Source organism: Bdellovibrio bacteriovorus, assembly GCF_002208115.1.
GTDB classification, from domain to species: domain Bacteria; phylum Bdellovibrionota; class Bdellovibrionia; order Bdellovibrionales; family Bdellovibrionaceae; genus Bdellovibrio; species Bdellovibrio bacteriovorus_C.
Map to the genome: position 1 here is coordinate 3670545 of NZ_CP020946.1, position 57671 is coordinate 3728215.

At 49.9% G+C, this 57671-nt stretch carries 59 protein-coding genes and 4 tRNA genes (2 of these 63 cut by a window edge); 28 read left to right on the forward strand and 35 right to left on the reverse strand.

All coding sequences use genetic code 11. From position 1 onward, the window contains the following. Window positions 1–144: the 3' end of a beta-N-acetylhexosaminidase gene (gene nagZ / locus B9G79_RS17560; protein ID WP_088566640.1), read on the forward strand. Its footprint begins 969 nt before the window's first position; the window shows 144 of its 1113 coding nt (coding positions 970–1113); its start codon lies off the left edge, out of view; its stop codon occupies window positions 142–144. Here nagZ and B9G79_RS17565 read toward each other — a convergent pair whose 3' ends face one another. Both B9G79_RS17565 and B9G79_RS17570 read right to left on the reverse strand, forming a co-directional pair. Next, complete coding sequence (locus B9G79_RS17565) at window positions 145–894, reverse strand: OmpA family protein (protein WP_088566641.1); 750 nt, start codon at window positions 892–894, stop codon at window positions 145–147. 15 nt (window positions 895–909) lie between these two features. Then, the gene (locus B9G79_RS17570) at window positions 910–1662 is read right to left on the reverse strand and encodes a flagellar motor protein (RefSeq protein ID WP_232468885.1); all 753 of its coding nucleotides are present in this window, start codon (window positions 1660–1662) and stop codon (window positions 910–912) included. Between the two features lie 140 nt (window positions 1663–1802). On the opposite strand from B9G79_RS17570, the gene B9G79_RS17575 reads away from it, so the two are divergent. From B9G79_RS17575 to B9G79_RS17590, 4 genes are read left to right on the forward strand one after another with little or no spacing between them, the layout of a single operon-like run. After that, window positions 1803–2342: a phosphatase PAP2 family protein gene (locus B9G79_RS17575; RefSeq protein ID WP_232468887.1), complete on the forward strand. Its 540-nt coding sequence runs from the start codon at window positions 1803–1805 to the stop codon at window positions 2340–2342. Then, complete coding sequence (locus B9G79_RS17580) at window positions 2339–3331, forward strand: SDR family oxidoreductase (protein ID WP_088566644.1); 993 nt, start codon at window positions 2339–2341, stop codon at window positions 3329–3331. Before B9G79_RS17575 ends, B9G79_RS17580 begins: the two co-directional genes overlap by 4 nt. Before the next feature lie 7 nt (window positions 3332–3338). Further along, window positions 3339–4172: a monofunctional biosynthetic peptidoglycan transglycosylase gene (mtgA, locus tag B9G79_RS17585; RefSeq protein WP_088566645.1), complete on the forward strand. Its 834-nt coding sequence runs from the start codon at window positions 3339–3341 to the stop codon at window positions 4170–4172. Next, the gene (locus B9G79_RS17590; protein WP_088566646.1) at window positions 4169–4576 is read left to right on the forward strand and encodes a DUF523 domain-containing protein; all 408 of its coding nucleotides are present in this window, start codon (window positions 4169–4171) and stop codon (window positions 4574–4576) included. Before mtgA ends, B9G79_RS17590 begins: the two co-directional genes overlap by 4 nt. On the opposite strand, the gene B9G79_RS17595 is transcribed toward B9G79_RS17590, so the two are convergent. The 6 genes from B9G79_RS17595 to lysC form a co-directional block, all read right to left on the reverse strand. Next, complete coding sequence (locus B9G79_RS17595; protein ID WP_011162751.1) at window positions 4577–5365, reverse strand: ABC transporter permease; 789 nt, start codon at window positions 5363–5365, stop codon at window positions 4577–4579. Then, window positions 5365–6291, reverse strand: a complete 927-nt coding sequence (locus tag B9G79_RS17600; protein ID WP_088566647.1) for an ABC transporter ATP-binding protein — start codon at window positions 6289–6291, stop codon at window positions 5365–5367. Before B9G79_RS17600 ends, B9G79_RS17595 begins: the two co-directional genes overlap by 1 nt. After that, the gene (gene typA / locus B9G79_RS17605; protein WP_088566648.1) at window positions 6291–8105 is read right to left on the reverse strand and encodes a translational GTPase TypA; all 1815 of its coding nucleotides are present in this window, start codon (window positions 8103–8105) and stop codon (window positions 6291–6293) included. Before typA ends, B9G79_RS17600 begins: the two co-directional genes overlap by 1 nt. Window positions 8106–8237: 132 nt before the next feature. Next, complete coding sequence (dusB, locus tag B9G79_RS17610) at window positions 8238–9251, reverse strand: tRNA dihydrouridine synthase DusB (protein ID WP_088566649.1); 1014 nt, start codon at window positions 9249–9251, stop codon at window positions 8238–8240. Between the two features lie 232 nt (window positions 9252–9483). Next, window positions 9484–10083, reverse strand: a complete 600-nt coding sequence (locus B9G79_RS17615; protein WP_088566650.1) for a nitroreductase family protein — start codon at window positions 10081–10083, stop codon at window positions 9484–9486. Window positions 10084–10131: 48 nt separating this feature from the next. Further along, window positions 10132–11514 (reverse strand): lysine-sensitive aspartokinase 3, encoded by a 1383-nt coding sequence (lysC, locus tag B9G79_RS17620; protein ID WP_088566651.1) that lies wholly within the window; start codon window positions 11512–11514, stop codon window positions 10132–10134. 84 nt (window positions 11515–11598) lie between these two features. On the opposite strand from lysC, the gene B9G79_RS17625 reads away from it, so the two are divergent. Continuing rightward, on the forward strand, window positions 11599–12093 hold the full coding sequence (locus B9G79_RS17625) for a hypothetical protein (protein ID WP_088566652.1): 495 nt from the start codon (window positions 11599–11601) through the stop codon (window positions 12091–12093). Here the strand turns inward: B9G79_RS17625 and mltG are convergent. The 5 genes from mltG to B9G79_RS17650 are packed head-to-tail and all read right to left on the reverse strand — an operon-like array spanning window position 12090 to window position 18441. Next, window positions 12090–13172 (reverse strand): endolytic transglycosylase MltG, encoded by a 1083-nt coding sequence (mltG, locus tag B9G79_RS17630; protein WP_088566653.1) that lies wholly within the window; start codon window positions 13170–13172, stop codon window positions 12090–12092. The genes B9G79_RS17625 and mltG overlap by 4 nt on opposite strands. After that, window positions 13172–14689 (reverse strand): succinylglutamate-semialdehyde dehydrogenase, encoded by a 1518-nt coding sequence (locus tag B9G79_RS17635; protein ID WP_088566654.1) that lies wholly within the window; start codon window positions 14687–14689, stop codon window positions 13172–13174. Before B9G79_RS17635 ends, mltG begins: the two co-directional genes overlap by 1 nt. Window positions 14690–14692: 3 nt before the next feature. Then, entirely contained in the window at window positions 14693–15721 is a 1029-nt protein-coding gene (locus tag B9G79_RS17640; RefSeq protein WP_088566655.1) for an arginine N-succinyltransferase, read from the reverse strand. Further along, window positions 15718–17064: a M20/M25/M40 family metallo-hydrolase gene (locus B9G79_RS17645; protein WP_088566656.1), complete on the reverse strand. Its 1347-nt coding sequence runs from the start codon at window positions 17062–17064 to the stop codon at window positions 15718–15720. The genes B9G79_RS17640 and B9G79_RS17645 overlap by 4 nt, the downstream gene beginning before the upstream one ends. Continuing rightward, window positions 17065–18441: an aminotransferase class III-fold pyridoxal phosphate-dependent enzyme gene (locus tag B9G79_RS17650; protein ID WP_088566657.1), complete on the reverse strand. Its 1377-nt coding sequence runs from the start codon at window positions 18439–18441 to the stop codon at window positions 17065–17067. A gap of 135 nt (window positions 18442–18576) precedes the next feature. Between B9G79_RS17650 and B9G79_RS17655 the strand changes: the two genes are divergently transcribed. From B9G79_RS17655 to B9G79_RS17740, 18 genes are all read left to right on the forward strand, one after another. Next, a complete protein-coding gene (locus B9G79_RS17655; protein ID WP_232468889.1) occupies window positions 18577–19362 on the forward strand; it encodes an SH3-like domain-containing protein in 786 nt (261 codons plus the stop codon). 34 nt (window positions 19363–19396) lie between these two features. Continuing rightward, window positions 19397–20134 carry an outer membrane protein assembly factor BamD gene (locus B9G79_RS17660; RefSeq protein ID WP_088566659.1) on the forward strand — a complete coding sequence of 246 codons (738 nt, stop codon included), beginning with the start codon at window positions 19397–19399 and terminating at the stop codon, window positions 20132–20134. Further along, entirely contained in the window at window positions 20134–20856 is a 723-nt protein-coding gene (locus B9G79_RS17665) for a tetratricopeptide repeat protein (protein WP_088566660.1), read from the forward strand. The genes B9G79_RS17660 and B9G79_RS17665 overlap by 1 nt, the downstream gene beginning before the upstream one ends. 12 nt (window positions 20857–20868) lie before the next feature. Next, entirely contained in the window at window positions 20869–21387 is a 519-nt protein-coding gene (gene hpt, locus B9G79_RS17670; protein ID WP_088566661.1) for a hypoxanthine phosphoribosyltransferase, read from the forward strand. Between the two features lie 297 nt (window positions 21388–21684). Then, entirely contained in the window at window positions 21685–23172 is a 1488-nt protein-coding gene (locus tag B9G79_RS17675) for a HAMP domain-containing methyl-accepting chemotaxis protein (RefSeq protein ID WP_088566662.1), read from the forward strand. Window positions 23173–23182: 10 nt separating this feature from the next. After that, window positions 23183–23491, forward strand: a complete 309-nt coding sequence (locus B9G79_RS17680; RefSeq protein ID WP_088566663.1) for a hypothetical protein — start codon at window positions 23183–23185, stop codon at window positions 23489–23491. A 153-nt stretch (window positions 23492–23644) separates the two neighbouring features. Continuing rightward, complete coding sequence (locus tag B9G79_RS17685) at window positions 23645–23833, forward strand: Flp1 family type IVb pilin (RefSeq protein WP_088566664.1); 189 nt, start codon at window positions 23645–23647, stop codon at window positions 23831–23833. Window positions 23834–23882: 49 nt separating this feature from the next. Continuing rightward, complete coding sequence (locus tag B9G79_RS17690) at window positions 23883–24077, forward strand: hypothetical protein (RefSeq protein WP_011162732.1); 195 nt, start codon at window positions 23883–23885, stop codon at window positions 24075–24077. Then, the gene (locus tag B9G79_RS17695; RefSeq protein WP_011162731.1) at window positions 24074–24322 is read left to right on the forward strand and encodes a hypothetical protein; all 249 of its coding nucleotides are present in this window, start codon (window positions 24074–24076) and stop codon (window positions 24320–24322) included. The genes B9G79_RS17690 and B9G79_RS17695 overlap by 4 nt, the downstream gene beginning before the upstream one ends. A 9-nt stretch (window positions 24323–24331) precedes the next feature. After that, window positions 24332–24973: a hypothetical protein gene (locus tag B9G79_RS17700; protein WP_088566665.1), complete on the forward strand. Its 642-nt coding sequence runs from the start codon at window positions 24332–24334 to the stop codon at window positions 24971–24973. Continuing rightward, window positions 24967–25473 (forward strand): hypothetical protein, encoded by a 507-nt coding sequence (locus B9G79_RS17705; protein WP_088566666.1) that lies wholly within the window; start codon window positions 24967–24969, stop codon window positions 25471–25473. Before B9G79_RS17700 ends, B9G79_RS17705 begins: the two co-directional genes overlap by 7 nt. A 14-nt stretch (window positions 25474–25487) precedes the next feature. Next, window positions 25488–26399, forward strand: coding sequence for a Flp pilus assembly protein CpaB (gene cpaB, locus B9G79_RS17710; protein ID WP_015089307.1), 912 nt, complete (start codon window positions 25488–25490; stop codon window positions 26397–26399). 34 nt (window positions 26400–26433) lie between these two features. Next, window positions 26434–27963 (forward strand): BON domain-containing protein, encoded by a 1530-nt coding sequence (locus B9G79_RS17715; protein WP_088566667.1) that lies wholly within the window; start codon window positions 26434–26436, stop codon window positions 27961–27963. A 52-nt stretch (window positions 27964–28015) separates the two neighbouring features. Further along, on the forward strand, window positions 28016–30232 hold the full coding sequence (locus tag B9G79_RS17720) for an ATPase, T2SS/T4P/T4SS family (RefSeq protein ID WP_088566668.1): 2217 nt from the start codon (window positions 28016–28018) through the stop codon (window positions 30230–30232). Between the two features lie 3 nt (window positions 30233–30235). Further along, on the forward strand, window positions 30236–31111 hold the full coding sequence (locus B9G79_RS17725) for a type II secretion system F family protein (protein WP_011162725.1): 876 nt from the start codon (window positions 30236–30238) through the stop codon (window positions 31109–31111). A gap of 30 nt (window positions 31112–31141) precedes the next feature. Continuing rightward, entirely contained in the window at window positions 31142–32794 is a 1653-nt protein-coding gene (locus tag B9G79_RS17730) for a DUF6531 domain-containing protein (protein WP_088566669.1), read from the forward strand. A gap of 15 nt (window positions 32795–32809) precedes the next feature. Then, a complete protein-coding gene (locus B9G79_RS17735; protein WP_088566670.1) occupies window positions 32810–33115 on the forward strand; it encodes a hit locus in 306 nt (101 codons plus the stop codon). A gap of 189 nt (window positions 33116–33304) precedes the next feature. Then, window positions 33305–33505, forward strand: a complete 201-nt coding sequence (locus B9G79_RS17740) for a hypothetical protein (RefSeq protein ID WP_088566671.1) — start codon at window positions 33305–33307, stop codon at window positions 33503–33505. 102 nt (window positions 33506–33607) lie between these two features. On the opposite strand, the gene B9G79_RS17745 is transcribed toward B9G79_RS17740, so the two are convergent. The 3 genes from B9G79_RS17745 to B9G79_RS17755 are packed head-to-tail and all read right to left on the reverse strand — an operon-like array spanning window position 33608 to window position 35471. After that, complete coding sequence (locus B9G79_RS17745; protein WP_088566672.1) at window positions 33608–33868, reverse strand: hypothetical protein; 261 nt, start codon at window positions 33866–33868, stop codon at window positions 33608–33610. Beyond that, window positions 33855–34247 carry a response regulator gene (locus B9G79_RS17750; protein WP_011162721.1) on the reverse strand — a complete coding sequence of 131 codons (393 nt, stop codon included), beginning with the start codon at window positions 34245–34247 and terminating at the stop codon, window positions 33855–33857. Before B9G79_RS17750 ends, B9G79_RS17745 begins: the two co-directional genes overlap by 14 nt. Window positions 34248–34289: 42 nt before the next feature. Next, window positions 34290–35471 (reverse strand): hypothetical protein, encoded by a 1182-nt coding sequence (locus B9G79_RS17755; RefSeq protein ID WP_088566673.1) that lies wholly within the window; start codon window positions 35469–35471, stop codon window positions 34290–34292. 77 nt (window positions 35472–35548) lie between these two features. Between B9G79_RS17755 and B9G79_RS17760 the strand changes: the two genes are divergently transcribed. Further along, entirely contained in the window at window positions 35549–37135 is a 1587-nt protein-coding gene (locus tag B9G79_RS17760) for a hypothetical protein (protein ID WP_088566674.1), read from the forward strand. Between the two features lie 103 nt (window positions 37136–37238). Here the strand turns inward: B9G79_RS17760 and groL are convergent, their stop codons facing one another. From groL to B9G79_RS17795, 7 genes are all read right to left on the reverse strand, one after another. After that, a complete protein-coding gene (gene groL / locus B9G79_RS17765) occupies window positions 37239–38879 on the reverse strand; it encodes a chaperonin GroEL (protein WP_088566675.1) in 1641 nt (546 codons plus the stop codon). 32 nt (window positions 38880–38911) lie between these two features. Further along, the gene (groES, locus tag B9G79_RS17770) at window positions 38912–39208 is read right to left on the reverse strand and encodes a co-chaperone GroES (protein WP_198298082.1); all 297 of its coding nucleotides are present in this window, start codon (window positions 39206–39208) and stop codon (window positions 38912–38914) included. Between the two features lie 173 nt (window positions 39209–39381). After that, complete coding sequence (locus B9G79_RS17775) at window positions 39382–39888, reverse strand: hypothetical protein (protein WP_038450485.1); 507 nt, start codon at window positions 39886–39888, stop codon at window positions 39382–39384. 194 nt (window positions 39889–40082) lie between these two features. After that, entirely contained in the window at window positions 40083–41195 is a 1113-nt protein-coding gene (locus B9G79_RS17780; protein ID WP_088566677.1) for a hypothetical protein, read from the reverse strand. A 106-nt stretch (window positions 41196–41301) separates the two neighbouring features. Continuing rightward, a tRNA-Asn gene (locus B9G79_RS17785) sits at window positions 41302–41377 on the reverse strand. A gap of 57 nt (window positions 41378–41434) precedes the next feature. Beyond that, the gene (locus tag B9G79_RS17790) at window positions 41435–41890 is read right to left on the reverse strand and encodes a hypothetical protein (protein ID WP_088566678.1); all 456 of its coding nucleotides are present in this window, start codon (window positions 41888–41890) and stop codon (window positions 41435–41437) included. A gap of 68 nt (window positions 41891–41958) precedes the next feature. Then, window positions 41959–42035, reverse strand: a tRNA-Arg gene (locus B9G79_RS17795). A gap of 142 nt (window positions 42036–42177) precedes the next feature. Between B9G79_RS17795 and B9G79_RS17800 the strand changes: the two genes are divergently transcribed. Further along, window positions 42178–42268, forward strand: a tRNA-Ser gene (locus tag B9G79_RS17800). 48 nt (window positions 42269–42316) lie between these two features. Here B9G79_RS17800 and B9G79_RS17805 read toward each other — a convergent pair. The 6 genes from B9G79_RS17805 to B9G79_RS17830 form a co-directional block, all read right to left on the reverse strand. Then, the gene (locus B9G79_RS17805; RefSeq protein WP_088566679.1) at window positions 42317–42736 is read right to left on the reverse strand and encodes a hypothetical protein; all 420 of its coding nucleotides are present in this window, start codon (window positions 42734–42736) and stop codon (window positions 42317–42319) included. Window positions 42737–42881: 145 nt separating this feature from the next. Continuing rightward, window positions 42882–43394, reverse strand: coding sequence for a preQ(1) synthase (gene queF, locus B9G79_RS17810; RefSeq protein WP_011162707.1), 513 nt, complete (start codon window positions 43392–43394; stop codon window positions 42882–42884). Between the two features lie 55 nt (window positions 43395–43449). Beyond that, window positions 43450–45486 carry a hypothetical protein gene (locus tag B9G79_RS17815; RefSeq protein ID WP_088566680.1) on the reverse strand — a complete coding sequence of 679 codons (2037 nt, stop codon included), beginning with the start codon at window positions 45484–45486 and terminating at the stop codon, window positions 43450–43452. A 58-nt stretch (window positions 45487–45544) separates the two neighbouring features. Next, window positions 45545–46012 (reverse strand): nucleoside deaminase, encoded by a 468-nt coding sequence (locus B9G79_RS17820; RefSeq protein ID WP_011162705.1) that lies wholly within the window; start codon window positions 46010–46012, stop codon window positions 45545–45547. Between the two features lie 63 nt (window positions 46013–46075). After that, on the reverse strand, window positions 46076–47197 hold the full coding sequence (locus B9G79_RS17825; protein ID WP_011162704.1) for a hypothetical protein: 1122 nt from the start codon (window positions 47195–47197) through the stop codon (window positions 46076–46078). 9 nt (window positions 47198–47206) lie between these two features. Beyond that, complete coding sequence (locus B9G79_RS17830; protein WP_011162703.1) at window positions 47207–47611, reverse strand: DUF333 domain-containing protein; 405 nt, start codon at window positions 47609–47611, stop codon at window positions 47207–47209. Between the two features lie 187 nt (window positions 47612–47798). Between B9G79_RS17830 and B9G79_RS17835 the strand changes: the two genes are divergently transcribed. After that, entirely contained in the window at window positions 47799–49787 is a 1989-nt protein-coding gene (locus B9G79_RS17835) for a hypothetical protein (RefSeq protein WP_198298026.1), read from the forward strand. Next, window positions 49771–51720, forward strand: a complete 1950-nt coding sequence (locus B9G79_RS17840; RefSeq protein WP_088566682.1) for an adenylate cyclase — start codon at window positions 49771–49773, stop codon at window positions 51718–51720. Before B9G79_RS17835 ends, B9G79_RS17840 begins: the two co-directional genes overlap by 17 nt. On the opposite strand, the gene B9G79_RS17845 is transcribed toward B9G79_RS17840, so the two are convergent. From B9G79_RS17845 to B9G79_RS17870, 6 genes are all read right to left on the reverse strand, one after another. Then, the gene (locus B9G79_RS17845) at window positions 51721–52356 is read right to left on the reverse strand and encodes a DedA family protein (protein WP_088566952.1); all 636 of its coding nucleotides are present in this window, start codon (window positions 52354–52356) and stop codon (window positions 51721–51723) included. Between the two features lie 45 nt (window positions 52357–52401). After that, entirely contained in the window at window positions 52402–53214 is an 813-nt protein-coding gene (locus B9G79_RS17850; RefSeq protein WP_088566683.1) for a DUF4476 domain-containing protein, read from the reverse strand. Between the two features lie 124 nt (window positions 53215–53338). Next, window positions 53339–53428, reverse strand: a tRNA-Ser gene (locus B9G79_RS17855). 96 nt (window positions 53429–53524) lie between these two features. Beyond that, the gene (gene serS, locus B9G79_RS17860) at window positions 53525–54820 is read right to left on the reverse strand and encodes a serine--tRNA ligase (protein WP_088566684.1); all 1296 of its coding nucleotides are present in this window, start codon (window positions 54818–54820) and stop codon (window positions 53525–53527) included. 31 nt (window positions 54821–54851) lie between these two features. Further along, entirely contained in the window at window positions 54852–55160 is a 309-nt protein-coding gene (locus tag B9G79_RS17865; protein WP_088566685.1) for a hypothetical protein, read from the reverse strand. 27 nt (window positions 55161–55187) lie between these two features. Then, window positions 55188–57671 carry the 3' portion of a tetratricopeptide repeat protein gene (locus B9G79_RS17870; RefSeq protein ID WP_232468893.1) on the reverse strand. Its footprint extends 414 nt past the window's final position, so the window shows 2484 of its 2898 coding nt (coding positions 415–2898); its start codon lies off the right edge, out of view; it ends in the stop codon at window positions 55188–55190.

Consider the following 57671-nt stretch of genomic DNA (forward strand, 5'->3'; position numbering starts at 1 on the left):
ATGGACTTTAAGAAGGTAAAAATCCAGAATCCTGATCCACTTCCATTGGAAGAGGCCATTAAGATTATCGGCAGCCCTGAACATCTGAAAATCGCCTCTGCGATCGCCAGTGGTCAGATTCCCGACGGACTTTTGCCGGAATAATCAGATTTCAACTTTGGAACTGTCGGTGACGATGAAGATCTCGATCCGTCGGTTCATCGCCCGGTGCTCATCGGTATCGTTGGGCACCACGGGTTTCTGATCCCCATAAGACAATGAAACAAAACGCTTCGGATCCATCTGGTGGACTTTCACCAGATAGCGTACCACCGCGGAAGCCCGGCCCCCGGCCAGCTCCCAGTTGCTTGGGAACAGGGTGCCTGACATCGGCAAATCATCCGTATGACCTTCGATAATGATTCTTTTTTTGTGAGTCTTGAGAACATCGGCCACCTTATCCAGGCTTTTTAAAGCTTCCGGTTTCAGCTTGGCTGAACCCTCCTGAAAAAAGGTGGAGGCGGCCAAAGCAATTCTCACCCCAACAGCATCATGATAAACATCCTGAATGGCCTGCTTTTTTTGGGCGCTGTCCATGGACTTATCCAGAGACCTTTCCACATAGTCTTCCACCTCGGCAGGTCCGCCTTTTTTCGGGAAGTTCCCCACGGGCATTTCAAGCTCACCGATGATACTGCCGATAGAATTAGGATCCGCATCAGACCCGCCCCGGCCCACCAGGTGCAGACTGAGCTTCACAGAGTCTTCGAACTCTTTTTGTTTTTCTTCATTAGAAGTCGACGTGGCGTACATGACAACAAAGAAGGCAAACAGCAGTGTGATGAAATCCGCATAAGAGACCAGCCATCTCTCATGGTTTTCATGTTCTTCATGTTTGCGGTGTTTTTTTGCCATGAATTATTTCCGGATCTATTTCTGATCGCTATCAAGATAGGCGTAAAGCTTCTGTTCAAGCACGACAGGGTTCATCCCGCTGGCAATCAGCAGACCCCCCTCAAGGACCATCATCTTTTCACGGGTCATTGCCTGAACACGGCGTTTAAGTTTGTTTCCAAGAGGCAGGAACAACAAGTTGGCAGAGCTGACTCCATACACCGTCGCCACAAAAGCCACCGCAATACCCGCCCCGAGTTTGCTTGTGTCCGTCAGGTTTCCCATGACGTGAATCAGACCTAAAACCGCACCGATGATACCGATGGTTGGAGCAAAGCCTCCAGCGTCTGTCCAGATCTTGGCTCCGCCCAGAAGCTCTTCTTCCTCAGTGTGGATTTGGGTTTCAAAAATATCCCGGATCGTGGACACATCCACCCCGTCCACCACGTTTCTAAGAACCCCTTTTAACAGGGGATCTTCAATGCGGTTCAAACGTGGCTCCAAAGCCAGGATGTTTTCTTTTTTGGCCAGACGAGCACAGTCGACGATTTCGTTTAGGCGCACTTTGCTGCGGCTTTCTTCATGACGAAAGGCCTTTTTTGCCAACTGCAAACCGGTCTTTAAGTCTTTCTCAGAACTGGAAACCATGACGGCTCCGATGGTTCCGGTTAAAACGATAATAAAGGCCGTCAATTGCATCAGCGAACTTGTGTGTCCACCTTCCAGCAGGTTGCCAAGCAGAATCCCACCGACCCCTACCAGAATCCCTATCCATGTTGCTTTGTCCATAAACAGAATGATGCCATAGGCCCCTTCCGGTGACACTTGGACCAGTGCAGAACCTAGACTTTCTGCGAGCGAAAAATTAGGGTAAAGTCACCGTGATGCTCGATTTTATTTTGTCTCTCGATAAGAGTCTTTTTGTATTGGTGAATTCACATTGGACCGCGGCTTGGGCCGATCAATTCTTTCCGTTTATCACCGATCTGCACAAAACACCGTTTTTCAAGTATGTTCTGGTGCCGGTGATTCTGGCGCTTTTCATCTGGCGTCGGGGTCTTAAAAAAGGTCTGATCATCTTTGTTTTTGCTCTTCTGTCCGTATCGATCTCTGACGGCGTGGGGAACTGGGCCTTGAAAAAAACTGTTCAGCGCCCGAGGCCGGCCAACACTCAAGGGTTGGATGTTCAGGTGCGCGCTCCCTTTGGCGGCTATAGCTTTGTTTCCAATCACTCTACCAACATGTTCAGTTTCGCCAGCTTTACCTCTGCCATTTTTCCGCCGGCGACTGTGCCACTGTATACTTTGGCGACCGTGGTGGCCTATAGCCGTGTCTATAACGGCGTGCACTTTCCTACAGACGTGATCTGCGGGGCCCTGCTGGGAATGATTTTTGGCATTTTGTTCGCACGCCTGTGCAAGTTGATTCTTGATCGCATCAAAGAAGAAGAAGGGACCGTCACAACATGAAGAAGGTTTTAGTCACCGGAGCAAACGGTTTTTTGGGTAGCTGGCTGACCAAAGCCCTTCTGGAAGATGGCCACGATGTTTATGCTCTGGTCCGCCCGAAAAGTGATCTTTCCGAGCTTGAAGGGGTGAAATGCAAATACGTTCACGGTGATGTCACCGACGTGCATTCACTTTTGGAAGCCACCAAAGGTATGGACACCGTCTTTCATCTGGCTGGCGTCATCGCCTATAAAAAATCCCAGCGCGCCCAGATGGACAAGGTCAATGTACAGGGAACCGCCAATGTGATCGCGGTTTGCCGTGAGCACAAAGTGCGACGCTTGGTTTATTTGTCTTCCGTGGTGGCCATCGGTGCCGGCTACACACCCGATCAGATTCTGAATGAAGAATCCCCTTACAACATCGCGGACCTGAATCTAGGATACTTTGAAACCAAACACCAGGCCGAGATCCTGGTGAAGAATGCCTGCGAAAAAAATGAAATCGATGCGGTGATGCTAAACCCCTCCACGATCTATGGTCGCGGTGATGCCAAAAAAGGCAGTCGCAAAATGCAGGTCAAAGTTGCTCAAGGAAAATTGAACTTCTACACCTCTGGTGGTGTGAACGTGGTGGCGGCAGAAGACGTTGTGGCTGGCATCCTGAGCGCCTGGAAGATCGGCCGCAAAGGTGAGCGTTATATTCTTTGTGGGGAAAACATTCTGATCAAAGACCTCTTTGCCATGATTGCGGCTGAAGCCGGCGTCAAACCACCAAAATATCAGCTTCCTGACGGTCTTTTGCATGCCGTGGGCGCAGTTGGTGACTTCATGGAAAAGATGGGCATGAAGGGGCCTTTAAGCCGGGAAAATGCCTACACGGCCACGATGTATCACTGGTTTGATTCATCCAAGGCACAGAAAGAGCTGGGCTTTAAACCAAGACCGGCCCGCGAAGCCATTCACAATTCCGTGCAGTGGATGAAAGATCACGGACTGGTAGCGAAGTAATCCCCGCATGATCAAAAAGCTTATCTTTTTCTTACTGGGTGTTGTGACTTTGATGGGTGTTGCTGTGGCGTCGCTCTGGGCCTGGCTTCCTTCGGATAAGGACATTCGCGGCTGCATGGTCACAAAAATGTACCAAGTGGAACTGTGCCCCGGTTCCAAAAACTATGTCCCGTTAAAGCAGATTGCCCCCATCCTGCAAAAGACCATCATCCTGACCGAAGATTCAAATTTCTATAATCATAAGGGCTTTGACTGGGATGCGATTGAAAAGAACGCCAAAGAAGGCTGGGAAACCGGCGTCTTTAAGCGCGGCGGTTCCACCATCACGCAGCAGCTCGCCAAAAACATGTTCCTGAACAAGGACCGCACCTTCATCCGCAAGGGTCTTGAAGCCATCATCACCGACCGGATCGAGCACACCCTGACCAAAAAAGAGATCCTGGAAAGATATCTGAACGTCGTGGAGTTCGGTAAAGACATCTATGGCGTCAAAGCAGCCGCGAAGTACTATTTCAAAAAATCACCAGCAGAACTGACAGTGGTTGAATCGGCATTCCTGGCGATGGTCCTTCCAAACCCCGTGAAATATTCCCAGTCCTATTACCGAAAAGAACTGACACCCTTTGCGCGCAAGCGCCTGGGAAGAATTGTTGATGACCTTTTCCAGTACCATAGAATCTCTCAGGAAGAATACGACATTGCCAGTGCCCAGGTGGCCTATTTCTTCCAGCCTGAACCACCACCGGAAGAGCTGACTTCAGGTGAAGAGGTGCCGACTTTGGAAGAACTTGAAAATCTGGAATCCCAAGAGCAGCTTGAAAACAGCGAGGAGACCGAATGAAAATTGTATCCGCCTGTCTTTCCGGTGTTCACTGCCGCTATGATTGCAAAGCCCAGACAAGATCCCCGATCGAAGAGATGGTGCAAAATGGTGAAGCCATTCCCGTCTGCCCCGAACAATTGGGCGGCCTTTCGACTCCCCGTCCGCCCGCAGAGCGTATTGGCGACAAAGTTCTAACCAATCAGGGTGTGGATGTGACCGAGCAATACACCCGTGGAGCGGAAGAGGCACTAAGAATTGCCAAGCTTGTCGGCGCCACCGAGGCGCTGTTGAAATCCAAGTCCCCGATGTGCGGATGTGGAAAAATCTATGACGGCACCTTCACCGGCGCCCAAAAAGACGGTGACGGGGTTTTTGCCGAGCTTTTAAAAAAACACGGCATTAAAGTCACAGCGATCGACTGATTATTTAAGCAGCTTCTTGCGAATGCGGAAAAAGGCGATGTTCATGCAAATCCACGTCGCCACCAGCAGAATCAAAACGTGAATCAAAACCCACAAGGTCGGCCCCTGATGCAGCACTTCGCGCACGGCTGCCACCGCGTGTGTCAGCGGGAACAAGTACGCCACATAACGAAGCGCCGCCGGCAACTGATCCAGCGGGAAGTAAGTTCCACTCAGCAGACTCATAGGCACAATCAAACCTGAAGTGGAATAGATAAAGGAGTCATAGTTGCGCGCATAAGAAGTCAAAATCATTCCGATGCAGGAAAACAGTGCGCTCATCAGGAACAGAATCGGCAACGCCAGCAAAATACGATAAGAGTCAATCAAACCAAAGAACAAAGCCACAATCGTGACCCCGGTCACACCAAAGAAACCCTTGCTGGTCGCCCACAACAGTTCGCCCGCCACAATTTCTTCAGGTCCCACACGCGTCAGCATGATTGTCGCGTAGGTTTTCTGATGAGTCAGCTTCGTGTAGTTCCCGTAAGTGCCTTCAAAGAACGCCACCATCATCGCTGTCGTGGACAACAACGCCGGGAAGAAGAATTCAATATAAGACATGCCACCCATGTTGTTCACAAAGGCGCCAAGACCAAATCCAATGGCTCCCAGATAGATCACTGGCTCCAGCACAATCCAGAACAGGGACACAAGCCAGGTCTTTTTAAAGTACATAAAATTGCGGGACCATACTTTCATGGCGCCGCTGTTCACTGTGGGAATGGTAAAGCAGTCTTTCAGCTTCATTATTCGTCCCTCAGTTGATGACCCGCAAGCTTCAAAAAGACGTCGTTCAACGTGGGCTTGCGGATAAAGATCTTGTCACTGGCAATCAGGTCCACCACGCGGCGGCCCTCCTGATTTTCCTTCACCAGAACAGACACGGTGTCTTTGATCACCTGATACGAGAACCCCTCAGCGCGCAAACGGCCCAGGTAATAATTCAGATCCACCGGATTCGTGTCGAACTCCACCACTTCCTTGCCGATCAGCTCGCGAATCAGATCGCGGGGCTTACCGACGGTCAGAATGCGGCCGCCATCGATGATCGCCACACGATCACACATTTGCTCGGCTTCTTCCATATAGTGGGTGGTCAGCACCAAAGTGCTTTTCTCAGATTTTAGATGCTTGAAGAAGTCCCAGATCCAAACTCGCGCCTGCGGATCAAGACCTGTGGTCGGTTCATCCAGAAAAACCACTTCCGGAGAATTAATCAGGCCACGAGCAATCGCCAGACGGCGCTTCATGCCCCCGCTCAGCGTTTCCACCGAGCGGTCCTGGTATTCTTCCAGCTTCATCAGACGCAGCAAGGCCTGGGCACGAAGATCGGCCTCAGCAACAGGGATATTATGAAAGCTTGCATAGACGAGAAGATTTTCAAGGACTGTGAAGTCAGGATCAAGGCCGTCCTCTTGCGGGACGACCCCTATGCGAGATTTGATCTCGCGGAAATTCTTTTTTACGTTCAGGCCGAGAACATAAAGTTCCCCGCTTGAAACCAGGGCTGAGCAATACATCATTTTCATGGTTGTAGATTTGCCAGCCCCGTTTGGACCAAGAAGCCCGAAACATTCGCCTTTGTAAATTTCAAGATTGATTCCGTCTACGGCGATCTTGTCGTCGTACTTCTTTGTCAGATCTTTTATTTCAATGGCGACGTTCGTACTCATTATTCCTTCGCTGCTTTTGCACGTTTGTGCGGATCAAGTTCACGCAAACGAAGACGGATGTGCTTCGGCGTCACTTCGATCAGCTCAGATTCTTTGATCCATTCCATCGCTCTTTCCAAAGTGAATTTTTTCACCGGAACCAGACGGATAGCTTCATCAGAACCCGAAGCACGTACGTTTGACAATTTCTTTTCACGAGTGATGTTCACTTCTAGATCATTTTCCTTGGCGTGTTCACCAACGATCATGCCTTCGTACACTTCATCACCGTGCTCAACCATCATGACACCACGCTCTTGAAGATTCCAGATCGCGTAGGATGTCGCAGTACCTTTACGGTCAGAAATCATCGCACCATTCAAACGGTGTTCGATTTCACCACGATAGTCATCCCAACCGTCAAATTGGGTGTTCAGCAAACCGGTACCACGAGTGTCCGTCAGGAACTCAGAACGGTAACCGATCAAACCACGGGAAGGAATACGGAACTCCAGACGAGTACGGCCGGAACCCTTTTGAACCATGTTAGTCATCACACCTTTGCGTTTACCCAACTTTTCAGTCACGGCACCAACGTAAGCATCTTCGATATCGATAACCGCGATCTCCATTGGTTCCATTTTCTTGCCGTTTTCCTCTTTGAAGACAACAGTCGGTTTGGAAACCAGAAGCTCGAAGTTTTCACGGCGCATTTGTTCGATCAAAACGCCCAACTGAAGCTCACCACGACCCACAACTTTGAACGCATCTGTAGAGTCCGTTTTTTCCACGCGGATAGCCACGTTGTACAACAACTCTCTGTCCAGACGGTCGATGATTTTACGGGAAGTCACGTTCTTACCATCAAGGCCGGCGAAAGGACCGTTGTTGACAGAGAAGACCATGCCCACTGTCGGCTCTTCAACGCGGATACGCGGAAGTGGACGAGGATCCAAAACAGAAGTGATGGTGTCACCGATAGTGAAATCTTCCATACCCGCGATAACAACCATGTCACCCGCGCCAACTTCCTGAGCAGGAACCTGGGAGTTCACTTTGTACTGGAACAATGCGGATACTTTAACTTTCTTCTGAGCGTTCGCCTGAACGCAAAGAACTTCGTCACCCACTTTGATGGTACCGGCTCTCATACGACCGATCGCCAGACGACCTACGTAGTCATTGTAAGAGATGTTGGAAACCATAACCTGAAGTGGAGCGTTTTCTTCGATAGTTGGAGGCGGAACCAGGTTTACGATTGCATCGTAAAGAACTTCCAGGGAACCAGTGTTAACCGCTGGATCCAAAGTCGCCATACCTTCACGCGCGATAGCGTAAACAGTGTGGAAATCACATTGTTCTTCAGTTGCATCAAGGTCGATGAACAAGTCGAACAATTCGTTATGAACTTCCTGAATACGAGCATCAGAACGGTCAATTTTGTTGATACAAACGATAACTTTTTTGCCGCCCTCAAGAGCTTTTTTCAAAACGAAACGAGTCTGTGGCAATGGACCTTCGGAAGCATCGCAAAGAAGGATACAACCATCAACCATGTTCAGGATACGCTCAACCTCGCCGCCGAAGTCACTGTGCCCCGGTGTATCGACGATATTAACTTTGATATCTTTGTACATGAAGGAGGCGTTCTTTGCCGCGATCGTGATCCCACGCTCTCTCTCAAGATCCATGGAGTCCATCAGGCGCTCTTCAACGTGCTCATTGTCACGGAAAGTACCTGCTTGTTTAATCAAGTGGTCAACCAGTGTCGTCTTACCGTGGTCGACGTGCGCGATGATCGCGATATTTCTAATTTTCTTCGGATCTTGAATCATATTTACCCTTCGTTATGAAACTCTCTAAAAACAAAACACTTAAAACCACTTAAAACTTAAACTAAAATCAAAACAAATGCTCGTCAGGCTCTTGTCAAAACGCCATCAGAGGCCCCTGCAGTTCACGGTTTATTAACCGTGACCGCCCATTAAGAAATCTTCCTGACTGGTGTCTTCTTGTTCTACATTTCCAATACTTGCGAAAAACTCATTCGCTAAGGCCATGATCTCGTCATTGCTTTTGGACTGGAATAGATTCTTACGGAATTGAGCCGCTCCAGAATACCCTGTTGAGAACCAAGCTGCAAACTTTCTGAGCTGGATCCCGGTGATGTGCTCATCACAATGCGCCACGATCTCTTTTTGCAGACCCTGGAACAGACTCACATAATCCCTCTTCACGTCCTTAATCGGCTCGCCTCGCCACAAGGACAGGGCATCCATGAAGATAAACGGGTTTTTAAGGCACCCACGGCCGATCATCACCCCGTCACAACCGGACTGCTGCAGTCTTAAATTGGCCTGACGAGGAGTGAGGATGTCTCCGTTTCCAAGAATGGGAATCTTGGTATTGGCTTTAACATCCGCGATGAAGTCCCAGTCCGCAAGTCCGGTATAGGCCTGCGCACGGGTGCGCCCGTGGATCGCAACCCAGGAAACCCCTTCGTTGTAGGCAATATTACAAATTTCAGTGGCGTTGCGGGAATTCGCATCCCAGCCCGTGCGGATCTTGATTGTCAGAGGAATTTTAATCGCCGCTTTGACAGTGGAAACCATCTTTTGCACGGCCGCCGGGTCTTTCAGGATCGCGGAACCCGCCCCCTTTTTCACGACCTTCGGAACAGGACAACCAAAGTTCAGATCGACAAAGTCACAACCATCCGCCTCGGCCACCTGGGCGGCGCGGGCCACGATCTCGGGCTCTTCACCAAAAAGCTGGATGCCGATGGGGCGCTGAGATTCATCAAAGCTCATCAGCTTCAAAGTGCGATCGGACTTGTATTCAATACCACTGGCACTGACAAGTTCGGTGACGACAACACTGGCATCTAATTTTTTGATAAAGGTGCGAAAAGCGTGATCCGTGATCCCGGCCATAGGGGCAAGGACAAAGGGATTTGTCTTTAAGGCTTCAACTGGATTCATAGGGGAAGCGATATATCAAAATCCCCATTCTATGGATAGGGAAAACCACCGAATAAACAAAAGAAATCGAGAGCTTATAGGTTTTTCAGGCCCGATGACCACGGGCTTTACGGGGAAAGCGCCTTCTGAAAGACCGTCTATTCGATTGAGGTGGTTTTAAGCCAAAGAAAAAGGGCCCCAATGGACCCCTTTGTTCATGCAAAACCAAATAATTTTATGCACTTAACTTACTTTATTCAAACCAAGTTACGCGGCCCTCAGTTTGGCGGGGGGCTTTGGGGGGATTGTGATCCGGGTATCCCATCACCATCGCACACAAAAGTTCCAGCTCCCCTCGCTGGTATTCCGGAAGTTTATCCACACCCAGGAACTGATCGACCTCTTCCTTGATCTCTAGTGGAGCGCCCATCGTGCAACTGCCAAGGCCTTCCACCAGACACGCCAGATTCATGTTTTCCACCGCCATGTACACCGAACCAATGCTGGTGTGATAGCGCTCTTCAGAGTCATTATGGGAATACGCAAACACAATCACCGGCGCATCGCCGAGTGTGTAGAAGAATCTTTCTGTGAAATCATAAAGCGACGGCTTCAGTCTTTGCGACAAAATGTCTTTGATGCCCAGCCAGGATTTTTGCGAATACTTCAAATACTCGTCGCGCTTTTTTCCCATCACAACAAAGAAGCGCCAGTTCTGACGATTCTTTCCCGACGGCGCCTGCATTCCCGCCGCCAATACTCGCTCGATCACGTCTTTTGGAACCGGCTCGGCCTTGTACTTGCGAATGGACTTTCTGGATTCCAGCAACTTGTAAAATTCATTCTTTTCCATTCGTAAATCTCCTTACGCGACGCTTCGGAAAAAGTAAGCAGGTACCTTTTAGGCCATTTCTTCGATGCCGGCTTCGATGAAACAAGCATGCAGGCGTTTAATGGCTTCGGGGCCCTGTTCGTCAGCCACCAGGAAGCAGAAGTTGTGTTTGCTGGCGCCCAGACAGATCATGCGCACATTGATGTCCGGAATGGCTTCGAAAATTCTTTTTCCCAAGCCCGGCGTGTGGTTGATGTTGTTTCCGATCAAAGAAATCAGCGCCAGGTTTTCTTCGACCTGAACATCCGCAATCTGGGACAGATCCTTGATCAGATTTTTGTTCAGCAAAGTCGAGTCATCCAAAGTCACGCTGACTGAAATCTCAGAAGTCGTAATTGCATCAATACTGACTTTGTGATCATTGAAGATTTTGAAAATCTGGAACAGGAAGCCATGCGCGTACAGCATTTCCGGAGTGGAAAGGGTTACGAGCACCTGCTTTTTTCGAAGCGCCATCGCACGAATCAGCGGGTGATCTTCCACATCCATGCGCACCCAGGTGCCACGGGCTTCAGCATCAAAGCTCGAGCCCACAAAGACCGGAATATTTTTACGAATTGCCGGCAGCAATGTCGCCGGATGCAAAACTTTCGCGCCAAAAGTGGCAAGTTCGGAAGCTTCTTTGAATGAAATCTCGCTGATAGGCTGCGCCTTCGGACACAGGCGCGGATCGGTCGTTGCAATCCCCGCCACATCTGTCCAGATTTCCAAAACATCAGCAGACACACCTTCCGCCAAAATCGCTGCCGAATAATCACTGCCACCGCGACCCAACGTTGTGGTGATACCCTCTTCGGTCATGCCGATGTAACCTTGCGTGCACACGACTTTCTTTCCATCGCGCAGGAAAGAAAGATTCTTTTGGCAAAGGCTGGCCACCTCGTTTGTAAGTGGCTTGGCTTTACCGAACTGATCATCCGTGCGCAGAACTGTCCGCACATCCAGAAGTTCCGCGGATTTTGTGGAGTTATGTTTTTTTAGAACCTGAGACATCGCTTCGGTGAAAAGCACGGAAGACATTCTTTCACCCAGACTCATCAGGGTGTCCATGGCTTTGACAGAGCAGTCTTTCAAAAGGTGCACACCTTTTGCCAAAGAGCTCATTTCTTCAAACAAAGAATCCAATTTCACTTTGGCATCGGCAGGCAGCTTCAGATCCTGGGCGATCTTGTTGTGTTTATCCTGAATCTTGGAAAGGATTTTTTCTGATTCCGGCCAAGCCTGGGATTCAGCCGTTTTGCCAAGAGCAATCAGATCGTTGGTGGTGCCGGAGGTGGCAGACACTACCACCAGGCCTGAACCCTGACGGAAGCTGACTTCCGCACTGCGAAGCATACAGTCTGCATCTCCCATGGAGGTGCCGCCAAATTTAGAAACTACCAGTTTTGCCACATGCACTCCTTGGCCCTTGGGCCAGGGAATATCCTAATGCGGTTATGCTTTTTCATTCAACGACTTTTATGGCAGACTTTCCCTATGAACGCGACCACCTCTGATACCACATTCAAGAACAAAGAAATCATCCTTATGGGAGCCCTTGCCTTGATTGCCATGGCTTTGACCGTGGTGGCCGTGGTCCCTTCCCTGCGCGGAAAAGTCAAAGATGCTTTTTTAAGTTCAGAGCGCAAGATCGTCGCCAAAGTGGACGGCACCCTGGGCCCGGACGGCCCCAAAGTGGTGGTTCTTAAAATCCAAAGCCGCAACAGCTTAAACTTGGAAGTCTATGATGCCGCCGCCGAAGGATTGACCTTGATGGCAAGACTGCCGCTGTATGAAACCCGTGACGGGTTTGTGCTGGTTCAGGGAAATGCCACGAATCTGGCACTGACAGATGTGGACAAGGACGGGACTTTTGAGATTGTGGCACCAACTTATGATGAGCAAATGGTGCCTAGATTAAATATCTTCCGTTACAACCCGCATACGAAATCTTTCGACCGGGCGACAGCTCCCGAGGGCTTTGAGCCCTAGTTTTTATCCGGAGTGGTCGGGCGTTTTTGCAGGTCTCTCCAGGATTTTCCTTCACGCGCTTTACGATCCAACTGGAATTTTTGAACCGCACGCTGATGACCTTTGTAGTCTTCAGAAAACACATGGGTCCCGTCATTCTGACTGACAAAGAACAAATACTGGCTTTCCTGAGGCTTGACCGCCGCCAAAATCGCTTCACGCCCCGGGTTCGCAATCGGCCCCGGAGGCAATCCATAGATCACATAGGTGTTATAACGAGTGGGCGTTTGCAGATCGGCGCGCGTGATGTTGATCACGATTTTACCCAATGCCTCGGCTTTTCCGTAAATGACTGTCGGGTCTGTTTGCAAGCGCATTTTCTTCGCCAGACGGTTGTGGAAAACAGAAGAAATTAAAGGCCTTTCTTCCGGCGCACCCGTTTCTTTTTCGATGATGCTTGCCAACGTCACTACTTGATTGCGGGTCATGGATTTGATTTCAGCCTGAGCCATCACCTCGTTATAAACGTACAAGAAACGCTTCACCATGTTTGAAATCAGCGTTTTGGTGTCCGTGTATTTGGTCAGCATGTAGGTTTCCGGGAACAGATAACCTTCCAGACTGTCAGCCTTTTCACCCAGCAAACTTTGAATCAAAGCCGGGTCACGCACCAAAGCCATGAAGCTTTCGGCCGTGCCGAAGCCCTGCTTTTCGTAAAGTTCGGCAATCTCGTAAGTGCTCAGGCCCTCACTGACCGTGAAGCTTCGGGCGATGCTTTTCCCGGATGTGATGGCCTCAAGGACTTCAGCCGGAATCATGTTCGTGCGAAGAAGGTATTCACCGACTTTGATTTTGGAACGATCCCCTTTAAAGCGGGCAAAAAGATTAAAGAACGTGGCGTTTTTCACCAGGCCCTTTTCTTCAAGCTCTTTGGCAATCGTGGCAAAGCCTTTTCCCGGAGTGACTTCGTAAACCACATCCTGAGCCACATCGCTGGGACGGGAGTTGGTAAACTGATAGGCCAAATAGGCCACGCCGCCACCGACAGAGGCCAAAAGGATCACCACCGCAAGAATCAAAACCAAAATCGTTTTCTTCATTACTTCATGTCCAAGTTCATGCCCGGCAAAATTTTCGTCGGGTCAAAAGGAGTCGTATCTTCAAGGCTCGCCACCGGAACCGTGCAGTACTGAATTGCAAAGTGCGCAGAAGGACGATCATTCCCGGACTTACCCATGCCACCAAATGGCAGACGGGAACTGGATCCGTTGGTCGTGCGATTCCAGTTCAAAAGACCCACACGCGCCTTCAACAAAGCCTGCTCGTAAAGTTCCTTGTTCTTAGAGAACAGCGCCATCACCAGGCCATAACCTGAAGAGTTCACGATATTCATCGCCTCGTCAAAGTTGTCAGATTGATAGATCGCCACATTCGGGCCAAAGATCTCGCTTTTCTGATAAACGCTGTTTGGATCAAACTTGTTCACCAGATGGATCGACGGCGTCACGTAGTAACCTTTGTGTTTCAAATCCAACGCTTTACCGCGCATCAGGCTTTCACAGTTTTCGCGGTTGGCGATTTCCTGGAAGCGGATGTATTTTTCCACCGCCGCTTCATTGATCAACGGACCCATGAAGTTGTTTTCTGTCCAGTGACCGATCGTCAGTTTTTTGGCCGCCTGATAGAATCTTTCTGTGAACTCGTCAGCGATTTTCGGGTGCAGGATAATACGGCTGGTGCAGGAGCAGCGCTGACCTGCGGTCATATACGAACCCACAAGGCTTTCATAGATGGCCTTGTCCATATCCGCATCATCCCAGACAACCGTGGCGTTCTTACCACCCATTTCAAGAGCCAGGATTTTCCAGTAGTGATTCAAAGTCTCTTGCTTGATTTTCAAACCGACTTCGTAAGAACCCGTGAACAAGATCCCGTCGACATGCTCGTTGGCAACCAAACGTCCCCCGGCCGCGCCGGCACCCTGAACCAGATTGAAGACACCTGGAGGGAACTGGGCTTTTTCATAGATTTCCGCCATGAACTGACCCACGGCCGGTGTCTGTTCGGAAGGCTTGAATACCACGGTATTACCCGCGATCAACGCCGGAATGATGTGGCCGTTGGGCAAATGCGCCGGGAAATTGAACGGACCCACTACCGCCATGACCCCGCGAGAGCGATAACGAATTACACCCTCCACTTGCGGAAGAGCGTTGGGAATTCTTTCTTCCGCTACCAGATTCAAAGACTGATTCAATGTGATGTCGATTTTTGCGCCCAAAGCTTTGGCTTCAGTCAACGCTTCCCAGGTCGGCTTCCCCGTATCACGGGAAATCACCTGCGCCATTTGTTCCGCGTGAGAATCAAACAGCTCCTTCAAACGCATCAGATAACCGCGACGCTCGTCCACCGACAGCATCGCCCAGCCCATGTAGGCCTTTTTCGCCGCCACGCAGGCTTCGTCAATGTGGTCATTTTTAAATGGCACCGTCATGACAAGATCAGACAAGTCGGCCGGGCTGATGTCCTTGAACTCGCCGTCCCCTTTGCTGACCGGAACAAAACGTCCGTTGATAAAGTCACCTTTGTATTTGGTTGGGAAGATGGTGGTGCTCATTTCTTATTTTCCTCTATTGTAATTAAATGGAGACATATAAATTTCTTCGCCGACTTCAATGCCCAGAAGCTGACGCACTTTTGGCGCCAGCGCCACATCATTGCCGCGCACATCTGCTGAAGCCAGGGAGGCTTTAAACTCCTCACCCGTTGTCGCAACAAGGCCCTGCTCTTTATAAGCAGCATCCTTGAATTCGGTCACCCGCAGACGACGACCTTGCGTGATGGGCAGAATCTGGGACACGTTTGCGCCATAGTGAGGACCGCCATCGAAAGGATCGACCTCATCCAGATAACTAAAGCCGATGCTTTCCAAAAGATGCTGGGCAGGCTTCGTGGCTTCACCCACACGGCCCAAAACCAGACGTGCTTTGGCGTCCAGCAGGCAAAGATAAATATCATCCTGCGGGAACAGACTTTCGATAAACTCTTTGTGGGATTGAGAAAGAAGATCCGCTTCCTGATAAGGAAGACCGGTGAATCGGCGGCCCAGGGCCTCCCAGAATTCACTGCGGCCTTCATCTGTCAGTGGCGGCGTCAGTTCACACAGCACACGGTCTTCAAAGCGTTCCGGGTAAAGACCCATGTACAGGAAACGGGAAAGACTGATTTGCTTTCCCAGTTTTTCCGGACGACGTCTGTAAGACTTATCAACAAGAAGTCCTCCGATTTCTGTTGGACCGTCAAAATCCAGCTGAAAGCGCAAAACTTGATGAATAAAGCCCACTCCCAAGTCCTGGGAAAAATGGTCGCGTTTGAAAATTTTGAAATAACTGTGGGGAACTTCATCGTTGCCGTGTTTGGCCAGTACCAGGGAACTTCCCACGACGTACTTTTCTTCGACGTCTTCCAGAACGAAAAGATATTCGGACTGGGTTTTGGAAAGCTTGCCTGCAAACGACTGTTCACTGCGATCGATCTTTTCACCGATCACTTTCTTATCACCCGGCAGGTTCAAAAGATTGAACTGCTTGGCGAGGTCCACCAGTTGATTCAAATCATCGTGATGTACCGGACGTATTATGAAACTCATAAACAAAACCTTTCGATGATCCTTTTATAAAACTCAATAGCTTTGTGCAGATCCTCAATAGAGACATGCTCCTGAGGAGTGTGCACATTTCCTTCCCTCTTTCCGGGACCGAAACAAACACATTCAATGCCCACACGGGTGAAGATGCTGGCTTCATTGGTGGAAGCCTGGGTGATCGGCTTGTCATCAAGTCCCATCGCCCGCAATTCATCCAGACACCCCTTTGCCAGAATCGAAGTCACTTCGGTTCGGAAGGGTTTTTTATAATCATTCACACGGAACGTGGCACCATTGGCTTCGCACACCTGGCGCAGACGGTCCATCCAGCCTTCATAGATTTCATGCGTGATCACCGGAGGGATCCGGCATGAACCGGAAATCTGAATGTCGCCTTCATTGGTGCGGATAAGCCCAATATTCAATGTCGGCGTGGTCGGATAAAAATCATCGTCCTTGTGATCCAAAAACTCCAGCTCCAGAGCCTTCACCGCGCGATAGATATTCGCAATCTTGCGCGAAATCGGTTCTGCGATCTGAGTCACCATATCGATTTCCAGAAACGCGTGGCTGGGAACAGTGTTAAAGTTGATCCCGCCGTCCATCTCCATGACGTTCACCGAATCCGGCAGCATCATGAGATATTCAAACATCTTGGCAATCGCACTTTCCCCCAAATGCGGGGTTGAAGAGTGCGCCGCTTTGCCACGGAAAATCTTGGACTGAGTCGACGTACTTTCGCGCAGGTTGTGCTCTTCACGATAGCGCATCTCTTCATCCGAGAACGGCACGTGAATCTCAACACTGGCAAAACCTTTTGCCGCATTAATCACACGCAAATCGCTGGGCTCCCCGATCATCGCCATCTTCGCAGAAATCTTGTTTTTGCGAATCAGCTTCAGCGCCCCTTGCATGCCGGATTCTTCACCGAAAGTTCCAACCAGCACCGGCGGCAAGCGCCACGCACGATGGGTTCCGAAAGACGCCAGCGCCTCCAGCTTGCACAGGAAATCCAGCTTCACATCCGCAGCCCCCAGGCCGTGGATTTTTCCGTCGATGATGTGCGCATCAAACGGATTGCTGCCCGTATCCGTCCAAAGTGAAAACGGTCCCGGATCCACCGTGTCCAGGTGCGTTTGCAGCAGGAACTCGGCTTCCGGGCGCTCTGCCACCGGGCGGGCAATCACATTGGCCTGCTCAAGGTCCCCGACAACCTCCTCTTGCTCTTCAACGTGCAGTCCACGCTGACGGCAGAAGGCCGCCACCCACTTGGACAATTCTTTATTGCCGTGAGTGGGTGAGCTGTCGATAGCAATCAGTTGTCGGCAGGCCTCGATGAAGTCCAACTAGACTCCTTCAAGCAAAGTTTTTTCAATCGCTTTCAAAGCGATGTCGATGTCAGCGTCTTCAATGATCGCCGGCACCAGGAAACGGGCACGAACCGGATCTTTCCCGCAAGGGAAAGCAATCACGCCGTTTTGGAACAGTTTGTTCAGGAAGGCATTCACGCTTTCTTTTTTTCCGTCATGCGGAGTGAACGCAATCATCAGACCCATGCCGCCCGCATCCTGCGCGATACCTTTGCAGGAAGTTTCATTCAAACGGTTGATGCCGTCGATGAAGCGTCTGTGAATTTGATTGATACGACCCTGAGGACCCAGGAAGCCTTCACCCAGCATGTCCAGCATTTCCATGCCCGCAGTCAAAGACGGCGTGGAGCCCGAGAACGTGCCGGCGATCAGACCTGGTTTTGGATTGTATTCTTCCGTGTAAAGAGTCGCACCCACTTGGGCTGTTTTTGCGATCGTGCAGATGTCGATGTACTGACCAATATCCAAAGTTTCATAAGCAAAGTATTCACCCGTGCGTGTGAAGGTCTGAACCTCGTCCGCCCAGATCGCGATGTTCTTGGATTTACAGAAATCCAGAAGTGGGATGAAGAATTCACGCGGAGCCGCCTGGTAACCGCCTTCACCCAGCATCGGTTCAAAACCAAAGACAGAAATGTTGCCTTCATGTTTTGCCACGTGCTCTTTCATCACGTTCAAAGCTTTTTCGCCGGATTTTGGATCGCGCTTGTCAAAGAATGGAACGCGCAGAACTTCGTGATATTCAGGCAAACCCTGTTTGTAAGCCGGATTGTCCGTCACTTCCGCCATCATTGTGGAACGACCTGCAAAGGCATCCTTGAAGCCCATCACAAAACGAGCCGGAGAATTTTTCTGACGGGAAAGTTTCAGCGCATTTTCATTGGCCATGGTACCGCAAGTGGCGATCCATGCATATTTCATGCGGCTTTTTTTACTGGCAAGTTTCACCATTTTTTCAGTGAACAGACGATATTCGTTGTTTGGCTGAAGGTTGCCTTGAGTCAGAATGTCCGCCAAAGAACCACGAACCGCAGCAGCGATCACGCGTGGGTGAGAGTGGCCCATCAGGTGAATACCGATACCGTTGATCAAATCCAATTTCACGCTGCCGTCTTCAAGCTCCACGTAAGGACCGCGACCCGCGCCCGTACCCATGTACGGATAGTGCAAAGGACGACCACGGAACTGACCGGCAAGATCAATCTTTTGTTTTCCAGAATCTTTAAATTCATCCATCGGAGCGCGAATGCCAGTGATCTGTGCGTTTAGTTTTCCAACTTCGCCAACAAGATCCTGAACCATGGATTTGATTTTATCGGATTGCTGTATCTGATGACCTACAAGAGAACTCATAATACCTTTCGCGGGGCCTAATCTAAGCAGGACCCATTGTTTTTTGAAATGCCCGTCTAGTTTACTCCTGGGTCAGGACTAAGACAAGCCACGCCCTAGACATCAAGAGACTTTTATCTGTAAACTTTGAGAGCTATGTCGAACTTGAAATTGCTCTCTGTGTTCTTTCTTTTTCTGATTTTGCCCTCTCTAGGCGCGGCGCAAGCAGAGACCTCTGCAGATCTTTTTAAGCAGGGAACTCAGTTTTATGTCGCCAAAGACTATGCAAAAGCGAAGGAAAGCTTCTCTAAAGCCCTGCAGAACGATCCGCACAACGCGACGGTTCTTACCAATCTTGCGTTGAGTGAGTTTCAGCTTGGAAACAAGCCCCTGGCAGTTGGCCTTCTGCGCAAAGCTTTGGATTCAGAACCGGAACTTTCCACAGCAGTGGCTGGACTAAAGTTTGTGCTGTCACAGATGCAGGTGAAGGAAGTTCCGCACCAGATTGAAACTTACGAAACCCTTCGAAAGAATCTGCTGCAACCCGTTCCCTTGACGGCGTATCTCATTCTTTCCACTCTGCTTTTCTTTGTCGCGGGATGGCTGCTTTTAGGCTATGCGGGCGCTAGACGCCGCGCCCTGACTGAAGAAACCGCGCTGCCAAGATTCCCGACCGTAGCCGTCATTTTGACCCTGGGCTTTGTTATATTTACAGGGCTTCTGGGGTTGAAAATCTATGACCTGTCGGTGACTCGCGGAACCATCATCGAAGAGAAAGTCGCGTTGCAAACCGCCCCAGGTGAAAACCAGGTCTCCATCCTCGATTTATTCGGCGGAATGGAGGTTGTCGCCCACACCACTCAAGGCGATTGGGTGCAGGTGACATACCCAGGCTCTCTTACCGGCTGGATTAAAAAATCCTCACTGCTTTTGACGCGTTGACAGCTGGACCTTGGTCAAAATATGATTTACCTCTATGTTGAAAACGCTCCGAGTCATAGTCATTCTCGCGGCCCTGGGAACTCTGGTTTCCTGTGCCTCCACTGAAAAGAACTCCAATACGCCGGAAGGGGCTTTCGCCATTGCGGAAGAGTACGACAAATCTGAGCGCTATGAAGAAGCCATTCGTCGCTACACCGAAGTAAAAAACAAATTCCCGTACAGCAACTTCGCCACCAAAGCCGAACTTGCAATCGCGGATGTTTACTACAAACAGGAATCCTACGCCGAAGCCCAAGTCTCTTACCAGATGTTCAAAGAGCTTCACCCGACCGTGCCGAACTCGGACTATGTTCAGTTCCGCATCGGCATGAGCTATTACAACCAGCTTCCTTCCACCATTGACCGCGATCTAACTCTGGCCAATGACACGATCTTGAATCTTTCTGATTTGATTAAGAAATATCCGAACTCTGAGTTCGTGACCGAAGCCAAAGAAAAGCGCACCGCTGCGATTCGCATGCTGGCGGAAAAAGAGGAATACATCGCGGATTTCTACTTCAAACGTAAAATCTTCGACAGTGCTCTGGGCCGCTATGAAGGTCTTTACAATAATTATCGCGGCCTTGGCTTTGATGCCAAAGCCCTTTCCCGTGCCACCATCTCGGCACAGAAAATCGGCGACACCGCGAAAGCAAAAAAGTACGAAGCCGTTTTGGCCCGTGACTTCCCTGGCAGCCGCGAACTGAAAGACGCTGAAAAGGAGCTTGAGTAATGAACGCTCTTCATGACGATATGCTCTCTGAAGCCCGTGGATACTTCATCAACGGGAACTACAAGATGGCCGAACCGATTCTGAACCAGATGCTTCTGCAAAACACCCGCAACCCGGAAGTTTATCAGATGCTGGCGACGATCTTTTACGACAAAGGCCAGTTCAGCAAGGCGATCAAAACCTTCCGTCGTGCTCTGGAAATTGATCCGACCTACACCGACGCCAGCGTGGGTTTATCCATCATTTTGAATGATCTGGGTAAATACGATGAAGGCAAACAGGTGTTCCTGGATGCTCAATCCCAGCTAGAGAAAAAATCCGGCAAGCAGGACCCGTTTGTAGACGAAAAAATCGCCTCCAAACACGAGGAACTGGCGGACCTGTATTATCAGTACAAGCGCTACAATGAAGCTTTGGAACAACTGCTGAAGGCACAAAAACTTTCCAGCAGAAAAGCGGAAATCACCATGCGCATTGCCGAAGTTCATGTGCAACTGGGCCAGACTGAGCGTGCGATCAAGGATCTGAAGTCCCTGATTCGCGAATACCCACACCTTATTCCAGCTCGACTGAAGCTTGGGGCGATTTACTACAACTCAAACAATATTGCTGAAGCCACTGAACAATGGGAGAATATCCTTATTCGGGATCCGCAACATCCCGAGGCTTTGCGCTATCTGAAAATGGCGCAGGCTGCTGGCATCACTTCCATCGACTTGTAAGAGGCACACAACATGGCACAACTCAAAGATCAAATGGTTCCCTTCCTGACAAGCGACGAGATCAAAGAACTTGTCGAGACTCTGGCTTCCCAAATTGAAGCTGATTACGAAGGAAAGGAAGTGGTGTTCATCTGTCCTTTGCGCGGCTCCATCCACTTCACTGCGGATTTGATGCGTAAAGTGGACCTGCCTCAGCAGGTGGATTTCGTTCACGTGCAGGCGGTTGAGCGCGGTGGCGCAATCAAGATTGTAAAAGACATCTCCGTGAACATCGCAGGCAAACACGTGATCGTGGTTGAAGAAATCATCGACACCGGCAGAACTTTGAGCTTCCTAAGAAGCCGTCTGTTTGCGTCTGCTCCGGCATCTTTGAAAATCGTGACCCTGCTGGATAAACCGGCACGCCGTGAACTGCCAATCAAAGCTGATTACATCGGAAAGACTATTGAAGACCGTTATGTTGTTGGATACGGAATGGATTCCGAAGAGCTCGGAAGAAATTATCCGGATATTTACGCGCTGAAAAACTAATCACGCGGACGTCGTTAGGAAACGACGACGTTCACGACGAATAGAATGACCACACAAAAAGCATAGAGAAAAACAAGGTGCTTAGGCATGCTGAGAAGTCTCCTAAGCCCCAATCTAGAGAGTCTTAGGACCTTCGTCAACACAGGACCCCAACCTAGGTCCAATTTTCTAAACAAAACTCACTTATATCAGAATTAATACCACCTCGTATTCAGGTTGTAGATCGCCCAAAAAGGTCCAGCCAGACTCGGATTGGCATTTAAGGACTCCGAAGAATCTGGCCGGAGGATTCCTTTTATGAACCAACTTTCACTCAAAGGCCGCTTTCTGATGGTGACCGGACTGTTGATGGCGATCGCCCTGATCACCAATCTGCTTTCCTTGGACCGCCTTCGCTTTCAGAACAAGGTCACCGGGGAAATCGGCGAAGTCTGGCTTCCGGCGGTCAGTAAAGCCGCGGATCTGAACATCAATCTGGCCAACTATCGCAAGCTGGAATTCAACCTGCTGGCGACCCAGAGCACTGACGAACGCAAACAGATTCTGGATGAAATGGACAGCCTGCTTGGAAATATCACGATTTACTCGAAGGTTCTGGATCCTTTGCTGACCACCGATGATCTTCGCAAAACCTATGAAGAGTTCCTGGCGGGCTGGGAGGCCTATCAGGAAGAAAGCGAAAAGTTCAAAGGCGCCGTTGATCAGGAAAACGAAAAACTCGCTGAAGAGATCCTGCAAGGGACTTCCAACACCCAGTACACCAAAGCCTATGATTCCCTGAAGAAACTTACCGATGACAGCTACATGGCCGGCGTAAGCAATGCTGAAAACGTCGCCAAGAACTTCAAACTGACCATCTACGTTCTTTCCTCCGTTGTGGGTGTCAGCCTTTTACTGGGGCTTTTTGTCAGCTTCTGGAACATCCGCAAAGTTCAAAGGTCCTTAAACATGGTTGCTGGCGGCCTGGATGAAAGCTCCTCCACCATCCGCAACCGGGCGACGGAACTGGTGTCTTCCAGCGATCAGATCTCTTCAAGCTCCACGTCCACGGCAGCCTCATTGGAGGAAATCGTTGCATCCATGGAAGAGCTGACCGCCACAGTTCGCCAGAACTCGCTGAACTCCAATCAGGCGGCGAATATCTCCGTTGAAGGCCAGCGTACAGTGGATGAAGGACAGAAAAAACTGGAACGTCTGGTACAGGTGATCAGCGAGATTTCCAACAATTCGAAAAAGATTGAAGAGATCCTGACGATGATTGACGACATCGCCTTTCAGACGAACCTGCTGGCGCTGAATGCGGCGGTGGAGGCTGCGCGTGCCGGGGAACAAGGAAAAGGGTTTGCCGTTGTGGCCGACGCGGTTCGGGCACTGGCGCAAAAGAGCGCCGGGGCTGCCAAAGAAATCAGTGTTCTGATTCACGAGGCTTCCGAAAAATCCAAGCAGGGCGTCAGCCTGGCTGCAGACAGCGACACGGCTTTAAAAGCCATTGTGCAAAACACCCGCACGGTGTCCGAGCTGATTCAAACAGTGGCCCAAGGGTCCCATGAACAGTCCCAGGGCATTGAGCAGGTGAACAAAGCCCTGACCCAGATCGATCAAAGCCTGCAAGGCGTGGCTTCATCCATGGGTGCCGTCACGGGCTCCACGGAAGACATGCAGACCCAGTCTGAAGAATTACACAAAATGATGTGTGAACTTCACATTCTGGTCGGACATAAAGAAAATAAAAACAAAGAAAATGAAACCAAACACGGGCACGAAGAAATCGAGTCCGCCATTTAAGGAGTTATCCATGAAGAAATCCACATTGATCGCCGCTTTGATTGTTTTTGGATCTGTTGCAGCCCACGCCGGTGATTGCACGATCACAACCAGCCGTAAGGCCTGTGCCGGAAAGGAAACTGAGGCGTTGAAACCTTACAACGGTAAAAATCCGACTGATGAATCCAAAAAACTGGACAGCGAGGAAGCCTGCCTGAAATGGGGCGAGAAATCCTCCAAAATCATCCGTAAGGGCACGCTGACGGAAAAATCCGTGACTGTCAAATTTGATGGCAAGGATCTTGGCAAGACTTTCGCCGACAAAGCAGAGTGCAAATAGAGCGAAATCGTCTAAGTTCTTTACGCCAGGGAGGTCCAGGGACCTCCCTTTTTATTTTCCCAAAATGAGACGTGCGCGTTGTTCAGTTTCTGTAATCCGTCCTCTAAAGAGAATCCCAAAATTATCCGATATTGTCTCTAAGGAGGAACATCCATGAAGAAGTTTAAGAACTTTTCCAAGAAGCTATTGAAGAATGAACGCGGCCAAGGTGCGACAGAATACATCCTGTTGCTGGTGGTTGTAGTCGCTTTGGTGGTTATCTTCAAAGACAAAATCAAAAGCGCAATGGAAGAAAAAGTCGGTTCATTGGCTAGTGATATCACAGGCTTCAGCGGTAACTAGTTTCTCCTGACGATTTCCGCTATCAAGCTGGGAATAAAAGGGGGACCCAATGACCGTAGAGTATGTGCTTTTACTATTTGCGACCTTCTTCTTTATCCTGAAGGCGTTCATGACTGCTCCGGCCGAGGCCTTTAAAACATCAGGCCCGCGGCTGGGTGCACGCATTGAACAGCAACTCACGACAGGAGCAGGTTTCAAACCCATTGATGGAAATCACATTGGCTGGGACGGAGAAACAAGATGAAAAGGCATGTTAACAACAACAAAGGCCAATTCCTTGTCGAGTCCGTCCTGCTGATGACTTTCATGGTGGGAGCTCTGATCTGGGCAACCGGTCAGCTGCGCGAGAACAAGTATCTTGCGAAACTGATCTCAAGCCCCTGGCAGAAAGTTTCCGGAATGATTGAGTCCGGCGTCTGGGACACCCCGGAAAGCGCCAGGGCCAAGCATCCCAACCAGGTTCGCCGGTCTCTGACCGCAGAACCTTAAAAGGAGAGAATGAGCAGAACGAAGAGCTTCTCCAGTACAATACAAAATGAACGCGGAATGATTTCCGCAGAGTTCATTTTTGCCATCGTCATTGCGGCGGGGCTTTGTATTGTCTTCTTCGCTCTGAACTTCACTCTGTCCATGGCCGAAGTGGCCCAGTACATCGCGTTTTCTGCTTCCCGTGCCCACGCAGCCGGGCACATCGATCAGGACAAGCAGGAACAGATGGCCAAAGACAAATACCTTTCCCTGATCAACAACCGTGAACTTAAGCCTTTATTCAACAAGCCTGACGGCGGATGGTTCGTCCTGTCCCCGCAGATTGATGTTCGTGGTGGTGGTGAATCCGGTCGCACCTTTGACAGCGACTATCGCTACACCGAAGAGCGCGTCCCGCAAGTGGGCGTGCGCTTTGATTTTACAGCCAAACTGCTCAGCCTGAAAGTCGCCTTCCTGGGGCCGACCAACGAGGACGATGCAGGATTCAGTGCCAAGGTGACCGCCTTCCTGATTCGTGAGCCGACTCAGAAAGAATGTTACGAACTTCAGATCAAGCGCCGCTATGAAGCGGTTTTGAATCTGGATCAACGCTTTAAGGAAATGGCCCGCGACACCGCAGGCTATGTTCCGTCGGAGGATAACGGATGCTGAAAAAGCAAAAACGCAAATCCTCCATTAATAATGAAAAAGGGATGGCTGTGTTAGAGCTCGTCCCTATTATTATTGTGATCGTGCTGCTGGTGAACTTCTCTTTGGGGTTCTTCGGCGCCATTCACACCGGGATTCTCAATTCAATTGCGTCCCGGAACTATGCTTTTGAAACTTTCCGCAACCGCGCCAATCTGACTTACTTCCGTTCCACTCCGAATGCGGACGTGGCCCTGACGTACGATAAGGTCGGCATGCGTGTGCATGGAACCCTGTCTGAAAACACCAAAGAAGGTGCCAATGACTGGGTGGCAAGTTCCCGCCGCATTGACTTCATGGCTTTGCAGCGTGAAGCCGCTGAAATTGCGGGAACAAAACCGGAACACGAAAGAACCCGTTCTCTTCCCGGCGGAAGAAACGAAACTCTTTCGGTGAATCCGATCTGGATTAAAACGACGTATGGAATTTGCCTTAACTCCGAGTGCGCAGGCACCGGAAGCTAAGAGAGTGGGACATTATGGGATCAAACGAAACTAGAAATTTATGGCTTTCGATTGCAGCAGGTGTCTTTGCGACCTTCCTGCTGTACAGCTATTCCCAGGAAAAAAAGGCCGAGTACGACAAACGCTTCGGTTCCACTAAGCGTGTGGTCGTAGCCAAGGAAGACATCGCCGAAATGCAGACCATCTACGACACGATGGTTGAAACCAAAGAGCTTCCGGCGGATTTCATCCAGCCTGATGCCATCACGATTCCAGACGAAATCATCGGTAACGTGGCGGCCGTGCCAATCAGAAAAGGCCAGATGGTCGTGAAGAACAACCTTTTGACTCCGGGCCCGGACACAGGGATTTCCCTGCAGGTTGCGCCCAGCAAACGTGCTGTCACCATTCCCGTGGATGAAGTGCGCGGGGTTGCGAAACTGATCCGCCCTGGGGACCGTATTGATATTTACGCCGCGGTGGATTCCGGCAAAGGTGTGAACCAGCGCCGTGAAGTCTTCACCATGATGAACGACGTGGTCGTTCTGGCAACGGGTGTGAGTGTTGTGAATAACATTCCACGCATGTTTGAACTGGATTCAACCGGAAAGAACCTGACCCAGATCGCCCTGACTGGTGACACCAAGTACACCACAATCACGGTCGAAGCGACGCCGAAAGAGGCGCAGGATCTGTTCTATATTCTTTCCACGGCTCCGGGGAACTTGTTTATGGCTTTGAGAAATCCAAGCGACAGAACAATTCCGCCGCGCATGCCAAGTTCGACTTCTGACAGTGTATTGGGAAAACCGATGGTTTCTATGGACGCTCCGGCAGCACCGGCAATCGCGATGCCGCCACGACCTTACGTACCACCGGTTCAACAACAGAGGGCAGCACCTCCGCCAGCACAAAGACCACGCGCCAACGGGTTTCAAACTTTGTAATTGGGTCTGATTTAGGGGAATTGAAGGGGGATATATGAGACGTAAATTTCTGATCACCGGACTGCTCAGTCTGTTTATGATCAGTGGAAATGTGGCCTGGGCCCAGGAAGAACTGGAAGCCTCGCCGACATCATCCACAGAAGGTGAAGAGGGCGTATATCGTTCTCGCAAATTCATCAATCTCACCCTCGGCATTGAGCAGGACGAGAAGCTTCCCCCGCTTCCGGACAGCATTGAATTCAAAGGTGACTTCCGCCGAATCGTGACTGCGGCGTATGCCAAAGATCTGAATGTGATTCGTTTCACGCCGAAAGGTGAAGGTTTTGCGACCCTGACCATTCACGACAAACGAAACGGAAAGATCGTTGCGGAATTCCGCATTGACGTCAAGAAAAGCAAACTGGACAAGGTTGTACGCGAGATGCGCGCCCTTCTGGGTGACATCGAGGGTATTAACATCAAGATCGTGAACAACCGCGTGGTTGTCGACGGTCAGATCCTTTTGCCAAAAGATCTGGCGCGTATCTATAACGTTGTTCAGCAGTTCGGTGAACAGGCGTCTTCGCTTGTTACCTTGAGCCCGCTGGCACAAAAGAAAATCGCAGAGTTCATTGCCCGCGACATCAACAATCCGGAAATCGAAGTGCGTGCCGTGAATGAAAAGATCATTCTGCAGGGCTGGGCCAATTCTGATGAGGAAGCCAAACGTGCCGAGATCATCGCCAAAACCTATCTGCCCGATATCGTGATCGAGGCCGCCGAGGAAAAAGGTGTGATCAAAAAACGCCGCCCGGCGAATGATGGTGTGATCAACCTGATCCAGATCAAGGAAGCTCCGGCGAAACCACCAAGCAAAATGATCCAGTTGGTGGTGCACTATGTGGAACTGAACAAGGACTATTCCAAGGCCTTCAAGTTCCAGTTCACTCCGGAACTGGGTGACAACTCGCAGATGACCTTCCAGACCGGTGGCGATTCTCCGGGTGGTGTGATCAGCTCGATCACCGGAACTGTTTCCAATCTTTTGCCTAAACTGAACTGGGCAAAACAACACGGCCATGCCCGCGTACTTGAAAGCACCAGCCTGATCGTGGAAGACGGTAAAAAAGGTGAAATCAAACAGGTGACCAATCAGCCTTATCCGGTCATCGGTAAAGACGGCACCCAAGGAACTGCCTTTGCCGAGGTCGGTATCGTGACGGCGATCACCCCTGTTTTGCTGGGTGAAAAATCCGGCAGTGTGCACATGGAAATGGCCTTTAAGGTGTCCAGCCTTCTGGGGAACACTCCAAGCGGTGCGCCAATCACCAGTGCGAATGAAATGACCTCCACCGTGACGGTGCGCGACCGTCAAAGTGCGGCTGTGGGTGGTTTGATTCGTAACTCGACCTCGACCGGGTACAATCGTCCGGCAGGTCAGAAGAACCCGATCATCAGCCTGTATGCATCCAAAGACTTCATCAAGCAACAAAGCCAGTTCGTGGTCTTTGTTACACCGATAGTTAAGACTTCCGCCAGCTCCGGGGCTGAGCAAATTAAGAAGAAGTTCCGTTTACGCGACTAGGGTCTCGTAAACGGACCTCCTGTTTCAGCCGATAGGAAAGCTGGAGGTCTGTTTGGCTATCAATCCTAATTGTAATCTCATCGCAGTGGTTGGCGGTAAAGGCGGCGTTGGAAAATCCGTCTTCGCAGCCAATTTCGCCTGCACCATCATGAACGAACTCCGCAGCCAGGTTCTTCTGATCGATGCCGATGCCAAGAGCGTCGGCGATCAGAACGTGATCATGGGTCTGAAACCCCAAAAGACACTGAAAGAACTTGCAAGCTTCCAGGGATCTTTGAACTCCCAGCCAATGAACACTCTTGTGACCATGCACCAGTCAGGTTTGGCTTACCTGGGTGCAGTTCGTGGCCCGGAAGAAAGCCTGAACATCAATCCGGATCTTTTGGGAAAACTGCTGGAGTTTTTCTCTCGCGCTTATAAATTCATTATCGTCGACGTGGGTACCGATCTGGGCCCAGCACAAATGGCTGTGCTTCAGGAAGCCACCGCCATCATGATCGTGACGACTCCGGAAGTTCTGGTGGTGACGCAGACTCAGCGTCTGGTGAATGAGCTTTTGTCGGCCACATTCCCGAAAGACATGTTCCAGTTAGTGATCAACAAAGCTTCTCCAACGGGTCTTTCTCCGCAAACGATTTCAAATCAATTGCAACTTCCTTTCCTGGGAATTATTCCTCAGGATGAAGCCACTTCCATGATGTCCCTGCAAAAGTACACCCCTTTTGTGATCTCGGCGCCCAAAGCACCGGTCACAGCGGCGTACTATGATGTCGCCCGTAAACTGACCGGCGGTATTTTGCAGCGCCTGAAAACCGTGGCGCGTCCGAAGCCGGCTCCGGCAGCCGCAGCCTCTGGCGATGCGGGTGGCACCGTCAACACTCAAGGAATGGATGCCCGCACCCTGCTGAAAATCCGCATCCATAACGAACTGATCCGCACCGTGGATCTGAAAAAGCTTCTGGTCGACGGCAAGCAGGATGAAAACAAAGAAAAAGAAGTTCGCGAAAAAACCAAACGCGAAATCACCCTGATCGTGGACCGCGAGGCCCCGGATGTCGCGCGTGAAGAGCGCTCCAAACTGATCAAAGAGGTTTTGGAAGAAGCACTGGGACTGGGGCCTTTGGAAGATCTTCTGGCCGATCCGGATGTCACCGAGATCATGGTTAACGGTAATAAACGGGTCTTCGTCGAGAAAAGTGGTAAGGTTCAGCTCAGCCCTGTGACCTTCACCTCCAACGATCACTTGCGCCGAATTATCGAGCGTATCGTGACACCACTGGGTCGTCAGATCAATGACTCGACTCCGTACGTGGATGCGCGTTTGAAGGACGGTTCGCGTGTGAACGCCGTGATTGAGCCTTTGGCCATTGACGGACCGGCACTGACCATTCGTAAATTTAAAAAAGGTGGTATCACCGCTGAAAAGTATATCGGTTACGGAAGTATCACCAAGAACATGATCGACTTCCTGCGCATCTGCGTGGAAAACGGTCTGAACGTGGTGATCTCTGGTGGTACCGGTTCAGGTAAAACGTCCCTGCTGAACATGCTGTCTTCCTTCATCCCGTCCAACGAACGTGTCATCACGGTCGAGGATGCGGCCGAGCTGCAGCTGCAACAGGAGCACGTCGTGCGCCTGGAAACCCGCCCGGCTTCGATGGAAGGTTCTAACGCCATTCACATCCGTGACCTGATCAAGAATGCCCTGCGTATGCGTCCTGACCGCATCATCGTCGGTGAGTGCCGTGACGGCGCCGCCCTTGACATGTTGCAGGCCATGAACACGGGTCACGATGGTTCCATGACCACGACTCACGCCAACTCTCCGCGTGAATGTGTGGCCCGTCTGGAAACACTTTGTATGATGTCCGGTATGGACCTGCCAATGCGTGCGATCCGTGAACAGATCGCCGGTGCCGTGAATCTGATTGTGCAGATTTCCCGTCTGTCCGACGGAAGCCGTAAGATCCTGAGCATCACCGAAGTGGCGGGCATGCAAGGGGACGTGGTGACTTTGGCTGAAATCTTCAGATTCAAAGAAACCGGTTACGACAAAAACAGAAAGATCCAGGGTGTCTTCCAGGCAACTGGTACCATCCCAAGCTTTATCCAGAAACTGAGCGACAAGGGTGTGGTGATCCCGCGTGAGATCTTTGCCAATGACCCGAATGCAGGCACACCGGCAGCGGCCGCTCCTGCGAAACCACCAATCCCAGCTGCGATGGCCCCGAAAATGCCAGGCGTGGCTCCAGTGAAAAAATCGGGGTAAGTCATGAGTTTCCTGTTTAACGAATGGGTTATGATCCCTCTGTTTGGCATCTGCGTTTTCGTCATCGTCATCCTTTGGGCTGACAAGGCGATTGCGTGGCTGCACAAGCGCAGCCTTGGCCAGCGCGACGAGGTGATCAAGATTCTTCGGGTGATGGGAATGGACGTCGACGAAAAGAAAGTCACCCTGATCATCCTGCTGATGAGCTTCGGTTTGGGTGCCCTGGTCTTCCTGATCTTCTGGCCAAGTGTTTTGATGGGTGCATTCTTTGGTGCTTCCATCACCGTGGCCGGCTGGCAGTTGCCACTGCTTTTGGTGCGCATGATCTATGAACAGCGCTGTACCAAGTTTGTGGATCAGATGGTCGATGGTCTGACGATCATGGCCAACGGTATCAAGGCCGGATCCAATCCGCAGGAATCGATGAAACGTGTGGTGGAGATCATGGGAAATCCTATGAGCCAGGAATTTGCGCAAGTTTTGTATCAGATGCAAGTCGGTGACAGCTTTGAAAGCGCACTGAATGACCTTGGCAACCGCATCCCGCGCCCGGATGTGCAGATGTTTGTGACCTCCATCAACATCTTAAAAGAGACCGGTGGTAATCTGGCAGAAACTTTCCAGACCATCGTACTGGTCGTGCGCGAACGACAAAAAGTAGAGAAAAAAATTCAGGCTTTGACCGCTCAGGGGATGATGCAAGGGATAATCGTCACTCTGATTCCGTTTATCTTGATGGCCGTGTTCCTGGTGATCGATCCGGCGTTCATCAAACCTATGTTTAACACAACCCTAGGTCTAGTGTTACTGGCAGCGATGCTGGGTCTGCAAATAATCGGTGGCGTGCTTATTAAAAAGCTTGTTACCATTAAAGTGTAGTTTGTCAGTTTCAAGGAAGAGGTATCGATAATGAAGAAAGCACTCTTGGCGTTCGCCTTTCTTTTTTCTGCCCAGGCGTTCGCGCTTGTGGATATGAAAAATGCCAACTACTCCAACACCTGGATTGATATGGATGTTCCAGGCAGCGGGTATGATCTGAAAATCGTGCGCACCTATAACAGCCGTTCTCTTTTCAACGGTATGTTTGGCTTCGGCTGGTGTTCTGATTTTGAAACCGCGATGGAAGTCACTGCCGAAGGCAACATCAAGGTGAAAGAATGCGGTGGTGGTCTTGAAGTGACCTTCTCTCCTCGTGAAATCACCCGCAAGGATGTCGACAGCTCTATCGCCCAGATCGTGAACAAGATGAAAGCGGAAAAGAAAGTCGGCCTGACAGAGGCGGCGATCAACACGCTGAAGACACAGTTACTTGAAGACGACAGCCTGCGTGCGGAATATGCCCGTCAGTACGGAATCACGGTTCCGGTAAAAGAAGGCACCAAATTCTACGCCAACGGCCGTGAAGTTGAGCACTTCATTTTCAACAAAACCTATTACACCAGAAATCTTCCTGATGGCAGTTCCCAGCGCTTCAGCCCGCAGGGAAAACTGACTCATATCTATGACAAGAACAACAACTTCCTGAAATTCGACTATGACAAGGACGTGATCTCCACGCTCCAGGACAACAATGGTCGTCGTCTGACTTTCAAATACTTCCAGAACAAAAAAGTAAAAACCATCACCGGTCCCAACGGTCTGATGGCGGAATACAAGTTCGCCAATCTGGATGACCTGGCTTCCGTAAAGAATGCCTGGTTGAAAACATACACTTACGAATACGATGAACTTCACAATCTGACCAAGGCGACCTGGCCGGATAAAACGTTTGTCGCCTTGAAATACGACAAACAAAAAGACTGGGTTCTGGCGTTTGCAGACCGCGATAAGTGTATCGAGACCTACAAGTACGAAGACTCTCCGACAGATCCAAAAAATCACTACTGGTCCACAGTGAAAAAGACCTGCGGCAAAGAAGTGATGGCGGATAATAAATATGAATTCTGGCACCAACAGCGCGCGGACGGTCAATATTACCTGCAGCGTGTGATGACGACCGTAAACGGCAACGTCACAGACATCACTTACCATGAGGTCTTTGGCAAACCCGTTTCCATCCGTCGCAATGCCGACCGTATCTCTTACGAATACTATCCAGATGGCCTGGTGAAGGTGAAAGCCGCACCAAACATGAAGATGGCATTTGAGTACGATCCGAAGGTTAAAAAGGTCAGCTCTGTGAACAGCACTTACTTCAATGAAAAAGGTGCCAAGGTGGCCGTTAAAGCCGCTCAGTTCAAATACGATGGCAAAGGAAACCTTGCCTATGCCCAGAACAGCGATGGCCAGAAGATCAATATGACATATGATAACCGCGGCCGTATTGCGACCATTACAGATCAGGCCAAGAAAGTGGTTAAAATCGAGTACGAGGAACGCTATGGGAAGCCATCTGTAGTTACCCGTCCCGGTTTGGGCACAATTGTGGTAAGCTATAAACCAAATGGTGAAATCAGCAAAGTGGACAGCAAAGAGGGGCCATCTGTAGCTATGCAGGTAGCCAGCACATTTAATAACCTCTTGGATATCATTGCTCCCGCAACTGCGGAACTTTACCTCTAAGGAGAAGGTGATTATATGAAAAGACTCTTGGTTCTTTCCATCTTGCTGACCCTGGGCTTCTCCTTTGCGGGAACGGCCTCTGCTGACGAAAATGCCAACCGCCCGGTAAACCCTGGCGAAGACCCGAATGAAGCCTTCAGATCGTCTCCTTTTGAGGCGACGACATCGGCTTTGGGTGACTGCCGTGAGTGTATCGCCTACCGTACCGGCGCCACCACGGGCAAAGGCTCCCGTCGCCATGACGACACTGTTTCCAGAGAAATCAAAGGCTCCAGCGCGACGCCCGGTGGATCTGAGAAATCCGGCACCGGAAGACAGTAATCCCATCTGTCTAGAAACCTGACACTCGCCTTACACAAAAGGGCTTTGGACATCCAAAGCCCTTTCTTTTTGCCCTGAAACCCTCCGAATTGTCTCACCCTGAGACGAAAACTCTGGCACACGCGATGCAATAGACCTCATTGAGTTCTTAATGATGTTTTTAAGTGTGTAAGAAAGAAGGAGAGTTTTATGAAGAAAATCGTACAAGCCACTATTGCTATGTCTTTGATCGCCTCTGTGGCAATGGCAAACACGGGTGTTTCTTGCAAAAACAACAGCGGAAGCGGTCGTCATTCCTCGACAGCGTTCAAGCAGGAGTTCAAAGCGAAGGTTGCTAAAGACACTTCGACGAAGACTTCCAAAGAGAAAACAAGCAAAGGCTGGAACTAATCCACGCGCTTTGGCTTGAATTGAATATGCCCCCTAGGGAGAGTGACTATCCCCCCTTACAGTCGCTCTCCCTTCCCCTTTTTTAAAAAAGGGCAGGGTGAACTAGCGAATCGCTTTTTCGTGAGCGCCTTCCTGGAATCCGTCCACCGTGCTGGCCACGCCATCACCCAAGGAACGACCCAGATTTCTGATCGCCATGGCACCACCAGCGGCCGCACTTTGAATATACTGAGACACCGTGGATTTCTGCAACCAGCGGAAAGAATGAGATTCAATCGAATCGCCGCCCACTTTCACCTGCATCAAAACAATCAGCAAGGCTGTCGCAGCAAAGCACTTCAATACAAATTTAAGTTCTTCCATGAGTCGATTCTCCCAGATGCGGTAATACTTTTGTGATTTCTTTTAAAAGCTGTTCTTTGCTGAATGGTTTTGGCAGATAGGCATCAAAGCCCGCCTCGAAGGCTTTCTGCACCAGAGCTTCCTGATCGATTGTGGAGCAGCCGATGATTTTGATATCTGGATGAAGCTCTTTCAGAATCTTTGCTGTTTCGATGCCGTTACGAAGCGGCATGACCATATCCAAAAATACCAGATCGGGCAGTGTGGCTGAAACCAGCTCTACCGCCTCGTCCCCGTTGGCAGCTTCGCCGACGCACAGGCCCCCTTCCGAGGTCACAATATTTTTGATAAGTTCACGCAAGAAGGCGGCATCATCAATTACAGCAAAACGAATCTTCATACCGCCAGTATAGAATTTAGCAGGCTTTTTTGTGAGTGGATTTTAGTGACCCCAACGATAGCCCAGTGAGAACATATAAAGCGAATTGGTCACGCTGACATTGTTCGGAGTCAAACCTGTACCAGGGTCTGGCAAACTGGCGGGACCGTCAAAGACGTTTCTTTCAGTCGAAGCACCCAGGCTCCAGATCATCTGGCTTTCGCGGGTGAATTTCCATTCCCCACCTACATCAAGGCCAATGCGCACACTTTCTTCGCCTGCACCGGATTGGATATTGGCACCCGTCGCACCTTCAGAGTGTTGCAGACGCGGGAAGAAGCTTCCCCCCAGTGTCCAGGCATAGTTCGCCGACACAGGAATCCGCGCTTTCAACCCCACACCCAGCCCTTGTGTTTTCAGACGAGCACGGGAGGTGTTATCACTGGGAACCGTCATCTTGTTATCACTGAACAACAACGAAAATTCCAATGAATTGGATTTACGGGAAACGCCGAAGAATTTACGGAAGTTCAGACCCAGATCAACAAACTCATACTTTGCCGAAACGCGGGACTGATCTGCATCGATAGAGTCCACATCCGCCGCAAACGAGAACAAAATCTGTCCGCTCACACCAATCAACGGCGTAAACCAAACGTTCGTGCGAATCTTTAGAGCATTAAAGAAACTCTGATAATCCCGGAACGTATAATTGGACTGCGAATCGTTGTATGCCACCACGGGCATCACGTCCAGCTCCAGACGGTTGTTGCGGATGTCATCTTCGTGGATTTGCTCGCGATAGAAATCAAAAATTTTGGAGGCTTTATCAGAGAAAAGGCTTTCTGCCTGCTCACTGATGGTGGGTTCCTCGACTTCAGGCGAGGTTTCTGCACCCGTCACTTTCGGAGCGGCTGCGGGCACGACTGGAGTCGCCGCTGCTGCCTGAGCTTCGGCCGCAGCTTTGACTTCAGCTTCTTTCTTCGCAGCCAGTTCCTTTTCCTTCTTTTCAGCTTCGGCTTTTTTCTCGGCCTCAAGCTCGCTGGTCTTCAGTGTTCTGACAGCGACACCCTCGGAATCTGTGATCACCGGAGTCGCTTCTGCTTCAGATGCCGGACTGCGCTTGTTGGCCTTGCGAACCTCATAGCGTCCTGAAGAAAAACCCTCCAGACCCACTTGGGCTGATGCCGGATAAGCTGAAGCAAAAAGAGCTGCAAAAATCAGAAAGGAAAATGAAGACTTCATAAGAAATCTTTCGGCTTTCGGTCCGTATTACTTGACGCCAAATTGACCTGTTTTAAGAGGCAGTGCAGAATAAATTTATGAAATCATTCTTCCTAGGTTCTCTCTTCGTCGCGTCCTGTTTCATTTCAATCAGTCCGACTGCGTGGGCCCAGACCAATGCCCAGAACGTCTATGTCAGTGCTGCCGACCAAGATCTTGCGATTAAATCCATCGTGCTGGTTCCAACCACCGACAACGTGGGTGGTATCTACGCAAAACCTGCCGAAGAAGAACTTAGAAATCTTTTGAACGAAGACAAGCAATGGTCTTTGTCCAACTTCCCAAAAGATCTGAAAATCAAATCTGAAACTTTGGATGAAAATCCATCCGAAGTTCAAACCGTTCTGCAATCCACGCAAAGCGAAGCGGCCCTGACCTCGAAAATCATTCGTGGTCCGCGTGGGATTTCCATCACCCTGACTCTGTTTGTGGGCCGTGAAGGCCTGCCGCTGCTGCAGGAATCCCTGAATGACTACAAGGGTTTTGAAACCGCCGAGATCAAAAATGAAGTTCGTCGCCTGTTTGAAAACCTGAAGTACCGCATGCCTTTCCGCGCCACTATTCTAAGCCGCCGGGGCCAGCAAGTGACCCTGAATCTGGGCAGCAACTATGGTCTTAAACCTGACAGCCGTGTATCGGTGGTTCAGATCATCAAGATCAACCGTCATCCAAAACTAAAGTTCATGGTCAGCACCGAAAAAGAGGTTCTGGGCCGCGTGAAACTTTTCAAAGTGGAACCGTTCATGAGCTTTGGTTACGTCGAAATGGAAAAAGATCCGGGCGTGATCACCGTCGGCTCCAAAGTGATGCCGGATGAGTTTGTAAAATACTCAACCCCGGTCACCACACCTTCCGGAAAAGTCCTGCAAGATATCAGCACCCGCCCGGACAAGGACGTGGCGTTTGGCGAAGAGCCCACCGAATGGCTGCCGACAATGCCTCCGCAGTTCGGTAAGGTGGAATTGATGGCGGGCTTTGGCAACTACACCCAAAACACCAGCCTGACGACACCAGAGTCGGTGAGTGGCAGCAACAACTTCGCTCCGAACATTTTGGTGCGTGGTGAGCTGTGGCTGAATCCGGAATGGTACATGGGCGTTCACCTGCGCCAGTCTGTGTTTTCGATTGATAACAACCAGGCCGGAAGCTCCCCTTCGTCTTTGAACATGTCTGTGGGGCAATACGGCGTGAATGCGGGCTACAACTTCCTGCTGACCAATGACTTCTTTGGACCGAAGCTTCAAATCGGTGCGGGTTACATGACCACAAAGTTCACTGTGGATGGCAGCACGCCCACCACCTTCACCAGCATGGACTATAGCGGCTTCTTAATCAGCCTGGCCGGTCAGTTCCCCCTGTCTGAGGAAATCCCGGTGGATATCGGCGGACGCTTTGATTTCTATATGAATCCCGGCATGAGCGAATCCCAGGACAGCGGTTCAGGATCTGACAGCAAGATCAATTCCTTCAGCTTCTTTATGGATTATAAAATGAAAACGCGCTTTAAGATCCGCGGCGAGCTGATGATTGAAAACTACAGCACGGATTTCTCAGGAGCCACCCGCGCCACCAGCACCAGTCACAAGATGACGACGTTGTTCGGTGGGGTTCAGTACCTGTTCTAAAAAAAAGCCTGGGTTTAGAGCCCAGGCTTTTTTGTTTTTAGCAGTAACCCGCCTTCGCTGATAGCTTCGGCGGGTGCAATCGATTAGCCGTAGGCTAATCTGATTACATCATGCCACCCATGCCGCCCATACCGTCGTGGCCAGGCATTGCAGGAGCTGCAGATTCTTTCTTAGGTGCTTCAGCGATCATAGTCTCTGTAGTCAGCATCAAAGAAGAAACGGAAGCTGCGTTAGTCAAAGCGCAACGAACAACTTTAACTGGATCGATAACACCGTCTTTGATCAGATCAGTGTATTCGTCAGAGTAAGCATTGAAGCCCCAAGTTGTGGACTTGTTCTGAAGGATACGATCCAAAACGATCGCGCCATCCAAACCAGCGTTAGCCGCGATTTGACGGATTGGCTCTTCGCAAGCACGTTTGATGATCGTCGCACCGAATTGCTCTTCTTCAGAGAATTTGGATTTGTCGATTTTAGTGGAAGCACGAAGCAAAGCAGTACCACCGCCAGCAACGATACCTTCTTCAACCGCAGCGCGAGTCGCGTTCAAAGCGTCTTCTACGCGGTGTTTTTTCTCTTTCATCTCAACTTCAGAAGGAGCACCAACGTGGATAACTGCAACACCGCCAGCCAATTTAGCCAGACGCTCTTTCAGTTTTTCTTTGTCATAGTCAGAAGAAGTTTCTTCGATCTGAGCTTTGATCTGACCAACACGGCCATTGATGTCGTTCTTTTTGCCAGCGCCATCGATGATTGTTGTGTTGTCTTTGTCTACAACGATGCGTTTTGCAACACCAAGGTCAGCAACAGTCGCCGCCTCAAGTTTCAAACCAACGTCTTCAGAGATCACTTTCGCGCCAGTCAGGATCGCGATGTCTTCAAGCATTGCTTTACGACGGTCACCGAAGCCTGGAGCTTTAACTGCAGCGATGTGCAGAGTGCCGCGCAATTTATTAACAACCAAAGTTGCCAATGCTTCGCCTTCAACATCTTCCGCGATGATCAACAATTGACGGCCTTGTTTTGCAACGCCTTCAAGGATACCGATCATGTCTTTCATGGAAGAGATTTTTTTGTCGTAAACAAGAACGTAGGCGTTCTCAAGAACTGCTTCCATTCTTTCTGCGTTGGTTACGAAGTATGGAGAAAGGTAACCACGGTCGAATTGCATACCTTCAACTACAGTCACTTCAGTTTTTGCAGTTTTGGATTCTTCGATAGTGATAACGCCTTCACGGCCTACTTTATCCATAGCGTCTGCCAACATCTGACCGATTTCTTTGTCATTGTTTGCAGAGATAGCACCAACTTGAGCTACTTCGTTGGAACCTTTTACCGGTTTGGACATCGCTTTCAATTCGTCGATAACGATAGCTACTGCTTTGTCGATACCACGTTTGATGGACATTGGGTTGTGGCCCGCGGAAACAAGTTTCGCGCCTTCACGGTAGATAGCTTGAGCCAACACTGTTGCAGTTGTTGTACCGTCACCAGCTTCGTCATTGGTTTTGGAAGCAACTTCCTTAACCATCTGAGCGCCCATGTTTTCGAATTTGTTTTCAAGTTCGATTTCTTTCGCAACAGTCACACCGTCTTTAGTGATCAGTGGGGAACCGAAAGATTTGTCGATAACAACGTTGCGGCCTTTAGGGCCCAAAGTTACTTTTACTGCGTTCGCCAGAGTGTTCACACCTTTAAGGATGTGTGTACGAGCGTCTTCTGAGAATGTGATTACTTTACTCATGATTTTCTCCGTTTACTTATTGATAAAAAGAATTAGTTGAATACGCCCAGGATGTCTTCTTCGCGCATCATCAGGTATTCTGCGCCATCCAGTTTCAATTCAGTTCCTGCGTATTTTCCGAAAAGAACTTTATCGCCAACTTTAACTTCCAATGGAAGGATCTTGCCATCTTCAGTTACGCGGCCTTTACCGCCTTTACCAGTCGCGATGATTTCGCCTTTTTGTGGTTTTTCTTTTGCAGTGTCAGGAATGAAAAGACCGCCAGCGGTTTTTTCTTCTTCCGCCATTCTGCGAACTAGAATTCTGTCATGAAGTGGGCGAACGCCAATTTCGTTCTTAGCCATTGTGAGCCTCCGTTTAAAACTCGTTTTTATAGAATTTCTATACGGAAGCTAATATGAATCGGCTGTGGAAAGAGTCAAGGTCGGGCGCCCAATTTTCCTGAATGAAACGCTTTGGCGCGCCGAATAAAGATTAAGACTTATTTAGAATTTTCGAGGGCTTATTTAACGCCGTCTTTTCCGAAGTTATTCGCACTGGCCGGAAGGTCCGAAGAATGCGCCCCGAACACAGAGTTCGCATAGGCCGTCATCAGCTCCGCCACCTCTTCCGGGGACAGTTTGCCGGCCACTTCGTTGAAGGCGGTCTTTTTATCCTGAACCTTCGTAAGATAACCCACGAAATAGTCCGTCACGGAAAGGTCTTTAGCGACCTCAAGGTCATAGATTTCCTCACGAAGTTCGCGTTCCAGCTTTTCCACAGAGATATCCTGAGAAGCCACCGCCTCCAAACCCGCGCGGTGAGCCATGTTGGGGTCCGTTCCGCCCGCAGCCAGGCGGATGCCTTTGCGGGCATCGATCTGGGACTTCAAAGTTGTGACTTTGACCTGAGCCTGTTGAACTCTTTCGGTTTTCCACTCCCGATAGCTCTTTACTTCGGCGCCCGCTTTCATAGTGAAAGTCGTCAGGCTCCAAAAGGCGATAAGGGGCAGATATTTAATAAGGCGCATGAGTCCTCCAGCAGACGTCCGATAATTCCAAGTCCCCATAATACAAAGGCTATGCCCGGCGAAAGATGGCTCATTTGCAATATAAACGATTTGGACCCCGAAATGAGGCCCTTTTGGGTCACTTTGAGACAAAATAGGCTTTACAGGAAATTGATACAAAGACGGGGCCGGAAAGGGCCCCGGAGGCTGGCGACCTATAACGGCTTGCTGAGTTTGATCAGGTCCTTGTGCAAAGTCTGCGCTTTCTTGTCGATGGACTTGGAAAAGTTCGGCGTCGTCAGTTTGAAAACCAACACCGCCATCATGAAGGCGGATTTGTCTTTATAGTTTTGCGCCAGCTCGCGTTTTGCCTTCAGCAATTCTTCGTCTTTTTGCAAAGTCTGAATCAGCTCCGTTGCTTTTGCATCTTTCAAAAGATCCTTCACCGATTTCACACCCTGATCGCGCAGCTTTAGCTCTTCATAGAAGGACTTGAGGTATTTGGCCTCTTGGTCGTCGACGGCCTTTCCCATAGTGGCCGCCGGATTTTTTGCACCCTTAATCTGATCAATCACTGCCGCGACCGGCTTTGCCCCTTCGCTCCAGTCAAAAGATCCATAACCTTCCGGATACAAAAGTTTGATCAGACCTGGAAAACCCACCAAGGCTGTTTCTTCGGAACTTTCTTCTTCAAGCTCTTCTTTGTTGAATTCAAACTTCCCGGATTTCAGCTCTGGCAGCAGCAACGCGGGGGTGAGCACCATCTCAAAGCGGAACTCTTTTTCCAGATGCGCTGAAGGACTCCAGTCCTTGATGTTGCGTTTTAATTCGGACAGCTTCGCGCGATCATCGTCACTCATGTTTTCTTTGGAAAGTTTCGCCATTTCTGTCAGAGAATCTTTCAACAGCGCCATGCCGATCTGCCCGGTGATCAATGGCATTTCACAGTTGCCGAAGTGCCACCACAAGTTTGCAAGTTTCAGACTTTGCTCCCAGGATTTTGCAGTGATCGCTTCGTCATTCAGTTTTTTGGAAATCTCCAAAAGCCCGGTCATCGGCAGCAACCCCGAAGCTGTTGTCGCCTGAAAAGCGGAGCACGTGGTGAAATCACCTTCTTCAGACAGTGCACGCAGGGACTGTTCTGGATTTTCCGAGGTCAGCGCTTTTTCCATGCGAAGATACAGGTCTTTGTCATTGGCGGCCGGAATTTCAAATTTCGCAGATTTTTTTAAGTGAGGATTGATGCCAGAAATGGATTCGTTAAAAACCGGAGCCGAAGCAAGAACCTGAATCGGAAGAATCAACACGCTGAAAATCCAAACCTTCATGGCAAACTCCTTTTAGGAGATTCCATGCTATCGAATTTTACAGGGGGTAAAAATAAAAAAACCAAGTCTTATGGACTTGGTTTTCTTAATCACAATCTAAAAAGATTGGCTCAGAAGGAGGGACTCGAACCCCCGACCCAGCGGTTAACAGCCGCTTGCTCTACCGACTGAGCTACTTCTGAACTCGGTGAAGGGCTAAATTAGCGGCTTTGGGCGGTTCTTGTCAAACAGAAATAATCTTAAGGGACTGCAAGCCGATCCAAAGCCTTGGAAAGCATCGGAGAGCTAAAAGGCATCCCTTTGACGCGGAAAACCGGCTTTCCCGGAACCTGCTCAAGGATCACAATCTCTCCAGAAGACGCCCCATGGGCCGCCAGGATCTTTTTAAATGAGCTTTCCTCGATCCCCTCCATAGAAAAGGCCCCCATCATGATTTCACAGACGGAACTGATGTCTTCAGGCTTTTCCAGGGTTTTAACAACGGCGCCGGCTTGATCAAAGATTTCCACTTTCGGGGCTTTTTCCGGGCACCAGTTCAGGGGGCGATAGTCACTGCCAATTAAAAGACCCAGCGCGCTTTGCGGGTCGGAAGCCTTGTCCTCTAAAGCGCCGCCATCCAGGGCCTTCATGCCATAGAAAACACCCACCAGAGCCAGAACCATCATGCCGATTTTAAGATAAAACGTGCTTTTCATCGCTCAAACGTAACTCGGCGAGTTGAAACTGGCTAGCTATAACATGGGAAGTAAAAAGAGAGAAAAAATGGTGCACTCGAGAGGATTCGAACCTCTGACCACATGATTCGTAGTCATGTACTCTATCCAGCTGAGCTACGAGTGCACTGTGAAAGAGAAGTATAGATAGACTGCGGCCAGGGAAAAATCAAGCATTCTTGATAATTTTACAAAAAGAGTCGAGGCAAGACCTTGATTAACGGGCTGGGCTATGGCAATTTGGATCCTCAGTCGAGAAAACCGACCGCGGAGAGGTGGGTGAGTGGCTGAAACCAAGCGTTTGCTAAATGCTCGTACACCAAAAGTGTACCGAGGGTTCGAATCCCTCCTTCTCCGCCACTTAAACCTGCCTTCGAGCAGGTTTTTGTGTTTCTGGGCGTTACTTATCTAGTGTTTCGTAATTGCTACTTTGGCTTCAAAAACTTCATCAAAAGAAGAATCCGAAATTCTTAAGTTACCAGAAACTGTCTCACCCGACCCTGGCAAATAACCGCCTTTGACTTTCAGATAAACCATGAACCACTGCTTGTTATCGCAGAAAACGGTGCCCCAAAGATTTTCGGCCATGCCAGGGCCCTCTGCCAAAGCATAAACATAGTTGGTGTTCGTCAGCTTTTTACTGGTACTGCAATGACCCAGTTCCTTGCTGGTAAAGCTCATTTGAAAGCCTTCGGACAGTTCCAATTGAAACACTTGAGCGCCACTAAACAAAGAGCGGGATTTGTTAAGAGTGTAAGTTCCCATCTCGGAAGCCTGGGAAGCGGTCGCAAAAAACATCATCAACGAAACAAGGGCAAATTTCTTCATCTTGGACTCCACAAAATAGTTATTATCGACGCCATACTACTGCAGCCCACTAATTCTTGCCTTAGCAACTCACGTGTCCGAAAAAAAGAAAGGCCCTGTCAAAAATCCTGACAGAGCCTTTTGAATTCAAAATTGATGTATGTGCTTAGTAGAGCTTTGAAAGCTCCATAGAGTACTTACCCGGAGCGTATTCGCTCATGCGCTTTTTATAAAGTTCCTGGAAGAACTTATCTTTCGCCGCATAGTTCGCGTAAGGGTAAATCGCAATCCCCCCGCGCGGTGTGAACTCGCCGATAACTTCGATGTATTTAGGCTTCATCAACTTCACCAGATCATCACAGATGGTCTGCACGCAGTCTTCGTGGAAGTCCCCGTGGTTACGGAAGCTGAACAGATACAGTTTCAGGGATTTGGATTCGACCATTTTTTTGTCAGCAATGTAGTTGATGAAGATCTTTGCGAAATCCGGCTGACGGGTCTTAGGGCACAGGGACGTGAATTCAGTACATACAAAAGTGGTCCAGGCGATCTTGCCCGGGTTTTTGTTGTCAAAGGCCTCCAGAACTTCTGGAGCATATGTTTCTGGATAGTTGGTCTGACTTTCACCCAAGGCGAAATCAGCAAGCTCTTTGGAATCACGGCCGTTTTTCTTTTTCATGGGGACCTTTTTAAGAGATATCCCCATGATTAGCAACGGTATCTTTTACAGGCGCCTAGTTGATATTGGCAGCACCAATGTAACGAGCCAGCCAATATCCATACAGATAATCCACCCCTGAGTTTTCCACACCTTTTCGGTGAGAATCCTGATACAGGAAGGCCCCGTCTTTCCAGACAAAGTTGCTGGTGAAGGCCTGCAGCTCAAATACCGGATAGTTATACAAACCCTGATAGAAATAGCTGACGGGAGGTTCCGGTTTTTTCAGGGACTTCCAGAACAGCCTTGGAATCGGAGACATGCACCAATCCGGGCGCAAAGAATGATCAATCGTCACATCCAGATTTGGGCGCGGATACGGGATTTCGCGAAGGCCCCAAGCAGCCTGATTCAAAGATGCATTAAACTGCGCCTCGCTGCTTTCCGAGCGGAAGTTTCCACCGCGGGTTCCGTGTTTATACGCAAAACCGTAAGCCGCCAGAGTCTGCAAATGTCTTTGCGCCGGGGAATAGGTCACCCAGGCATCCATCAGACGCTCGCGCAACTGATCGCGGATTTTACTTTGCCCTAGCAGATCCGCCAAAGTGATGTCCGTGATATCACCCACCAACCCCAGATTGATCCCGCTCCAATCGGCAGAGCCATGCCAGTAGAAAGTGGTGTCAAAGCTGTATCCGGTCACTTTGGTTTTAATCTTGTCGTAGTATTTGATGTACTGCTCTTTGAAAGAGGCATCATTTGTCAGCCAGGCCGCCAGTCCCAAGGCCGCCGGGCGGTTCTGGGATTTATCATTCACAACCTGTAGATCAATCAGCTTGCGGGAATTTGCGCGAAGCTCTTTCCAAAGTTCGGTTTCACTTTGTGGAAGCACCATTCCGGCCCACAGGAAGCCATGAGTGATTCCTTTGATCATGTCGTTGTTGCCGCCCTCAAGCCAGATCAGGTGCTGGAACTTGCCTTCACCGCGATGCCACTTTGCCGGAACCGGCTGGGCTGGATTATACAGAGCCAGTGTTCTTGCAAACTGCTGAGGATCGTTGGTGATCTCCATCAACGTCATCAAACCGCGCAGGGATTTCTTCACGTTATCCAAAGCTTCGCTGTCTTTGGTCTTCAGATAGCGCATCGCCTGAGAACCCACATACATTCCCGTCCACAGAGCGGCGTCACCGTCGAAGGAATAATTCAGCAGACGTCCACTTTCATCCAGGACAGCGTGCGCGACCATACCGGCTTCATTGATATGGAAATCCCGGGTGTTCTTGTCATAGCTCTTGGCTTTTTCTTCCAGCGATGGAGCATACGCGTTTCGTTTTACCGCTGCCTCCGTGATGCTGATGTCATCGACGATTTTGTTGGTGACACGAATCACGTCCTTGTTGTTGCGATAGAACTGAAAGTCCGTGGGATCAAAAACGATATAGGGATTTTCGTTTTTGTATTCAGGACGGTTCTTATAGGATTTCACCAACGGATCTTTTTCATAACCGATGTCGCGCTTGAAAAGATTGATCACACCACGAACTACCAAAGGAACCTTTGGCCCCTGGGCGCTGATGTTCTGACGCTGATTGACCCACAGGGGTTGCGCCTCTAGATCGCGACGGGTGGTGATCCATTCGTTGTAGTTAGAAACTTTTTTATCGGCATAGTGAGTTGCAAGACCGTTCGGGGTCACCACATAGCGCGAAAGCACCGTGATCGGCGCACCGAAGTCGGAGGGGTCCCTCTTTTGATTTCCCAGCTTCGTGATGAAATCACCCTGGCGAATGTCATAGGAGATAGTCAGGGAATCATGCGTGGCCACGGCTTTCCCGGTCCACACTTCCTGCACTTTCAAGCCATCAAAGAAGTAGTTGATGTAGGTGACCATGCGAACCACATCAAAAGTTCCATCGGAAGCTTTGCGCAGTTCAAGCTCGCCGTTATACGGTCCACGCGTGGAAGAAGTCCCCTGCAAAAACCAAATACCCTCCATGCCGCCATTGGCTTGAAGAGAAGCGATATCGCGGGGGATTTGTTTTTCCTTGTGCTGGCAGGACAAAGAGACAACAACGCTCAAAAAAAGAAAAAGGAATGAAAGTGCTTTCATTCCTTTATTCTCTCTGACTTGTGAATGGGACTGCAGTCCCAAAACTATTTACTGGGCTTTAGTACGGAACCTTGTCGGTCTTACTGTCCCACTCTTTGAAAACTTCCAATGCTTCTGTGTGAGCGCATTGAACCATGGGTACTTTGCGGTCTTTGAGGTCTTTTGGAATTTCCTGATAAAGGAAGTCGTCGTCGAAGTTGATTTCAGCGGCATCTTTGCGGGTGTTGCCGTAATAGATCTTTTCGATGCGTGCCCAGTAGATTGCGGACAGGCACATTGGGCAAGGTTCACAGCTCGTGTAAATTTCCGCACCAGCCAGCTCAAAATTACTGATCTTGGAGCAAGCGTCGCGGATAGCAGAAACTTCAGCATGCGCGGTCGGGTCGTTGGAGGAAGTCACTTTGTTCCAACCTTCACCGATGATTTTGCCGTCTTTAACAATGACTGCCCCAAAAGGACCGCCTGCGCCGGCACGCATGTTGTTTCTGGAAAGCTCGATGGCTCTTAACATAAATTCTTTGTTCATAGGCCGACGAATTTATGGGGACTCATGGAGTTAGTCAAGTTGAGCTTCCCTTGTATTTTAAGTTTAGCTGCGAGGCTGCAACCAGTTTAAAGCATAGGTCTCATAGAAGGTGCGATCCAGAAGCTCTTTTGCATCCACCCAGCCGTCATCATTTGATTTCTGCCAGCCTTCACCCCAAGAGTTTTGCACCTGAAGTTCCTGACGGCAGACACCTTTGGAATTACAGATTTCGCGATAGCCTTTGATCACCACCGCGTGACCCGCACCGGACACGTTCCCCGAAGCGTCCTTGATTTCTCCACAAGCTTTGTTGGATTTCACCGACAGAGGATCTTGAGCGCAGAAACTAAGGGCCAAGGGTCTTTTTTGTGTCAGGACTTCTTTGACTTTGTTGATCGACGACTTGTAGTCGCCTTTTTCACCTTCCATAGGGAAGGACTTTACCGCCCACTTACCCTCAAGACTGATCATGTCCGACATCTTACGGCATTCTTTAGGAATCAAAAGCTTATCCAGGAACAAAGAATAGGACTCTTGTGAAAACGCATCTAGAATCTCTTTGTTCGAAGCTTTCAGATTATAATTCTGTTTAATATCGTTGGCTTTGGCAGTGGCATACTCAAGACCACACTCAGTACATTCGGCATTTTTCTTTCTGAAGCTCTCATAAGAATCTTTCAGCGACTTCCACATGGCGATTTCCAGATCCTGGGCCGCCTGTTCGCTGCCAGCCCTGGCGACGATCTGATCCGTTGGAGCGCACTGCTCACTGACGGCATCTTTGGCTTTGTTGATATTCAAAAGAGTGAAGACGGGCATACCTCCCTCGTTTAGTCCCTTGTAGTCACGCCACATTTCCCCATCCGCGCCTTCTTCGGGGGCACGGCTGTACCGAGTGACATCCAAAGCCGAGACCCTTTGTGAATCCGGGGCAGTGGCACAACTGGCATTTCCACTTTGCACACAGTTTGCCTCATCCACCAATACTGCCGCCACGGCAGCATAACAGATCCCAAAGCTATCCTGAGATCTCACCTTTGGCATATTAGTCACTTGTACAGTGGATTCACCCTTTAAGGCGTAGCCCTCTCCATACTTTATTTGGGAATGCGGGATCATTCCATATTCGGCCAGCGTTGTACTGGCTCCGAACAGAATTGAAAATGCCACCAACAGTCTCTTCATTGCCTCAACCTACTGCTTCTTGGAAAAGTGTTTGTTATAAAGAGTCCACGAATCAATCACCGAGCCGTCCGGAAAAACGCAGTAATCGTACTCTGCTTTTTTGGCATCAAGAAGAATACGATTCAAAGCCTTATGTGAAAGGCAATAACGAGCGGCTGGATTGCCGATCACACCCACATTCGGAGTCTTCGCCACATCCAACTTGGTCTGTGCCGCTTTCCAGGCGTCGCAGTTCATTTTGCCATTCTTTAAACAGCTTTCAGAAAGCGTCAGTCCCTGATAATCCAAAACAGAAACAACAACGTATTTTTTGGTCTCGGGAGTAAACATCTTCAGCTTGCGCGCAGGCGCCGCTCCAGCATTTACGGTCATTAGAACCAAAAACAGCACCAGCAAAGTAAAAATTTGTCTCATATTGATATGATGAAAGAGCGGAAGGTCTTAAGGAATGGTGCCAACTCAAAACTGGGCCATGGACCAGCCAGATCTAAGTACCGTAAACCAATCGGGCATTTATGCCGATTTATAGACTGTGAAGATCCTTCTAACCGCCATCTTTTTCCTTCAATCTGCGTGGGCTCAAAGCCCTGGGAAGACCTATTTGAAGGCGGACGAGATCGTTTACAACCCCGGCAAATTCAAACCTGGCCGCTATGTCATTTCCTACAAAGATTTCGAAGACATCCGCTTGGATAGCAATCTCGATGGAAAGATTGACTTCTGGTATCTGAAAAAAGGCTCCACTGAAATTTACACTCACTTCACAGATGGAAATCCTATCCGCTGGGAAGTTCGCACCAATAAAAGAAATGTCATCACCGAAGCTTCTTATACGATGGCGGGTGGTCGATGGACGCTCGAAGCTTCCGGAGTTCGCGCGCCGACCCTGATGAACCTGCAGGACGAAGGATGCGAAGTCACTGCGATCAAAAAGAAAATCACCTCTTTAGGCGAGGATCTTAACCGTCGCGCACTCGCAATGGGAATTGAAGAGCACCTTATCGACAGTGGTTGCCAGGACAAATTATCCGAAGACTTCCTGCAAAGCCTCACTGATTCACTCAGTAAAAATCTGACTTCCTCCAACAAGCTGACTGACTGCCTGAACGGCGAAGAGTTCAAAAAAGCCTTCTCCAAAGATAAAATTCCGGTTCAACCCGAACTGCTGGCGGCCAAGTATCAGTTGCAAGTGGCCCAGTTGGGAAAACAACCTAAAAACTATGGGCCGCTGGTCAAGTGCGAAAAGGCGAAGGATCAAAAGGCCGCCCTCAGCACGGATGAGACAACTGGATTCATTCATCTGGATCCGGAAGCTTTGAGTGATGCGACCCCAGAAACCAATAAAAAATCCAATGCGGTGATTTCACCCTCCAGTATGGCCCACGAACTTCTGCATCGTGCGGGATTGAAGAGCGAAAAAGATGTTGCTGCAGTTGAACACTTCTGCAAAGGACACCCCGACAATTACCCGAAGATCTCCGCAATAGACATGACTACCTTCAGTATGACCCGAACCTTGAAAAAGAACGCTCAAGATGGCGCGGAACAGGCTGCCGCCCAGTCAACTGCCAATCTTATGGACCAGGAGATAAAAGCCAAAGCCAGCACTAATAAATCCGATAAAGGTATGGGCTCGGCGGCGACCTCGGCCGCTGTCAAAGGAGGCTCGCAGCAAGCATCTGCTGCCGCGACCGCCAATGTGCCGGTAGAGCTGACCGTAGCGCAAGTTCAGGTTCCGCCAGCTCCCACGTTGTCTGAATCCATCGTAAGTCCACCTCCGTCTACCGAGGCCGGTTCCCAGCAGGCCCTGGTCCGTTCAGCCTCCGAAAGCAGTGGTATGTTACGCATGGCCAACAACCTGGTTGGTGCGATAAACACCCAAGCTCTGGCCGCCACTGACACTGGCAGCTCGGAAGCTGGCAGCGGATCTTCTGAAGTCTCTCGCTCTGTCGCCTCGACAAAATCAAATGCTGCCATCAAGGGCTCCTCTTCCAATCCTGGTGCAGCCCTATTGAAGGCCTCTACCAGATCCATGGCCTCTGATGAAAGGGTGGTTGAACAAATCACGCTGGATGGCTCCAACATAGCTCCATCGGCCCCAGCGGCTGCCTCTTCTTCTAGAAATGTCGCAAGCACTTCTGCACCTTCTGCCTCCCGCGCTCCTGCAAACGAAAGTTCTGTTGGCGGCAGCGGCGGAGGGGAAGTGGCTGGTGGCAGCGCTTCCTTTGGAGGGAGTGGAGGTTCCTTTAGCGGTTCCGGAGCGGGCGCAGGCCTGGGATCGGCTCCATCACCATCTCCCGTTCGTGGACCGGCTGCCACTCGTCCTAGCGGCGGCGGTACGGAACCTGTGAAAAATGCCAAGTCCGACAACGGATCTTCGGCGCCAAGCGCCGCGCGGGATGAAGTGATCACATTTATTTCAAATAGCAACTATGCTCAGGCAAAAAAGAAGCTTTCGGATCCTGCCTTCGGCAAGCAGCTTGAGTCCCAGAAAATCACCGTTCTGGATCTGTATGGAAACTCATTTGGGGCCACCAAAGGTGAGGTGATCTTCCTGGATCAAGGAGATCGCTTTGTTCGCCAAAAATAAAAAGAACAAGTCTGTCGTTGTCCTGATCGTCAGTGTGTTTTGGATCGGGTACGTGATCGCCTCTGCGGTACAGTTCTATCTAAACGTGAAAGAGCTGACCGACCGCGAAGTCGAACGCCGCTTGATACAGATGCGCTTCGTGCAAGAAAGCTTCACTCCGCTGGTCATCACTGAGAACTTCACCCAACTGAAAGACCGACTGGAAGGTGCCCGCAACCTGTTCCTGATTGACTTCTACATTCTTCAGAATGGACCGGAAGTGGTTCTTTGGTATAACAATTTTGACAACCTTGCCGGCATTAACGTCGACTATCAAAACTTCAATCAGACTCTTGAAACTGACAAGCTCGCCATTCGCACCATCAAACTGATGGACTATCGCTTCACCGTGGGCGTTTTCCAGGACAAAAACCAAATCATGCTGCAAACAGCTTTGTCGATGAAAGGGCTGATCCTCCAGGATCTTCTGATCGTAACCCTGATTGTGGGCTTGGTCGTTTATCTGTTCCTGAAAGACATTTTGGACATCACACAGATTCTTTCCAATCGTGATCGCTCAAAGCTTGCCAGTATTAAGACCCTTTCCAAAGAGGGCCGTACACTTTTACAAGCCACCCAAACCTACGAAAGCACAAAAAAGTATCTCGAACACGAAAACAGATACTACTCAGACTCTCTGACCCCGGCCATCCTGCATGAAATGAAGTCTGGCCAGAAAGCTCCCTATGCTTTCCAAAGCACCATGATCCGCGTGGATCTGAACGGATACACGCAGATCTTCCTAGACAAGAAAGACGAATACGTCACCGAGATCATGAACACCTACTTCATCAAAGCCCGCGAGCTGATCGAACGCTATAACGGTTTGATCTATCAGTACGTGGGGGATGAAATCGTTTTCCATATCAAAGAAGACAAACAGAATTCCCAAGCCCTGGCGCTGGCGTGCCTGCGCAGTGTCTTTGAAGCCGCTCAGCAGATTGAGACGAGCCTTCCCGAAGGGGCCGATCACTATTTCAAGTTAAAGGGCAGTTTTGTTCTGGGTAAGATTCGTTTTGTGAAACAGGATTCAGGCTTTGCCCTGAGTGGCCTTCCCCTGATTGAATCTGCCCGTCTGCTAAGTCAGGTGGATGACAAGGCTTCAAGCTCGGTCACTTTCTATGCGGAAGCCGCAGATTCCGTAAGTGGTCTTTGCACGATTTCTGACACGAAAGAGACTCTGCTAAAAGGCTTTGCCAAGCCGTCAACTCTTTATCGGGCAAAGGATTTCACGACGGTGACCGAAGCCCTGCACAAGGACGTGAGCCTTCTGACATACTTCCGCAGTGACGACGACCTTTGCGCCATTTATGAATTTTTGAATGAAGAAATCAGCAAGGGACAGGATCAGGCCTTCTTCACTGCCTTTGGCATTTTAAAGACCTTCAAAGTTCGGATGAGCGGGGAAGGGCAGGCCGATGCCTTTACCAAGTTCCTGCGCCATATCCTTACGGCAAATCAGTCCGGGAAAGCTAATGACAAAGTGCTTTCCGCTGCCATCTCATTAGCGTCGAACTTCGTCCCTTCCTATCTGGTGAAAGAATCATTGCTGGATACTTTAAGTTCCTGTCTGGAACATGCTGACCCGCGAGTTCAGGCCAATACCATCATTGTATTGGGAGATCTGGCTGAAGACATCGCCTTCCTCAGACGCTTCGTATATTCCAAGAATAATCGAGTGTCTGCAGATGCGTTGCTGGTCAGCGGTAAACGTAATATTGACAAGGAACTTGCCGAGAAGCTGAAGGAATATCTGGATTCCAAAAATCCGCTGTTCGTCGCCAGCGGCCGCTTTGTTGTGAAATCATTGGGTGAACACTATAAATCCGTGGACCCCGTGTTCTATGAGACCAATCCCCATTTAAAGGAACTGGTCTCGCGCTTGACTGGCTAATTACGCCTGCTTTCTCTTAAGCTTACTTGAAACCCACGGCCACACCATCGGCAGCAAAGAAACGCCGATCACACCAAAGATCACGATATGGAAGTTCTGCTTCACCACCGGAAGATTTCCAAAGAAGTGGCCTGCCAGAACAAAGATCCACACCCACGCAATCGCGCCACCGATGTTGTAAACGATGAACTTACGGTATTGCATTTCACCGATGCCGGCTACAAACGGAGCAAACGTGCGAACGATCGGAGCAAAGCGGGCAGCTACAATTGTAAAAGCTCCCCAGCGCTCATAAAAGGCGTGAGTTTGTTCCAGATATTTTTTCTTGAAGAAGCGGGAATCTGATTCAAAGACCTTCGGCCCCAGATACTTCCCGATATGATAGTTCACGGTGTCGCCCAGAATACCGGCGATCGTCAGACTGATCAGAATCACCCAAAGATTCAAACCACCTTCCACCACGGTGAAAGCACCCAGTGCAAACAGCAGGGAATCCCCCGGCAGGAACGGTGTCACCACCAGGCCGGTTTCAGCAAAGATGATCAGGAAAAGAATCACATACAGCCAAGGTCCGAAGAAAACGATCCATTCAGCGATGTGCTTATCAAGGTGCAATATAATATCAATGAGTTCCATCATAGGGGCCAGAATCTTAGCATTGGCCCCCAAGCGCAAGAAAAATCAGATCCCGACGATGCGGCGGGCCTCTGCGCGATCAAAATAACTGAATCTGTCTTCAATCATCTTGGAAAGGTTTTCTCGGTCCACAACAGTTGCATGCAACAAACGAAGTGCTTTGAATTTTCCTTCAGAGAACGGGAATTCAGACACCACATCACCCAACTGAACCGCCTGCATTTCCGGTTTCTTTTTCAACCCGCGGTAAGAGGCCAGATAAGTTTCAATCACCGCAAACTTGTCTTCATCCCGGGAAGCTCTGTCGAGTTGTTCCAGCATCACGTCCGTTTTGATGGCGAAGAATCTTTTGGTCATCAGTTTGTTGACGTTATAAACCTCGATTTCGGCACCCGCAGGCATGAAGACCTGAATGCGCACATAACATCCGCCTTCAAGCTGCACGATTTCACGGTTGCTGGTGGCAATTGAACAAGAATAGCTGCCGCTACCGATTAGATCCAAAGTGGTGCCGTTGGGTCTTTCGTTCACCGAGCCCCAGGAAGCTGATTTCGCCCACACACGATAGATGCGCAAAAAGCCAGCGTCCGCCGGAAGATCCTTGGAATAGACAACTTCAACGTCATCATCAAAACCAAAGACGTTCACGTTGATCTTTTCATAGCCGTCCACGCGGAACTCAATGTCTTCAATGGAGGGATTGTATTTGGAAGGAATGGATGACCAGTTGATGCGATTTTTTACGCTGGGCTTTCCGTTGGCGTTGTTGTTGCCATCTTTCGAACCACCGCCGCTGTCACAGCCTGCAAGCAAAGCCAAAGACATCAATGAAACACAGATCTTGAAAAGAACCGACATAGTGATCACCTCATTGTTTTGAAGTCCGAATCACATCAAGTCACAGCCGCAAACGCAATAGGAAAGCAGGTTCCGGGGAAAACATTATTCAGTTTTACAGGATTTTTTGGGGAAGAAACCTAAATGGCGGAGAGTGAGGGATTCGAACCCTCGAGCCCCGCGAAGGGCTGCCAGTTTTCAAGACTGGTGTATTCAACCGCTCTACCAACTCTCCGTCGACCGTTTTATGGGTTTTGACGAGAGTATTCAAGCAGTTGTTTCCATGACGCAGCATGAGGTCGCCGCCTCATGCTGCCTGGATTTAAAGGACTTACTTACGAATCTCGGTACGGCCGCCCATATAAGGCTGCAAAGCCTTTGGAATGCCCACGGAACCGTCTTCACGCTGGTAGTTTTCCAGGATGGCCACCAAGGTTCTTCCCACCGCCAAGGCAGAGCCGTTCAGGGTGTGAACGAACTGAGGTTTACCACCCGCACTGCGGAAACGAATGTTCGCGCGACGAGCCTGGAAATCTTCGAAGTTAGAGCAAGAGCTGATCTCACGATACGCATTCTGACCCGGCAACCATACTTCCAGATCATAAGTTTTCGCAGATCCAAAGCCCATGTCCCCGGTGCACAGAAGCACACGGCGGAACGGAAGCTCCAGATCCATCAGGATCTGTTCAGCGTGGGAGGTCAATGCCTCGTGAACTTCATGGGACTTGTCCGGATGAGCAAATACCATCAATTCAACCTTGTCGAACTGGTGCTGACGAATCAGACCTTTGGTGTCGCGACCGGCAGACCCGGCTTCAGAACGGAAACACGGAGAATACGCACAGAAGCTTTGTGGCAGATCTTTTTCATCCAAGATCTCGTTGTTGTAGTAATTCGTCACCGGCACTTCCGCGGTTGGAATCAGATACAAGTCTGAACCTTCCAGATGGAAAACGTCCTCTTTGAATTTCGGGAAGTTCCCGGTGCCCAGCAAACTGTTGCTGTTCACCATGAACGGAGGAATCATTTCGGTGTAACCATGTTTCATGGAGTGTTTGTCCATCATGAACTGGATCAGCGCGCGCTCCATTTGCGCCGCCGCCCCTTTCAGGAAGGCAAAACGAGTGCCGGTGGTTTTACCAGCACGCTCGAAATCAATAATGTTCAGCGCTTCACCCAGTTCCCAGTGTTCTTTCGCTTTGAAAGCAAACTGGGTCGGAGTGCCAACAACTTTGATCTCTTTATTGTCTTTTTCAGAAGAACCCACTGGCACAGAAGAGTGCGGCTTGTTCGGAATCACCAACGCCAGGTTCGTCACCTGCTGATCGGCTTCCGCAGCCTTGGCTTCAAGCTCTTTCACCTGGGTTTTCAGAACGTCGACTTCCGCCAAAATAGCAGAAGCGTCTCCGCCTTCGCGTTTGATTTTACCGATCTCGCCGCTGAGTTTGTTTTGATTGGCTTTGGCTGTTTCTGCCAGAGTGATCAGTTCTTTACGCTTTTTATTAAGCTCCATGATTTGCTCAAGAACTTCGGTCGAAGCACCACGATTAACAAGACCCTGCTTGTATTCATCATAGTAAGAAGTTCCGTTTTCAGCTTTTTTCTCAAGAAGTTTAATATCAATCATCTCAACGTCCTTTTAACAACTAACGCCCCAATTAAGGTGCGACCAATATATACATGCGCAGAAGCATCGCCACAAGCACACAGATCAAATCAAAAATTAAAATCTGACCAATGCTCCAGTTCGCCAGAAGTTTCATGATAACGGCCACAACCACCACCATGACAAAAAGCAGGGCAAATGTTCCGTACCCCACCAGCTCCTGGCCGATCAAAGCCAGCGTCAACCCCAGGAGCAACCCTGTGATCAATCGCAAACTGATATGAAAAAGTGAGATTGTTGAAGACTTCACGCCCTCTTGTGCGCTGGAGGCAAGTCCTCTCATTTTATCGCCGATTCCCATGGCTTAAATTCCTTCCGTTGTCCGTCCCTAGTTGCCCAGTCTCATGATTTTCGCTTCTATTTCAGCACGATCCAAAGCATTTGGCGAGAGGCCAAGATATTTATTGTAGGCCTGCGCCGCAGAGCGGGTGTCGCCCTTCATTTCGTAAATGGCCCCTTGCTCCCGGTAAATTTCGGCATAACCGCTTTCGCGGGCTGATGCCAGGGCCAGCATGTCTTCAGCCACATCCAAGGATCCCGACTGACGGTAACACTGGGCGGACTTGACGTAAATATCCGCCCCTTGCGGACGAAGCTTCATGGCGGTGGAGTACTCTGCCGCACATTCGGCATACTGACGGCGGGCCGTGAACACTTCCGCCGCCAAAATATAGGAATCAGCCACGTTCGGATTCAGCTTTTTTTCGGATTTGGAGGCTTCCAAAGCCGTCGCAAAATCCCCCGAAGCAAACGCCGCCTTGCCAATATAATAGTGCGTGCGCGGGTAGTTGGCGTTCAGACGCTGCACCCGTTTAAACTGCTGGATGGCCTCCTCAAAACGGCTGGTTTCCAGATACAGTTTGCCGGCTTGGAACAAAGCCTCCCCATCGGTGGGATCCAAAACGGCGGCACTTAAGAACGCCTTCAAGGCTTTATCATTCAGACCCAAAGCCTTTTCACTTTCACCCAGCCCCAGCCATGCTTTTTTATTGCGCGGATCTGCCTCGGCGACCTTTTCATAAATATCCTTGGCCTGGCTGTAGCGGTCTTCGGATTTATATACTTCCGCCAAAGCGATTCGATAGTCCAAGGTGTAGGAGAAGCGTTTGATCAGTTCGTTTAGATAAGTGATCCCGGAATCCACCCCGTTGGTTTGCGCCAGCATCTTGGCATAGGTGATCTGCGCTTCCGGATTGGTGGCATCAATTTCCACCGCCTTGGTGGCATAGCGAATCGCATCTTTAGATGCATTTTCCTTACGCTCAATTTCCTTTTTGTTGATCGGCATGATCGAGCGGGCGAGCAGTCCGTTGGCTTTGGCCAACAAAATATATGTATCAATGTCCCCGTCATAGGCCTTCGCCGCACGCAGAGCATAGTTCACAGTGCCCGGCATGTTGTTTTTGCGGAACTCCAACTGCGCCAATCCCCGCAAAACTTCATAGTTGTTTGGCGCAATTCTCATGGCGTTGGTCAGGATCTGCAAAGCCCCGACAAAGTCAAAACGCTGGGACATATAATCAGCCTGAAGCACATACGCGGACACCAGCTTCGGTTCGGCCTTGATCGCTTTATTCAACCACTCAATGGCTTCAAAGCTTTGATTCAGTTGCCACAAGGCCTTGGCCGCCTTCATGGCCGCGGTTCCGTTTTTAGGGTCTGCCTCAAAAGCCGCTTTGAATTCAGCCTGCGCTGCCAGGAAGTCCCCTTGGCGCACGTACTGGTCACCCAAGTACAGCAATTCATTGTTACGGCCTTTTTCGCCCTTCACCTTGTCAGTACCCCCCAGACGAATCACCAACTGACGAAGCTCGCCGTTGTTGGGATTCAGTCCGAAGGCTTTCTGTGCGACTTCCAGGGCTTTCTTTTTCTCACCACGCAAGACAAAGATTTCAGCCAAAGCGCCGTAACCTTCCGCCTCAATCAAAGAGGGGATGCGCCCCTTGGATTCCAAACCGGAATTCAAGAAAGCATAGGCGGTGTCAGATTTTTTAAAGCCATGGTATTCCACGATACCGGCAAAGACTTTGGCTTCTTTGTGTTTTGGATTTTTCGTCAGAACATTTCTCAGAATTCCCGCAGCCGAGGTGAAATCACCCTGATGATAAAGCGCCTGCGCCAAAGCCACCTGCGGATGCAGCCACTTTTCCCAAAGCTGAGCCGCTTTTTCATAGTAAGGCACGGCATTCACGTAATCTTTTTCACCCGCCAAAAGCTCGGCTTTGAAATCATAAAGCACCGGAAGCAAAGAAAACGGCTCAGAGCCTTCCAGCGTGGCCTCGATGGTTCCTTTGGCTTCTTTGTATCGGCCCGCCGTCATCAGCTTCACGGATTCACACACCTGACCAAACGGGCTGATCACATTCAAGGCCCGGGTCGCTTGCGTGATCCCGGCGATGGTTTTAATATCCTGCGCATCCTGAACCGCGAACGGCCACAGCTCATAGTACACCACACAAAGCAGAGCGCGCACTTCGATGTTCATCGGCGCACCCTCAACAATGCTGACCAGTTTGTTCTGGGCTGCGACGTAGGATTCAAAAGTGTCCTGCTCCATCGCAAAAAGGGCTTCATTCAGCTTTTCTTTGATCTGCTGGTCTGAAAGCGTGGCTGTGGATTTTCCTGGCGCCAAAAGATGAATCTTGGAACCATCCGCAGGCCCGCTATCCCACAACAAGAACACGCCCAGAACAATCACTACCATTAAAATCAAGGCGGGGATTTTCAGGGATTTGGCGATCTCGCCTTTTTCCATGTTTTTGATATTGGAAAGTTCAATCACGGAATCAGACTTGGATTCCCCCGAGCTGAC

Bases quoted from the DNA above. Each gene is read 5' to 3' on its own strand.
- B9G79_RS17730 (WP_088566669.1), top strand. From the start codon at position 31,142: ATGAAGAAAGCACTCTTGGCGTTCGCCTTTCTTTTTTCTGCCCAGGCG.
- B9G79_RS17805 (WP_088566679.1), bottom strand. From the start codon at position 42,736: ATGAAGAAATTTGCCCTTGTTTCGTTGATGATGTTTTTTGCGACCGCT.
- B9G79_RS17600 (WP_088566647.1), bottom strand. From the start codon at position 6,291: ATGAGTACGAACGTCGCCATTGAAATAAAAGATCTGACAAAGAAGTAC.
- B9G79_RS17735 (WP_088566670.1), top strand. From the start codon at position 32,810: ATGAAAAGACTCTTGGTTCTTTCCATCTTGCTGACCCTGGGCTTCTCC.
- B9G79_RS17750 (WP_011162721.1), bottom strand. From the start codon at position 34,247: ATGAAGATTCGTTTTGCTGTAATTGATGATGCCGCCTTCTTGCGTGAA.
- B9G79_RS17705 (WP_088566666.1), top strand. From the start codon at position 24,967: ATGCTGAAAAAGCAAAAACGCAAATCCTCCATTAATAATGAAAAAGGG.
- dusB (WP_088566649.1), bottom strand. From the start codon at position 9,251: ATGAATCCAGTTGAAGCCTTAAAGACAAATCCCTTTGTCCTTGCCCCT.
- serS (WP_088566684.1), bottom strand. From the start codon at position 54,820: ATGATTGATATTAAACTTCTTGAGAAAAAAGCTGAAAACGGAACTTCT.
- B9G79_RS17845 (WP_088566952.1), bottom strand. From the start codon at position 52,356: ATGGAACTCATTGATATTATATTGCACCTTGATAAGCACATCGCTGAA.
- B9G79_RS17740 (WP_088566671.1), top strand. From the start codon at position 33,305: ATGAAGAAAATCGTACAAGCCACTATTGCTATGTCTTTGATCGCCTCT.
- B9G79_RS17715 (WP_088566667.1), top strand. From the start codon at position 26,434: ATGAGACGTAAATTTCTGATCACCGGACTGCTCAGTCTGTTTATGATC.
- B9G79_RS17675 (WP_088566662.1), top strand. From the start codon at position 21,685: ATGAACCAACTTTCACTCAAAGGCCGCTTTCTGATGGTGACCGGACTG.
- B9G79_RS17665 (WP_088566660.1), top strand. From the start codon at position 20,134: ATGAACGCTCTTCATGACGATATGCTCTCTGAAGCCCGTGGATACTTC.
- B9G79_RS17700 (WP_088566665.1), top strand. From the start codon at position 24,332: ATGAGCAGAACGAAGAGCTTCTCCAGTACAATACAAAATGAACGCGGA.
- mltG (WP_088566653.1), bottom strand. From the start codon at position 13,172: ATGAAGAAAACGATTTTGGTTTTGATTCTTGCGGTGGTGATCCTTTTG.
- B9G79_RS17615 (WP_088566650.1), bottom strand. From the start codon at position 10,083: ATGGAAAAGAATGAATTTTACAAGTTGCTGGAATCCAGAAAGTCCATT.
- B9G79_RS17680 (WP_088566663.1), top strand. From the start codon at position 23,183: ATGAAGAAATCCACATTGATCGCCGCTTTGATTGTTTTTGGATCTGTT.
- B9G79_RS17790 (WP_088566678.1), bottom strand. From the start codon at position 41,890: ATGAAAAGCACGTTTTATCTTAAAATCGGCATGATGGTTCTGGCTCTG.
- B9G79_RS17590 (WP_088566646.1), top strand. From the start codon at position 4,169: ATGAAAATTGTATCCGCCTGTCTTTCCGGTGTTCACTGCCGCTATGAT.
- queF (WP_011162707.1), bottom strand. From the start codon at position 43,394: ATGAAAAAGAAAAACGGCCGTGATTCCAAAGAGCTTGCTGATTTCGCC.
- B9G79_RS17640 (WP_088566655.1), bottom strand. From the start codon at position 15,721: ATGAGTTTCATAATACGTCCGGTACATCACGATGATTTGAATCAACTG.
- B9G79_RS17830 (WP_011162703.1), bottom strand. From the start codon at position 47,611: ATGAGACAAATTTTTACTTTGCTGGTGCTGTTTTTGGTTCTAATGACC.
- B9G79_RS17725 (WP_011162725.1), top strand. From the start codon at position 30,236: ATGAGTTTCCTGTTTAACGAATGGGTTATGATCCCTCTGTTTGGCATC.
- hpt (WP_088566661.1), top strand. From the start codon at position 20,869: ATGGCACAACTCAAAGATCAAATGGTTCCCTTCCTGACAAGCGACGAG.
- B9G79_RS17695 (WP_011162731.1), top strand. From the start codon at position 24,074: ATGAAAAGGCATGTTAACAACAACAAAGGCCAATTCCTTGTCGAGTCC.
- B9G79_RS17745 (WP_088566672.1), bottom strand. From the start codon at position 33,868: ATGGAAGAACTTAAATTTGTATTGAAGTGCTTTGCTGCGACAGCCTTG.
- B9G79_RS17850 (WP_088566683.1), bottom strand. From the start codon at position 53,214: ATGTCGGTTCTTTTCAAGATCTGTGTTTCATTGATGTCTTTGGCTTTG.
- B9G79_RS17825 (WP_011162704.1), bottom strand. From the start codon at position 47,197: ATGAAGAGACTGTTGGTGGCATTTTCAATTCTGTTCGGAGCCAGTACA.
- B9G79_RS17815 (WP_088566680.1), bottom strand. From the start codon at position 45,486: ATGAAAGCACTTTCATTCCTTTTTCTTTTTTTGAGCGTTGTTGTCTCT.
- B9G79_RS17580 (WP_088566644.1), top strand. From the start codon at position 2,339: ATGAAGAAGGTTTTAGTCACCGGAGCAAACGGTTTTTTGGGTAGCTGG.
- B9G79_RS17565 (WP_088566641.1), bottom strand. From the start codon at position 894: ATGGCAAAAAAACACCGCAAACATGAAGAACATGAAAACCATGAGAGA.
- B9G79_RS17625 (WP_088566652.1), top strand. From the start codon at position 11,599: ATGAACGCGACCACCTCTGATACCACATTCAAGAACAAAGAAATCATC.
- B9G79_RS17760 (WP_088566674.1), top strand. From the start codon at position 35,549: ATGAAATCATTCTTCCTAGGTTCTCTCTTCGTCGCGTCCTGTTTCATT.
- B9G79_RS17780 (WP_088566677.1), bottom strand. From the start codon at position 41,195: ATGAAGGTTTGGATTTTCAGCGTGTTGATTCTTCCGATTCAGGTTCTT.
- B9G79_RS17755 (WP_088566673.1), bottom strand. From the start codon at position 35,471: ATGAAGTCTTCATTTTCCTTTCTGATTTTTGCAGCTCTTTTTGCTTCA.
- B9G79_RS17595 (WP_011162751.1), bottom strand. From the start codon at position 5,365: ATGAAGCTGAAAGACTGCTTTACCATTCCCACAGTGAACAGCGGCGCC.
- B9G79_RS17690 (WP_011162732.1), top strand. From the start codon at position 23,883: ATGACCGTAGAGTATGTGCTTTTACTATTTGCGACCTTCTTCTTTATC.
- typA (WP_088566648.1), bottom strand. From the start codon at position 8,105: ATGATTCAAGATCCGAAGAAAATTAGAAATATCGCGATCATCGCGCAC.
- B9G79_RS17820 (WP_011162705.1), bottom strand. From the start codon at position 46,012: ATGAACAAAGAATTTATGTTAAGAGCCATCGAGCTTTCCAGAAACAAC.
- B9G79_RS17635 (WP_088566654.1), bottom strand. From the start codon at position 14,689: ATGAGCACCACCATCTTCCCAACCAAATACAAAGGTGACTTTATCAAC.
- B9G79_RS17570 (WP_232468885.1), bottom strand. From the start codon at position 1,662: ATGGACAAAGCAACATGGATAGGGATTCTGGTAGGGGTCGGTGGGATT.
- B9G79_RS17660 (WP_088566659.1), top strand. From the start codon at position 19,397: ATGTTGAAAACGCTCCGAGTCATAGTCATTCTCGCGGCCCTGGGAACT.
- B9G79_RS17865 (WP_088566685.1), bottom strand. From the start codon at position 55,160: ATGGGAATCGGCGATAAAATGAGAGGACTTGCCTCCAGCGCACAAGAG.
- cpaB (WP_015089307.1), top strand. From the start codon at position 25,488: ATGGGATCAAACGAAACTAGAAATTTATGGCTTTCGATTGCAGCAGGT.
- B9G79_RS17655 (WP_232468889.1), top strand. From the start codon at position 18,577: ATGTCGAACTTGAAATTGCTCTCTGTGTTCTTTCTTTTTCTGATTTTG.
- mtgA (WP_088566645.1), top strand. From the start codon at position 3,339: ATGATCAAAAAGCTTATCTTTTTCTTACTGGGTGTTGTGACTTTGATG.
- B9G79_RS17650 (WP_088566657.1), bottom strand. From the start codon at position 18,441: ATGAGTTCTCTTGTAGGTCATCAGATACAGCAATCCGATAAAATCAAA.
- B9G79_RS17685 (WP_088566664.1), top strand. From the start codon at position 23,645: ATGAAGAAGTTTAAGAACTTTTCCAAGAAGCTATTGAAGAATGAACGC.
- groL (WP_088566675.1), bottom strand. From the start codon at position 38,879: ATGAGTAAAGTAATCACATTCTCAGAAGACGCTCGTACACACATCCTT.
- B9G79_RS17775 (WP_038450485.1), bottom strand. From the start codon at position 39,888: ATGCGCCTTATTAAATATCTGCCCCTTATCGCCTTTTGGAGCCTGACG.